Genomic DNA, 56,252 nt, shown 5'->3' with positions numbered 1-56,252 from the left:
CGCCTCCGAAAACAGTCAACCCATCATTGCTTGCACGCTTGATCGTTAGCTGACAATTATCGAACTGCTTGCTGAGCCTTTTGAGCAGTTCTGACTCGAGTGCAGGTATAGCTCCATCAGGAAGTTTCTTCATGCGATCAATGGTTAACTCAATTTTCATTTTTCCCTCCGCAATGAATTACTGTATGCGTATACAGTATATTTATAAACATATCTTACGGATTTTGCAACGCTTTAACAGCTCACAAATCACCTAGATGATTAAACAACCAGGCAAACTACTCGCGGCTTCTTAGCGCGGACATAATGGAGGCCTAAAGTTCTGGTGGATGGGAGTTCGGGGGGGAAATCAGGTGGATTTGTGGCTCTTCTGCGGTTCGGGGTATTCGCCCTCAGCAGGAAGAGCCGTTTGAGTTTCATCTGTTAACGCAAAGCGCAAACGGCGACTGCAGGTTTCCTATCAGCCAGCCATTACTTGTAGGCTCTATCTTAAGCTGGCGAACGGTACCTTCAGGAACGTAAAAGAAGCTGCTTTTGAAACTTTCATCATCAGCAGTATCTCGTGGATTTTTAACGTAGCGTGTATCTGTCAGTGAAATCTCACCCGGCCTGTTCATCTCATAGCTAAAGAGAATTGTACGTGAGATGACATTAACACCCCTGTCTGACTGGATATTACCCGACAGAACAGCCTGACCATCGTGGTTTTTATCCAAACGGAAAACAAACTCCAGCGTAGCGATGAAATCAGGTTCATGGTGGTTATAACGTACTATTGTGGAACAGTTTACATTTAACGCACTCTGTTTTTGATGCATGTGAACATAGAACCAAACCGATAACGCCAGGATGATAATTAAAATTACGGCCAATACCCCTGTTTTTTTATTAATTGCGTTCATAACCACTCCAGTAGTTATTGAGGCAGGAAATGTATTTATCATTTCTGGCTGTACATCGACTAATAAAAGCTCGACCTTTGTTGCCGTAAAGATATGACTCAGAAACCTGATACAAGAATGAGGTTCCATCCAGACAATCAATTCCATTGGCCTTTGCCAACTCGATGAACAAATCTTTTTTTTGTTCAGAAAGCGATGCGGAATTTCTTTGTACAGTGTATACAGGGCACGAACCATATTTAAAAAGAAAATAAGTCTTCAACTCTCTTACCTGATTCAAATCTTTTGATGGAACCCTAAGCCCTAACGAAATCAAGATCGCGCTTATTAAAACGACTGCCAATGCCAGAGCTAAAGGTAATTTTCTGTATTTAACTCGCACCGGAGAGCGTTCTTTTACTACTTGCGCATCATTTTTTTCATCTTCTAACCTAGACTCATCCTCAATAGTGGGTTGAGTCAAAACCCTTACCTCGACATCACTATTAAACATAAAGCCAACGCGAGGCACCGTAGTAATACACTCCTCGACAATCCCAAACTGTACGAACTGCTTTCTCAGTTCGGAGATGTATTTGTTTAGCGTGTGACTAGAAGAACGAAGACCATGAGCATCCCAGACGCTATCCAGAAGTTCATTTCGCGTAAGAACCTGACCATGCTTTTCCAGAAGACATGCAAGAAGCCTGTTCATTGTCAGGGTCAGAATGACAGCAGAGCCCTCGTCTCCGGATGGCCATATGGCACCATCTTCCGATCGATAGAAAACCCTATTATCAACCACGAAAACCATCTCTGACTCCTTATCCATGATGGTAATTGAATGGTTTCTCTCGTTTCTCCAACTTACGGATAACCATCAGCTTCTTTGTTTCATCCTAGCACAGCCAGGCGCAGCAGCAGTTTTTGCAGTTATATTGCTTGTAAATTAATGAATTAATAGAACATAAATTTGTAATTAAACAAATCCACAATACATATAACTGGATTGGGTTTTTGGTTGATAGGATTATTCGCAGAAGTGAATGAGCAGGTTCTTAATCTCCAGGATCAGTCATCCGCCCTACCGCCATTCACAGTCCCGGGAACGAAGAGACAGCTCGGGTAGCGAATCCAGTAGATAAGGAGCGACAAAATGATAAGCACCAAAATGCTCATGAAGGCAGAACGTTTCTTCATCAAAGCTCGTACATTGATTAGAGAAACAATCTTATCAGCGGAACTGACCAATGCTGAATTTGTACCGTTTATCCAGCCCGTCTGTAAGGGAGATAAGATCGTAGGCGGAGAGGTATTACTCAGAGTTCTCAAAGATGGGATTTACCAATCTCCCGAAAAATACCTTTCGGCAATGGAATCATGTGAGGTGATTAATGATGTCACTTGCAGTCTGATGTCTGATGTTAAAACATTTTTCGAAGGCTATGAAGGTACTCTACCTGATGACTTTTATCTCTCCTTCAATATCTGTGCGAGACAGTTGAACTCTTCAAGAGTTATTGAAGCAGTGACGGACTTTAAGAAAACATTCGACGGAAGCATTGCTGTCACGCTGGAAATTGTCGAACGTGGAACAATGAACCTGGATGACTTTGCACTCGATGCTATGCAGCAACTTACTGAGTCAGGTGTGCGATTTGCGATTGATGATTTCGGCAGCGGAAGCTCATGCCTTAAATATATTGAACATGCAGGTTTCTCAACAATCAAGATTGATAAATGCCTCACAATTGCCAGCAATGGATCATTAATCTATTCCGCGGTGATTGATTCAATTATCACTCTCGCAGAGCGGCTGCAAATTCATGTCATTGCTGAAGGTATAGAAAATAAAGAACAACTATCGCTTTTGAAAGACAAAGGGGTGGATATTTTTCAGGGTTATCTATTTTCAAAACCTGTAAGCATGCACGAGTTTTGCACGCACATATAACATTTTTCAAAAGCACAAATACAGCAATTCGCAACCTGTCATGGAAAGCATTACTTAAATAAATGTAGTGCACTCAATCTAATTGTTACAGATTTAAAATTACCACCGAGGACAAATTATATATGTCAGCTAACTTCCCAAACCCTCCAGAGTTTCCATCCTACAAAGGGCCAGAAGGAATTTTTTATGACTTTAACTATGGCGCGCGCGTTTTGCTTCCGGAAGGAAAATGGCACGTTGTTTTAATGGACGATGGCAGCGGTAATATTCTTTTCAGCTGTGATTCAGAAGGCGGCTGGGTAACCAGTAATAAAAAATATTACATCCGCTTCCGCATTCAGGTATTCCACCAGGGGTCAGTGAGCCCGGTCCTAGATGAAACGCTGGATATGAAGGACAAGCCTGTCGTCATCTTTTTCCCGACGGGTACACTGGGCGACATGCTTGGCTGGTTCCATTATGCAGAGCGTTTTCGCCAGCTACACCGCTGTCAGCTTGAGTGCGTCATGGGGCAGGAAATCATTGAACTGCTCAGCCCGCAATATCCCGAGATCACATTCTCCACCAAGGACAATCTGCGGACGGTAAATCCCTACGCGTCCTGGTATATCGGCCTTTTCTTTAAGGGTGATACCACACATCAACCCATTGATTTCAGGAAGGTCGGCTTCCACCGTAATGCCGGCTACATCCTGGGGGTCGATCCGCGGGAGTGCCCGCCCCGTCTGAAGCTGGATGCAGAGCGAAAAATTGCTGAGCCGTATGTCTGCATCGCCGCGCAGTCCACCAACCAGGCGAAGTACTGGAACAACGGCCATGGCTGGGCAGAGGTGGTTGCCCACCTTAAATCTCTGGGATATCGGGTGCTGTGCATTGACCGCCATGCGCATTACGGCCAGGGCTTCGTCTGGAATCACATTCCTCAGGGTGCCGAAGACTTTACGGGGAATATTCCGCTCCAGGAGCGTGTGGACCTGTTAAAGCATGCGAGCTTCTTTATCGGACTTGGCAGCGGGCTGTCATGGCTAGCCTGGGCGTCCGGTATCCCTGTGGTGTTAATCAGCGGATTCAGTCTCCCCAACAGCGAATTTTACACCCCCTGGCGAGTGTTCAGCAGCCATGGCTGTAACGGCTGCTGGGATGACACGTCCGTTGATTTTGACCACGTGGATTATTTGTGGTGTCCGCATCACAAGAACACCCCACGTCAATACGAGTGCACGAGTCTGATAACCGGTAAACAGGTCATCGGCATGGTGGACCGTCTGCATTCAGGATTAGTTGATAAGTAAGGGACTTAAATATGAACAAGATATATACCACAGTCTGGTGCGAATCGCGCCAGCAATGGGTTGTTACCTCTGAGCTGACAACCGGTTCTGGTCGCCCTAAACTGGCACCAAGGAAAAGCGCTCTGGCACTTCTGCTTTGTAGCGTACTGCTGCCTTCTGGGTTTGTCACTGCCGCGGATTATGTCGACGTAACGTTAGAGGGGAGTGAACAGTTTTTGCGTTCAGGCGATACAGCTACCTCTACGACCATCAACAACAATGGTCATCAGCATGTATACAGTGGGGCTGCGGCAACCTCTACTACCATTAACAGTGGTGGTTCGCAGAACGTCGACAGTGGCGGCGCGACCATCTCAACTACCATTAACAGTGCTGGCTGGCAGTCCACCATTGGTACCACCACTGACACCACCATCAACATGGGTGGTGTTCAGTTCGTAGCTGGCGGTACGGCCACCTCCACTACCATCAACGGTGGTATTCAGGAAGTCTTCAGTGACGGTTCAGCCTTTATCACAACCATCAATAATGGCGGAGAGCAGAATATTGCCGCTGGCGGCAAAGCCACCACCACGATCATTAATAGAAGCATGCAACATGTAATGGGTGGTGGTTCGGCCATCTCTACCACCATTAACAGTGGCGGTATACAGCACGTATCCAGTGGCGGAACGGCCACCTCCACTACCATCAACAGTGCAGGTAATCAGCACGTATCGAGTGGAGGTACTGCCAACTCTACAAACATCAGCCATGGTGGTTTTCAGCGTGTTTCCAGTGGGGGCTCGGTCACAGACACCATCATCAATAATGGTGCTCATCTTGTCGCAGGTACGGCGACCTCTACTACAATAAACGGGGGTTATCAGGAGATTTCCAGTGGCGGTTCAGGCATCGCTACTACCATAATCAGCCGTGGTACCCAGCACGTTTTTGATGGCGGTTTGGTCATTTCGACTTCGATCAATGGTGGCCATCAGTACATTTCCGGCGGCGCCTCGGCCACTTCTACTACCGTCACGAGTGGTTCGCAGTACGTTGAAAGTGGCGGCTCGGCCACCTCTACAACCCTCAATAACAGTGGAAGTCAGTATCTCTTAGGCGGGTCGGCCACATATACTACCATCAACAGTAATGGAAGACATTTCGTCCACGATGGTGGCTCGGCTAGCTTTACTACCATCAACAGTGGTGGATTGCAGCGTGTCTCAAGTGGCGGTTCGCTTACCGCTACCACCATCAACAGTGGTGGTCATCAGTACATAGATGGCGGCACAATCATTGATACCATCATCAACGGAGGTCAGTCGTGGCTGATGACAGGGGCAGTGGCTGACGGAGAAACCCAGATCAACGCCGGTGGCGTACTGCTGGTTAACGCAGGCTCTCTCGCAACGAACGTAATCATCCAGGGAGGCTCCCTCTCTGTCATTGACCTTTCCGATGCCATATCCGGCCCGGACACAGCTCAGGTCGGTAAGCTGACCATGGACGGCGGTAACGTCAACTTCCTGCGCAACAGCGATGGTAAATTTGCGAAGCTGACGATTACGGAGCTTAACGGCATCGGGAATTTCCTGCTCAATATATCTCTCGCCGATCGTCAAGCCAACTTCGTCACTATCGAACAGGGAACTGGCCATTTTAGCCTTACCGTGGCTGATTCCGGTAAGGAGATATCCGACCACACTGATCTGACGCTGAACCTCATCCATGAGAAAGGCGGTGACATTGATTTTGAGATGGTCACGGCATCCGGACGTAGTACAAGAGCCATTGACGGCGGTACTTACATGTACACGCTGTTTAGCCAGCAGGATAAGGACGGCTTGAATGGAGGCAACGTATGGTATCTCGGAGCTATGACTGATGAACCGGGTGGCGGTGAGAACCCTGGCGGCGGCGAGAACCCTGGCGGTGGCGAGAACCCTGGCGGCGGCGAAAACCCTGGCGGCGGCGAGAACCCTGGCGGCGGTGACAACGGCAACGCAGGAGGTAACGGAAATGGCGGTAAGAAGCCAATGACCACCCCTGCAACTGATGCCATTCTGGCCATGTCCAATGCAGGTCTGAACGTCGTCCATTCCGAGCTGGATGGCCTGCGCACGTATCGCGCGGGTCTGGAGAAAACCGGACCAGAAAGCAACGTATGGGGACACTACCTCGGCAGTAAAAGTGACATTGATACAAGCAATGGCGCAGCCTATAAGTTGAGCCAGAACGGACTTGAGATCGGCGCTGACACCAGGACAGACTTTGCGGGCGGCAGCCTTGTCACCGGCGCATTCATGTCCTTTAGCGATAACAAAGTGAAACATGCCCGCGGCGGTACAAGCAAAATCGACAGCTACGGTCTCGGCCTGTATGCAACCTGGTACGACGCAAGTGGGTTCTACGCTGACGGTGTAGTCAAAGGTAACCGTCTTAACAACAAACTGAGAGCAGTTATGACTAACGGAGGTAGAACCGGCGGTGACTGGAAGCAGTATGCACTCAGCACAGCCGTTGAAGGTGGTTATCAGTTCGATCTCAAAGATGACGTAAGCATCACGCCTTATGCGCGCCTGGCGTTTGTTCAGATGACAAGTGAGGATGTGAAACTCAGCAACGGCATGAAAGGTAATACGGGCTCACCGCGTTCTGTCACGGGTGAAGCCGGTGCGAAGATTGCCGGTAAGTTCAATATTGGCTCGACTGAGTTCAAACCTTATCTGTCAGCTGCAGTGCTGCAGGAGTTTGCTAACTCCAACGAGGTCACGATCAATGAGCGCAATCGCTTTGATAACAACGTCAAAGGCACATCAGGCAAGTACGGTCTGGGAGCTTCAGTCAACGTTGGCAAAGACGTAACCTTGTTCGGTGAGGCTAATTATCGTCAGGGCAGCCAAATCGAGACACCTATTCAGGGTGTGGCCGGTATCCGTATCGGATTCTGATGTTACCAGAGGGGCCTTAGGGCCCCTTTTCACTTTGTTCTGAGATGTTCAGGTTTTTTTTATGCCTCACATGATTTTGACGAAAGATGTATTTTTGAATAAAGCGTTGTCTGTCATCCTCCAGCAAGCGTCCCCCAGCAGAAAGGTTTGCATCGTAGATATTGAATCATTCAGAAGCCTGGGTGCTATTTACAACCTTCTGAAAAGGAAGAAACTGACGGAAAAGCACCAGGTGATCTTCATAGGTGGCAAGGATGTCAGTTCAAGTGTCCTGGAGCCACTTGTGACGATCTACAGGAAATCGTGCTTTGTGGAGTTCAGAAAACAACTCACTTGCGGACGGATGCATTCTCCTGAGTATGCGTTGAACCACATATCGCGGTGCAGGAGTCTCAGTATGCTTTCAGCTCAGGAAAAGAAGACCCTTTTCGCCCTGCTGGATACTGACGATACTTACGCTGCAGCAAGAAAAATTTACCTATCACCTAAAACTATCTATACCTACACCAATAATATCGGGCACAAACTTAACCTCAATTCTATTCTTCAAGTCAGGCAATTTATCCATGCGGAATTTGAATTGGGCTTAGAATAAAAATTCAGGTCATTTTATTTCCAGGACGTTTTTAAGTTTGCTTTGTTACGCTCGTACTTCGCCTTAAACAACTCCGCCGGTGTCGGCCCCTTCGGCGATACCGGCGCGGCCAGCGCCCGACGAACAAGCGTTGCAGTACTGCTGCTGTCAACTTAATCTCACAATTTATCAGCCTCAACATTTACGTTAACATTAAGCCGTTTTGCTTCCATGGTGATCATCTTTTGGGCAAGAACCATATCGCCACCATGTACTTGATCAATCAAGTATTGAACAATAGTCATCATCAAAAAATCTTTATTAGCCGGATAAAAGTCGGTCAAATCAATCCCGCTATCCTGCAGCTGCTGATGTGCAGTACTCTCCGTCTCAGCAACAATCTCGGCTACCCTAGCCTGCATCTTGTCTATCTGCGCAAATACAATACGGTTTATAATTTCGAATTGTTCTGGGCTTAAGTCCTTTTCCATCATTACCTCTTATAAAATTTCGTAGCTTAGAAAATTTAGATTATGGCCAGCATAATATAAGAAAAGAAAGCTGCCCTAAATATCATCATGCAGTGAGCATATTAGGAAATCACGCCAGCATCCCCTTTCCTCTTGCCAGGTTAATTCTATCAACGCATTCTCTCAGCAGTTTGACTTGCTCCGGAGAGAGATTAGATTCATCAATTGTGGCCAGAAGCGCGTTGAGGGAGCGCTCAATATCGTTTTTAGTCAACCGTAAACAGATAACCTTAACCCAACGTGGCGAGAATTTACTGAGGCCGATTGCTCGCGTGATTCTTAATTTCATTCTGATGCCTCTTTGTCGCCAGAGGAGGCGACTTGTACTCGGTTATAACACGCAATGGAGACAAAGCTATTAACTCATTAACCATGCGATACGAATCTTCAGAATCTTTACTGGCACACTTACCCCCTCCCACCAGCTTTTAAGCGCGCGTATTTAGCCTTCAAAAGCTCAGCAGGTGTTGGCCCTTTCGGAGCCACTGGAGCTGCCAACGCACGACGAACAGGCGGAATCGGCTTTCCGGCCAGCACCCGCTTTTCCCACAAATCCAGAATGTCGCTGGCTTCACGCTCAAGCTCTTTCTGGCTCAGTTGGCCATCAGTTCCGCGGCGACGCAGCTCGAGGCAGATGTGGTAATAAACCGGCTTCGGCCAGGGATACTGCTCACTGCTCGGGTACCGGAATACCAGCTTACGCCACTTCCAGTACTCAGCCATGACGTCAGCGGTGGTGATCCCTAGCACGCAGCGCCCTTCCCTGCACCACTTGATGAACTGGCCTGGCGAAGGCAGAAACGGGCGATCCTGGCGACGCACCATGCGCATGCCGGCTTCAACCTCCTCCAGAGTGGTGATCCCGTTTTCTTTGAACGCCAACACCCACTGTCGGCGGACCTCGTTCACGTCTTCCTGACTACGATTAAGCAGGCTTGCCGGGAACGCGGCCGCCAGCTGTACAAACAGGCCGTTGATAATCTGCGCCACCTGCTGCGTTTGTTCGCGTTCGGTGTACTGCTCAGGCAAGTTGTGCGCCACGCGCCGAGCCTGTTCCCGGTCAAAACTGCGAATGTTCTCTGCGAGGTTTTTCATTCCAGCACCCCATCAATCCAGTCGGTGTTATGCAGGTCAATGCCGCCCCGGGATGGCTTTGCCGTTCCGGTTGCACGCAGCCGCTTCGTGGTTAGCTGATCCCACTGCTTGCGCAGACTTGAAGGGCTTAGGATGTTGTCTTTCCAGAACACGTCCCGATTGGCCCATTGAAACAGGTCACAGATTTCGTAGTGAGTACGCTTGTCCTGAACACGCATTAGCCTGATGGTATTTGCCCATTCAGCCCAGTTTGGTTCGGATAGCGATGCGTTGACGGTGAGAAGCCTGTCGTAAATCCAGCGAGCCGCCTTGAGGTCGTCAGCGGATCCCCATGATTTACCTGCCGGGGTGTATATCCCGGCGGCAGCTTCAGGATGGCGAGAGAGAAACTTTTGAGTTTTCTGGTTTCGGGATTCGTCAGAATTCCGAGACGAGGATATTTTATTATTGTTCTTGTTATAGTCTTGGGTGTCTACCGTTTCCGGGAAGGTTTTTCCCGTTTTCGGTAACACTTTTCCCGATTTCGGGAAGACTTTTCCCGTTTTCGGTTTGTCTAAAATCCAGGCTGAAAGGTCAGTATTTATACCGACCGTTTTCATCACGCCCTGCTTCTGACTGAAGATAATTTTACGTTCTGCGAGCGATTTGAGCGCATCAGAAACATGCGAATCACTCAGCCCTGTAAGCTCAGCAATCACCGTGTTCGTAACGCGGTCCTGCTTCTTGTTCCAGCCGTAGGTAAGCCAGATCACCGCTTCAAAACATTGCCACTCCCGGCCTGACATTCTCAGACGAGGCTTGAGCTGTTGGATCTCGTTAGCGACCTTGGTATACCCGTTCGACAGGTCGGCCATACGACCTCCCGGTTGTTCGGTTCTGTGGGGGAAATTGATAATTTCAGCTGTGTTTGACATACTTAGCTCCGCAATTACACTCCGTTTTTGCACCTGAAAGCCGTTGGTGTTCGAGCACCGCGGCTTTCGCCTTTTCTGAAGTCTTCACACTGCCCCCAGCATGGTTGTGACCATCGCCAACAGCGGCGCCGTAAGGTCCGGATCGACACGGAACATTTCAAAAATCCCCTCGCCTAACTCCTTCAGTTTTTCCTTCTTCGGAGCATCGAGCATCAGAGCTTGCTTCGCCTCACTCACCTCTTTCTCCAGCCTGGCCATCCGGTAGGCAAAGGAGTCGTTCTTTACGACACGGTCGCGGTATCGAAGCGGTAATACAGACATGATCGCTGGCACCAGCTGTTCGACATTCTTTCGGTAAGATGCGGAGTCTTCTTTGTTGTCCAGCCATCGGAACAGCTTCACGTTCCAGACATCTGCATGACCAGACACATCCACGCCATCAAGTTGAAGTTCTTCCGCCGCTTCTTGGATTTGAAGCGCAACAGCTACGCGCCCTTCTGCCGCTGCCCACGCTCGGACTGCAGAACAAATATCTCGATGATCAACATCCTGCGCTGCCGATTCGCTTTGATGACACGGGAATATCATTGGATTAGAGGAAGCTCTGCTACTCTGTTGAACTGAAACAGTTTGCATTGTTAAGGCTCCTGTTTAGGTAAACCATCAGTGGGGTTTGGGTATAGATCAGGTCGTAGTTCGTGAGGCGTTACGCCGGTAACCTCAAATACTGGCAGCACTCGTTCAGCAGGAATACCCTTGCGGCGCCAAAGCGAAACAGCCATCTTTGAAACGCCGATTAAAGCGCCAAGCGCGCTGGCCGAACCAGATCGGAGAATTGCATGTTCAATTCCAGTCATAGGACCTCCTTAAATGCAGGAAAGTAAAGCACCAATTTACCAATCAGTCAATAACCACCTGCCTATCAAGTGGTAAAGCAATTGTTTACAATCCATATATGAATAGAAAAGAACCTAACCAAAGCCTAATTTCCAGGCTGACTGATTTGAATAACAAAGGCTTCTCTAAAACAGAGATGGCCAAGGTAGCTAATGTCAGCAAGCAAGCGGTCACCGGATGGTTTCGTACCGGCAAGATGAGCAAAGAATCAGCACTTGCTGTAGCAGATGCAGCTGGAGTGTCGGTACCATGGCTCCTTGGTGAGGACGTTGGAGAAAAAGACGGCCTTAAAGCTGACGAACAGCGTCTTCTGGAGCTATACCGCCAGTTGCCCGAAGAAGAACAACGGAACATGCTCCGTATCTTTTCGCTTCGCCTGAAAGAGCTGGATGACTTATATGAGAAGTACATGAAAGGTCGCATTAAAAGTAGTGAGAGCTAAAACGACAATCAGCATTCACTGTGACCATATTGCTGGTTCGTAAAAAAGTAGCGGTTATGGTTAGATATTCCTCAATTCAAATTAGGCACCGGGAGAAGTTGCCCGCCACTCATTATTAAGGAAAATCAGATGGTTAACGAGATAAGATCAATATCCCCCCGCCAAGGTAACCTGCAATTATTCCCTGTAAAAGAGGTGGAAGTTGAAGGTGTTGCAATGGGAGTTCTCAACGATGGAACTCCATACCTGACAGGGCGTGGACTAGCTGAAATGTGTGGCGTGCACCATAGCGTAATTCAAGATATTTCTTCGGATTGGCCCAGTGAGCGGCTAAAACCCAGAGGAAAAAAAATTGATACTATTCTCCTTGATCAAGGTATTGATGTTGATTCTCTTTATATACCATCATCAGAAACTAAAAGAGATCATTACCCATATCCTGACTATGTATGCATGGCTATTCTCGAGTATTACGCTTTCGATGCAAGCCAAGCTAACAACGCTACTGCACTTCGTAACTATCGCCTTTTAGCAAGACAAACGCTTCGTGAGTTCATTTTTAGAAGCGTTGGCATTGATCCCCGAAATCCAGTAAGTGGAGCGTGGAAATGTTTCCAGGAACGGATTATCCTCAATGACAAAATCCCAGCAGGATTTTTTAGCGTTTTTAGGGAAATGGTCGATATAACAGTACCTTTGATTAACGCTGGTTTTGAATTAGGTCCAAAAACCGTACCAGATATCAGCGTTGGTACTCGTTGGTCTAACCACTGGAAGCGGAATAAACTCAGCGAAAAATATGGTGCCATACAGAAACATCCCCACGTCTATCCAGATTGGTTTCCACAAAGTAAGGCTGGTAATTTACCTGCGAATATTTATCCAGAAGAAGCTCTTGGTGAATTTCGTCGATGGTTACGCGAGGAATATGTTCCAAAAGGATTCAAAGAATATCTGGCGGATAAGGTTCAACAAAAAGTAATCGAAAACGCTAAAGCGATTGAGGTTTTGGAAAATCTTCAGCGCCCAGAGTTACCTAACAAAGAACACTAAATCGCCACTGTGGCAGGTGTTTACTAGCCTATCCCCCATAGTTCCAACGCATTCATGATCACTTCATCTTGAACAACATATTTCACAACGATCCCGACCACAGTGTCGGGATTTTTTTGCCCTCAATAAATCATTCTCGCACCCCAGGTAAAGAATTGCTGTACTTTTTAATACCTCAATACTTGACCATTTAGTAAAGTAGTGATTTACTAGCATCACCAAGACGCACTACCAACCACCAAGGCAGGACGCCCACGGAGTAGCCGCCGACGGCATACGAACAGTCGGATGAGGTGGAGAGATTAACGCGCATCAGGTGTAAACGTTCCGCTGGCCGGCGATAAGGCAAACGAGGGTGAGAATGATTGATTTCGCACGCAAACCAGGACGGCAGCAAGCCGTAAAACTTAACTTGTTCGAAGTGATTCTTCGTCGCCTGTGCTACCTGCTGGCGCAAAAGGGGAATCCAGATGTGTAACTCAACGAAATGCGGGTACTGCGGCAAGCCGGTTGAACCGGAGAAAGTAGTCAAAAGTACCCTTCTCTATCGCAACGGCTCACAGCTGGCGCGCAAAGAAAAAGAATACTGCTCTGAACGTTGTGCTTCGTACGACCAGATGGCCCACGAGGCATAACGTAAAAGCCGCGCAAGGCGGCCCGTACGTCCGGTGCTCCCGACCAAAGTTACACCGGAAAACTACTTAAAAAACCAAAGTTCACCCAATGGGCGCTATCTCTGGCCCGGGGATCTTACATCCAAAAAAGAGGATCTCACATGGAATTTTTCTATGTAGTTAAGGCTACGCAGAAATCAGGCAAAGATGATGCAGTGATTTGGTTCACTGCGAAATCAGAAGCCCGTGCCAACCTGCAGCTCGATGTTGAGCTGGAAGATGCCGGTATTGAAACCGGCCGCGGTAAGGATTATGCCAAACCAGTTCGCACCGATTTCCCGGTGTATAACGACCTGCCGGAAGAAAGCACCGTGGATTACACCTGGTGCAAACGCAACGAACTCCAGGACGATGGACGCACCTGGCTACCAAAGGCTGGAGCTGAATCTACTGGAGCCGTGGACAACACTGCCGCACCGGAAACGACCGTTAAAGTCGAAACTACCGTTGACAATGTCCCGCTTGAAAACCGCACTCCAGCGGTCCGTTTTGCCGTCCACCTGACCAGCGACAAATACCAGTCACATATCACTAAAGAGCAGCAGCTGGCTGCCAGCGAAATGTCACTGGATGACGGCAACACCTATCTCCAGAACCTACTGCTGGCGAAAAACGGCATTCCAGAAGTTGCCGAACTCAGCCTGAACGCTGAGTGGAAACTGGTTCAGGCGATAAAGCAGGTCTTCGCGCCGGATGAAACGCACGAAGCTGAATTTATCGCTACATTCATGGCTGACTGGGCGAGAGCAGATGCCGGCGATCGCAATCAGTTAGTTGAAGAGTGGAGAAGCGGAAAGCTTACACTTCTCAAATCAAAAAGCACCAGCAACTCCGACGTTACAACCGATCAGGTTCTGGAACCTGATAACGGTATCCAGATTGACGAGAATGATGACGAAACCACTCGTTATCCAGTCGTGCGTATGCCGTTCCGGAAGCAGCTACTCGCCCAGTTCACCGCCGACGAACTGCGCCACCACTTAACCCGAGAAGAGTACGAAGCTATCAGCGCGCTGGAGATGGACACTGACAACAGCTATGTCCAGAACCTGCTGCTGGCGGCAGAAAACTGCGAAGAGGTTAAGGGTTACGATACCAAAGACCTTTGGCGCTATACCGACGCCATTCGCAAGGTGTTCAGCCAGGAGAAGCGCCACGAACTCGCTTTGGTTCTCCGTTTTACCCGAATCTGGGCGGCGACTGATTATATTGACCGCGGCATTCTCGTTCGCGAGTGGGCAGCCGGTAATCGCATCAGTAGTATTCAGCGCACCGATTCTGGTACCAATGCAGACGGCGGCTATGTTACCGACCGCGGCGAAGGCGCGCATCACACTCTGGACACTCTCGATCTTGAGATTGCCTGTGCCCTACTGCCTATGGACTTCCACCACTTCGAAATTCCTTCGAGTGTGTTACGACGCGCCAAAGAAATCGTAGCCAAGAAAGAAGAGCCATGGAAGTCATGGAGCGCAATCCTACGCAATCAACCAGGCGTACTAGCGGTGAACCGTGCGGCAATCTTCAATCTGATCCGCATCGCACCAGAAAACATTCATCACACGCCAGCGGCTCATCTTGAGTTTGTGAATAAAACCATGACGGCTGAGTTTAACTCTGCTGTGGAGTTGCTGCCGCTGTCTACTCCGGCTGTTGAGACCGAAGCACCTGTTGAACAACCGCAGGTTGAAAATCTCGGCAGCGGCATGTTCTCCATCGATGGCCTGATGGGTGGAAATACCGAACCGGTCGTCGATACCTCCTCAAATGAAGTCGAAAAAACGGAAAACACAGCGGAGACCACCAACGATGTGCAGATGGAAACGGCTAAGCCAGAGAAAGACGAAGATGTTGGTTCGGTACCACCGAGCGAAAGCACAGATGCAGCTAATTCGCAGACAGATTCCGTAGCGTTGGAAGAACAGCAAGCAGACCCGGTAACTGAATACCCGGCTTACTTCGAGCCTGGCCGCTACGAAGGCCTACCGAATGACGTTTATCACGCAGCAAACGGTATTAGCTCAACCCAGGTGAAAGATGCCCGCGTCAGCCTGATGTACTTCAACGCACGCCATGTGGCTAAAACCATCCCGCGCACAACATCCAAAGTGCTGGACATGGGGAACCTGGTGCATGCCCTTGCATTGCAGCCGGAAAACCTCGAAGCAGAGTTCAGCGTAGAACCTGAGATCCCGGAGGGTGCTTTCACCACCACCGCAACTCTGCGCGAGTTCATCGAAGCGTACAACGCCAGCCTGCCGGCGCTGCTAAGCGCTGACGAGACTAAAGGGTTGCTTGAAGAACATAACGCGTCCCTTCCCGCTCCAGTGCCGCTTGGCGCCAGCCTGGAAGAAACGGCTCAAAGCTATATGGCTCTCCCTGCTGAGTACCAGCGTATTGAAGAAGGCCAAAAGCAAACAGCAACGGCAATGAAGGCATGCATTAAAGAGTACAACGCGACTCTGCCCGTGCCGGTTAAAACCAGCGGCAGCCGTGATGCGCTACTCGAGCAATTAGCGATCATCAATCCAGATCTGGTGGCGCAGGAAGCGCAGAAACCGACACCGCTGAAAGTGTCCGGTACCAAAGCAGACATGATCCAGGCTGTTAAATCAGTTAAGCCCGATGCCATATTCGCCGACGAACTGTTGGATGCCTGGCGCGACAACCCTGGCGAAAAGATTCTGGTTACCCGCCAGCAGTTGGCCACCGCGCGAGCAATTCAGTCCGCACTCCTGGCGCACCCGACCGCGGGCATGCTGCTGACACATCCAAGCCGCGCCGTAGAAGTGAGCTACTTCGGTTTCGACGACGAAACCGGATTGGAAGTGCGTGTACGCCCTGACCTCGAAATTGAACTGGACGGCGTGCGCATCGGTGCTGACCTGAAAACTATCAGCATGTGGAACGTGAAGCAAGAAAGCCTACGCGCCAGACTGCACCGGGAAATCATTGACCGGGACTACCACCTCAGTGCGGCTATGTATTGCGAGACCGCGGCGCTGGACCAGTTCTTCTGGATTTTCGTCAACAAAGACGAGAACTACCACTGGATCGCCATCATCGAGGCGTCAACCGAACTGCTGGAACTGGGCATGCTCGAGTACCGCAAAACGATGCGCGCCATCGCAACCGGATTCGACACGGGCGAATGGCCAGCGCCGATCACTACCGATTACACCGATGAACTGAACGATTTCGACCTGCACCGCCTCGAAGCGCTGCGCGCTCAGGCTTAAGGGGGATTTATGCATAACACTAACGTTACCGTTGCTGACCAGAACACTGTTATTAACTCCAACGTGGCTTTGTTTGATTCCCAGTATCTGAACGCCATCAGCACGTTCGCGCAGATTATGGCGCAAGGCACCGCGACTGTTCCTAAACACCTGCAGGGCAACCAGGCCGACTGCATGGCGGTTGCGATGCAAGCGGCACAGTGGCAGATGAATCCTTTTGCCGTAGCGCAGAAGACACACCTGATTAACGGTGTGCTCGGGTATGAAGCGCAGCTGGTTAATGCCGTCATTTCACGCAGCGGCGTGCTGGCCAGCCGCTTTGAATATGAATGGTATGGGCCATGGGAAAAGGTTGTTGGGAAATTCCATATCCGTAAAGGCGACAAAGGCGAGTACCGCGTCCCGGGCTGGACCCTGGCTGACGAAGCCGGGATCGGCATTATTATCCGCGCAACCCTGAAAGGTGAAGATCAGCCAAGGGAACTCGATTTGCTGCTGGCTCAGGCCCGAACCCGAAACTCTACCCTTTGGGCTGACGACCCCCGCCAGCAGCTGGCATACCTGGCCGTCAAACGCTGGGCGAGACTGTTCTGTCCGGATGTGATTCTGGGCGTTTACACCCCGGATGAGCTCGATGATCGCCGTGAAGAACGAGAGGTAAACCCCGCACCGGCGCAGCACGTTAGCCTTGCAGACATTTCAGGTGACAACGTCACTACGACTCAAACTGCTCAGGAATCAGCTCAAAACATCGATGCACTTGCTGATGATTTCCGTGATCGCATCGAGGCGGCTCAGGATGTGGATAGCGCTAAAGCTCTGCGCGCAGATATTGAAACCGTGAAATCAACGCTGGGTTCTGCCCTGTTCACTGAGCTGAAAAACAAGGCAGTGAAGCGTTATTACCTGGTTGATGCACGGAACAAAGTCGAAGCAGCCATCAATTCCTTGCCACCTTCAGATGAGCCCGATGCAGCTGCGCGGTTCGCAGAAGTAGAGCGCGTTCTTGCATCGTCGAAACGCCATCTGGGCGACGAACTGCATGGTCAGTTCAGCATCACCCTGGCGGATATGAAACCGGAATACGTGGACTAACGAGATCGGGAGGGGAAACCCTCCCTCAAGGAGAAGAAATGCGACTGATTAATCGAGGCAGTAAGCAATCCCCTTTGGCTCGCCAGGCATGTGAAATCGCACTCGCAGCCCACCAGCAAAGATACGGCGACTATGGGCGCAGCAAGATGAAAGAGACCTATACGGTGAGAGTGGAAGGCGTGAAGGTCTGGGTTGAAGTGGTCAACTGCAAGGCAAGCTACGTGGCCACAGCAATGACCGGCATGCGCCGACTGCGTTCCCTGCCCGGCCAGGCAAACTGAAACTGAAATATCAACGACTAAAGACCGGCATATCTATACTCATGCCGGTTACCTGAGGTGAACCATGTCGCAGGTAATTTACGATTCAGAGTGGGGCGTTGCTTCAAAACTAAAAGAGAAGACAGGCCTTACAGATCGTCAGATTAAAAGCTATCGCCAAACCTCCTGGGTGGAAGGTGTTCATTTTAAGAGAATCCCATTGGATGGAAGCAGCTCCGAAGAGCGAGGACTTGTCTGGTACAACATCCCAAACATTAACAGGTTTGTGAAGGAGGCATAATGGCTGCAATGCCAACGGGTGTTGAGATCCACAACAATAAGATACGAATAAGTTTCAAGTTTCAGGGCGTTAGATGCCGAGAAACATTGAAAGGATGGATCGTAAATGCTTTGAATCTCAAAAAAGCCGGGAATCTAAGGGCCAAAATTGTAAGCGAGATTCAGCTGGGCACTTTTGACTACCGGGGCGTGTTTCCGGAGTCAAAGGTAGCAGAAAAGTTTTATGCATCTAAAAATATTACGACGTTCGCCGAACTTGCATCAACCTGGTATGAAAACCATAAAATCGATCTCTCACCCAATGCCACAAGAAGCTATGGGATAGCTGTAAGAACGTTAACAAAACTAATTGGCCCTGAAACGCTGGTTGCATCCATCACCAATAGCGACATTCTGGGCTGGAGAAAGGAATTACTGACCGGCGAGACTAACTATGCTCCCGAAAAGAGGAGAAATAAAACCGGCCGCGCCGTTAGAACAGTAGATTATTATCTGGCCATCCTGCGACAAATCCTCGACTATGCGGTCAAAAATAAAGTCATTTCATATCAACCATATGTCGGGATAAAAAGGCTTCGCAAAGGGCAAACAAAACCCGATCCACTGCTGAGACATGAATTTGAGCAGTTGAAAGAGACTGCTCCGACTCAGCAGAAAAACATGTGGCAATTTTTCGCTTATACCGGCGTTCGGCCCGGGGAGCTTTGCGCTCTTGCCTGGGAGGATATCGATCTTAATTCCGGCGAAGCTACGATTGCACGCAATCTAACTCAGGAAGGTTTGTTTGGACCACCCAAAACCGAAGCTGGATACCGGACGATAAAGTTACTGGAGCCGGCTCTGGAGGCTTTGCGAGCTCAAAAAGAGCTAACGGGAAGTGCCCCTAAGGTACCAATCACTTTTCACCACCGGGAGTTCGGTAAAACGGAAACGCAAAAGCTGCACTTTGTGTTTATGCCTCGACCTCAGAAAGGCAAGCAAGCTGCGTACTATTCAGTCAGTTCAATTGTGTCATTATGGGATATTACGGTAAGACGATCGGGAATTCGCCGCAGACGCCCCTATCAGCTGCGTCATACATACGCATGCTGGATGTTGTCGGCAGGTGCTAATCCTGCTTTTATAGCGAATCAGATGGGTCATGAGAATGCAGAGATGGTCTTCCATGTATACTCTGCGTGGATAAATGCTCTCGATAGCGATCAGGTATCATTTTTGAATCAGCGCTTTGGCGGATATGCAAATGCCCCTATAGTGCCCCTGAAGGTAAAAACAAAGTAGTTAATTACTTGATTTCCCGGTGATATTTAATGAAAAAGCTGTTTGTGCAGTTTTATCTTTTGCTGTTTGTCTGTTTCCTGGTCATGACCATGCTGGTCGGGCTGGTCTATAAATTCACCGCCGAACGTGCGGGCAGGCAGTCGCTGGACGATCTGATGAAAAGCTCGCTCTATCTGATGCGCAGCGAGCTGAGAGAGATCCCGCCGCACGACTGGGCGAAAACCCTCAAAGAGCTGGATCTGAACCTGTCATTCGATTTACGCATCGAGCCGTTAAAAGATTTTGAGCTGGATCCGCCCGCCATGCAGCGTCTGCGCGACGGGGACATCGTCGCGCTGGACGAGAAATACACCTTTATCCAGCGTATTCCGCGCAGCCATTACGTGCTGGCCGTCGGGCCGGTACCCTATCTCTATTATCTGCACCAGATGCGTCTGCTGGACATGGCGCTGATGGCCTTTATCGCCATTTCGCTCGCGTTTCCGGTCTTTATCTGGATGCGCCCGCACTGGCAGGACATGCTGAAGCTGGAATCCGCCGCGCAGCGTTTTGGCGAAGGGCATTTTACCGAACGCATCCACTTCGACAGCGGTTCCAGTTTTGAACGTCTGGGCGTGGCCTTTAACCAGATGGCCGATAACATCAATGCCCTGATCGCCAGTAAAAAGCAGCTGATCGACGGGATTGCGCACGAGCTGCGCACGCCGCTGGTTCGCCTGCGCTATCGTCTGGAGATGAGCGAGAATCTGACGGAAGCGGAGTCTCAGGCGCTTAACCGCGATATCGGCCAGCTTGAGGCGCTGATTGAGGAGCTGCTGACCTACGCACGACTCGATCGTCCGCAAAACGAACTGAACCTCAGCACGCCGGACCTGCCTGCCTGGCTGCAAACCCACATCGATGACGTTCAGAGCGTGAACCCGCAGCGCACGCTGTTAACGCGCGTCACGCCGGGTGATTACGGCGCGCTCGATATGCGCCTGATGGAGCGCGTGCTGGACAATCTGATGAACAACGCCATGCGCTACAGCGAAAGCACGCTACAGATTGGGCTGGATTTGCAGGGCAATCAGGCCAGCCTGACGGTGGAGGATGACGGTCCGGGGATTGCCCCGGAAGCGCGAGAAACCGTGTTTGAACCGTTTGTCCGCCTCGACCCCAGCCGCGATCGCGCCACTGGCGGATGCGGCCTGGGGCTGGCGATTGTTTACTCTATCGCGCAGGCGATGGGCGGCACGGTGCATTGCGAAGAGAGCGAGCTCGGCGGCGCGCGCTTCTGCTTTAGCTGGCCGGTATACCATAACATCGCCCTTCCCGTCCCTGCCTGACTTCAACCGCACGCTGGCCTGACCCGGCGTGCTGTGCTATATGATAAGTATGTTGTAACTAACGAGAGTGCTTATGGCGACCTACGATCTCCTCGAACGGCTGAACAGCACGTTTCGGGCAATAGAACACGAGCTCCTGACCCTGACAGAACGTTTGCAGAGCTGCCGTCTGCTGGCCGCGCGCGTCTTTACCCTGCCCGAGGTTGCCAAAGGGGCCGAGCACGACCCGCTGGACACCATCGCGGTTGAACAGCACATCGGCAGCGCCGCCCTTGAGCTGACGCTGAAGCACTATCGCCGCCTGTTTATCCAGCAGCAGTCAGAAAACCGCAGCAGTAAGGCCGCCGTGCGTCTGCCTGGCGTGATCTGCCTGCAAACCGATGCGACAACGCGCGACGCGCTGGAAAGCCAGATTACCCACATCAACACCCTGAAAGCGGCCTTTGAAAAGATCGTTACCGAAGAGTCCGGCCTCGCCCCTGCCGCCCGGTTTGAATGGGTGCACCGTCAGCTTCCGGGGCTGATTACCCTGAACGCCTATCGCACGCTGACGGTACTGCGTCACCCCGCCACGCTGCGCTTCGGCTGGGCGAATAAGCACATCATTAAAAACTTCACCCGGGATGAGATTCTGGCGCAGCTGGAAAAAAGCCTGAAGACGCCGCGCACCGTCGCACCGTGGTCGCGCGAGCAGTGGATTGAGCGCCTGGAGCAGGAGTACCACAGCATCGCCTCGCTGCCGGCGGACGCGCGCCTCAAGATAAAGCGTCCGGTGAAGGTACAGCCTATCGCCCGCGTCTGGTATTCCGGCCAGCAAAAACAGGTTCAGTATGCCTGCCCTACGCCGCTGATTGCGCTCTATGATGCCGATCGGGGGGCCATCGTGCCGGATATTGGTGAGCTTTTGAATTACGATGCGGACAATGTCCAGCACCGTTACAGACCTCAGGCGCAGCCGCTGCAGCTAATTATTCCGCGGCTGCACCTGTACGTGGCGGGATGACTATTTCAGGCTGCCGACCATCGCTTCCGGGCGAACCCAGGCGTCGAACTCCGCCTCCGTCAGATAGCCCAGCGCCAGGGCGGAGGCTTTCAGCGTCAGCCCCTCTTTGTGCGCTTTTTTAGCGATCTCGGCGGCTTTGTCGTAGCCGATATGGGTATTCAGCGCCGTCACCAGCATCAGGGATTCATTGAGCAACTGGCTGATACGCTCGCGATTCGGCTCAATCCCTACCGCACAGTGCTCGTTAAAGCTCTCCATACCGTCCGCCAGCAGACGAATCGATTGCAGAACGTTGTGGATCACCATCGGGCGATAGACGTTCAGCTCAAAGTTGCCGGACGCGCCGCCCAGGTTGACGGCCACGTCGTTGCCCAACACCTGGCAGCAGAGCATGGTCATGGCTTCGCACTGGGTCGGGTTCACTTTACCCGGCATGATGGAGCTGCCCGGCTCGTTTTCCGGAATGCTGATTTCACCGATGCCGCAGCGCGGACCCGAGGCCAGCCAGCGCACGTCGTTGGCGATTTTCATCAGCGAGGCCGCCAGCCCTTTCAGCGCGCCGTGGGTGTGGACCAGCGCATCGCAGGTCGCCAGCGCTTCGAACTTGTTGGGCGCCGTGACGAACGGCTGCCCGGTGATGTTTGCCAGCTCCTCCGCCACGCGCACCGCGTATTCTGGATGGGTGTTTAACCCGGTCCCGACCGCCGTCCCGCCGAGCGCCAGCTCCGCCAGGTGCGGCAGGCTGTACTCAATATGCTTCAGGTTATGTTCCAGCATCGCCACCCAGCCGGAAATCTCCTGGCCGAGCGTCAGCGGCGTGGCGTCCTGCAGGTGCGTACGGCCAATTTTGACGATGTCGCGGAAGGCCTGCGCTTTCTCGTTGAGCGTGGATTTCAGCACGTTAAGCTGCGGGATAAGCTGCTCGCGGATAGCAATCACCGCCGCCACGTGCATCGCCGTCGGGAAGACGTCGTTAGAACTCTGGCTTTTGTTGACGTCATCGTTCGGATGGACCTTACGCTCCATTCCGCGCACGCCGCCCAGCAGTTCGCTGGCCCGGTTTGCCAGCACTTCGTTCATGTTCATGTTGCTCTGGGTGCCGGAACCGGTCTGCCAGATGGCGAGGGGGAATTCGTCGGGATGCTTGCCCGCCAGCACTTCGTCGGCGGCGTTGATGATGGCGGTCGCTTTGTCTGCCGTCAGCAGGCCTAAATCCTGGTTCACTTTCGCGGCGGCGCGTTTGGTGAGCGCCAGCGCCTGAATCAGCGAGACGGGCATTTTTTCGGTCGAAATACGGAAGTGCTCCAGCGAACGCTGGGTTTGTGCGCCCCAAAGCTTGTCGGCCGGGACGTCGATGGCGCCCATCGAGTCTTTCTCATGGCGTACCGTGGTCATTACTTTCTCCTTGATAACAAAAGAGGGATTGCTCACATGCTTAAGGGATTAGTATTGATGACTTCTGAGAAACGATATGGCGCTTTGTGCGCTCTTTTTGATATCGGGTGGCGCAGCCGCCACCCGTCAATTTACAGAATTACTTCACGCACGCCGAACACTGGGACGACTGGATCTGCTTGAAGAAGTCGTTGCCTTTGTCATCCACGAGGATAAACGCCGGGAAGTCTTCCACTTCAATTTTCCAGATCGCTTCCATACCCAGTTCCGGGTATTCCACGCACTCCAGGCTCTTAATGCTGCCCTGCGCCAGAACCGCAGCCGGGCCGCCGATGCTGCCGAGGTAGAAGCCGCCGTGCTTGTGGCAGGCGTCCGTCACCTGCTGGCTGCGGTTGCCTTTCGCCAGCATGATCATGCTGCCGCCGTTGGCCTGCAGCTGGTCAACGTACGAGTCCATGCGCCCTGCCGTGGTTGGGCCTAACGAGCCGGACGCGTAGCCTTCAGGCGTTTTCGCCGGGCCTGCGTAGTAGATCGGATGATCTTTAATGTACTGCGGCAGGCCTTCGCCGTTGTCCAGACGCTCTTTCAGCTTCGCGTGCGCGATGTCGCGGCCCACGATGATCGTGCCGTTCAGCGAGAGACGGGTCGAGACCGGATACTGCGAAAGCTGCGCCAGAATCTCTTTCATCGGACGGTTCAGGTCGACGCGAACCGCTTCACCCTCACCCGCTTTGCGCAGCTCTTCCGGGATGTATTTGCCCGGGTTGTTTTCCAGTTTTTCGATCCACACGCCTTCGCGGTTGATCTTCGCCTTGATGTTGCGATCCGCGGAGCAGGACACGCCCATCCCGACCGGACAGGAGGCACCGTGACGCGGCAGACGGATCACGCGCACGTCGTGGGCAAAGTATTTGCCGCCAAACTGCGCGCCGAGGCCCAGGTTACGCGCCTCTTCCAGCAGTTCCTGCTCAAGCTGCACGTCGCGGAACGCCTGGCCGTGCTCGTTACCTTCGGTAGGCAGGCCGTCATAATATTTGGTTGAGGCCAGCTTGACGGTTTTCAGCGTGCTTTCAGCCGACGTACCGCCAATCACAAACGCGATATGGTACGGCGGGCACGCCGCGGTGCCGAGGGTGCGCATCTTTTCAACCAGGTAGTTCTTCAGCTTGCCCGGGGTGAGCAGCGCCTTGGTTTCCTGGTAGAGATAGGTTTTGTTGGCCGAACCGCCGCCTTTGGCGATACAGAGGAATTTGTACTCGTCACCGTCGACGCTGTAGAGATCGATCTGTGCCGGCAGGTTGGTGCCGGTGTTGACCTCTTTGTACATATCCAGCGCCGCGTTTTGCGAGTAGCGCAGGTTATCTTCGGTGTACGTGTTGTAGACGCCGTGCGCCAGGGCCGCTTCGTCACCGCCGCCGGTCCAGACGCGCTGGCCTTTTTTACCGACGATGATCGCCGTGCCGGTGTCCTGACAGGTAGGCAGAACACCTTTCGCGGCGATGTCTGAGTTACGCAGGAACTGCAGGGCAACGTATTTATCGTTTTCGCTGGCCTGCGGGTCGCTGAGAATATCGGCAACCTGCTGCTGGTGCGCTGGGCGGAGCATAAACGAGGCGTCGTGGAAAGCGTGCTGCGCCAGCAGCGTCAGCGCCTGCGGATCCACCTTGAGGATCTCTTGTCCTTCAAACTCAGAGACGGAGACGTGATCGCGGGTTAACAGGTAATACTCGGTCCGATCCTTACTGAGGGGGAAAGGATCCTGATAATGGAAGGGTTTATTCGACATTGGTCTCTCACTTACTGCTTCGGTCTGTTTATTCAGGGCAGATGTTCCGCTGCCCGGCTTAAAAGCGAGTCAGCTTATCCTACACAATTTTTTAACAAAAACTGAGACTAGTACGACTTTTTACATCCACACGTTACTTCCATGAGGTTTATTGCTTTAATACCCGGAGTTAATTCCACAATTGAATCAGGGCTTGATAATGCAAAAACTCATTAACTCAGTGCAAAACTACGCCTGGGGAAGTAAAACTGCGTTAACGGATCTCTACGGTATCGCGAACCCGAACAACCTGCCGATGGCAGAACTGTGGATGGGGGCGCACCCGAAGAGCAGCTCAAAAATTGAAGACGCCAGCGGCCAGGTTCGCAGCCTGCGTGACGTGATTGACGCCGATAAAGCCGCGCTGCTGGGCGACAAGGTGGCTCAGCGCTTCGGCGAACTGCCGTTCCTGTTCAAGGTACTGTGCGCCGACCAGCCGCTCTCCATCCAGGTTCACCCGAACAAGAAAGCCTCTGAAATCGGCTTTGCGAAAGAGAACGCGGCGGGTATTCCGTTAGACGCCGCCGAGCGTAACTACAAAGATCCTAACCACAAGCCGGAGCTGGTCTTTGCGCTGACCCCGTTCCTGGCGATGAACGCGTTCCGCGAGTTTTCAGAGATCGTTTCTCTGCTGCAACCGGTCGCGGGTGCCCACAAGGCTATCGCCCACTTCCTTGAAAACCCGAACGCGGACGCGCTGAGCCAGCTGTTTGCCAGCCTGCTGAATATGCAGGGTGAAGAGAAATCTCACGCGCTGGCGGTGCTGAAAGCGGCTCTGGGCAGCCAGCAGGGTGAACCGTGGGAGACTATCCGTCTGATCTCCGAATTCTACCCGGACGACAGCGGCCTGTTCTCCCCTCTGCTGCTGAACGTGGTGAAGCTGAACCCGGGCGAAGCGATGTTCCTGTTTGCCGAAACCCCGCACGCCTACCTGCAGGGCGTGGCGCTGGAGGTAATGGCCAACTCCGATAACGTGCTGCGCGCAGGCCTGACGCCGAAATACATCGATATTCCTGAACTGGTTGCCAACGTGAAGTTTGTGGCGAAACCTGCCGCGGAGCTGCTGACTCAGCCGGTGAAAAACGGCGCAGAGCTGGACTTCCCAATTCCGGTTGAGGATTTTGCTTTTTCCCTGCACGACCTGAGCCAGGCCGAAACCGCCATCGCGCAGGAAAGCGCGGCGATTCTGTTCTGCGCCGAGGGCGAAGCGACGCTGCGCAAAGGCGAACAGCGTCTGGTGCTCAAGCCCGGTGAGTCAGCATTCGTTGCAGCCAGTGAATCACCGGTCAGCGTAAGCGGCACCGGTCGTCTGGCGCGCGTTTTCAATAAGCTATACCCTAAATAATTCGAGTTGCATGAAGGCGGCGACGCAGCGAATCCCCAGGAGCGTACATAAGTACGTGACTGGGGTGAGCGAGGAAAGCCAACGCACAGGCAACTTGAAGTATGACGGGTATTAGGGACTTACTGATTTTTTTAACAACTCTTGCTAAGCTAGTTGCAGGCTTAATATCTCCAGGCGGTTTTTACCGCCTGGTTTCATTTTAGGGATAGTCGCAATGAAAAAATCGGTCGTAGCGGTTGGAGTGATTGTAGCGTTAGGCGTGGTCTGGACGGGGGCCTCCTGGTTTACCGGGAAACAGCTGGAAGGCCGTCTGGCTGAGATGGTGGCGCAGGCTAACGGAGAGATTAAGCGCAGCGCGCCGGAGGCGGGCCTGGAGCTGAGCTACCAGAATTATCATCGCGGCGTGTTTACCAGCCGTATGCAGCTGGTGGTAAAGCCAGTGGCCGGTGCTGAAAACGGCTGGCTGAAACCGGGTCAGAGCGTGGTGCTGGACGAGGTGGTGAGCCACGGTCCGCTGCCGCTGGCGCAGCTGAAGTCCTTTAACCTGATCCCGTCGATGGCGTCCGTTCATACCGTGCTGGTGAATAACGACGTCACCAAACCGCTGTTTGACCTGGCAAAGAATGAATCGCCATTCGACATTAATACCCGCATCAGCTATGCCGGTGACACGAGCTCCGATATTGCTCTGAAAGCGCTGAACTACGAGAAAGAGAATGAGAAAGTCGCCTTTAGCGGCGGTCACTTCAAACTCGATGCTGACCGGGACGGAAACGTGTTCTCCCTGACGGGTGAAGCGGAAAGCGGCCTGGTCAATGCCGTGAACGAATATAACCAAAAGGTTCAGCTCACCTTCAACAACCTGAAAGCCGACGGCAACAGCCGAATGACCGATTTCCAGGAGCGTATCGGCGATCAGAAACTCTCTCTCGACAAGGTAGCCATTGCGGTTGAAGGAAAAGAGATGGCCGTGCTGGAAGGCATGGACGTCAACGGCAAATCTGACGTTTCCAAAGACGGTAAAAGCATCAACACGCAGCTGGATTACACGCTGAAGAGCCTGAAGGTACAGAATCAGGATCTGGGCACCGGCAAGCTGTCGCTGAAGATCGGCAATATCGACGGCCAGGCGTGGCACGAGTTTAGCCAGAAATACAGCAAAGAGAGCCAGGCGCTGCTGACCGATGCCGCACTCCAGCAGAACCCTGAGGTGTATCAGCAGCAGGCGATGGCGGTACTGTTCAACAACCTGCCTGTCCTGCTGAAAGGCGAGCCGGTGATCACCGTTGCGCCGCTGAGCTGGAAAAACAGCAAAGGCGAAACCAGCTTTAACCTGTCGCTGTTCCTGAAAGATCCGGCAACCGCAACGGGTGAACCGCAGACGCTGGCGCAGGAAGTGGATCGCAGCGTGAAGTCTCTCGACAGCAAGCTGACCATCCCGATGGATATGGCGACCGAGTTTATGACCCAGATTGCGAAGCTGGAAGGCTACGGCGATGAAGACGCCGGCAAGCTGGCGAACCAGCAGGTGAAAGGTCTGGCGGCAATGGGCCAGATGTTCCGCATCACCAAAGTGGAAAACAACACGATTTCCACCAGCCTGCAGTATGCCAACGGCCAGGTAACGCTCAACGGCGATAAGATGCCGCTGGAAGACTTCGTCGGCATGTTTGGTATGCCGACGCTGGGGATGCCGGAACCGGCTGAACCCGCAGCGCCAGCCGAACCGGCGGCACCGCAGCAGTAAACGTCAAAACCCCTCGCACGAGGGGTTTTTTATTGCCGGGTGGCGCTGACGCTTACCCGGCCTACGATCCCGAGCCGTTGTTGGCCTGTGCAAGCGAAGCGCCGCCGGGCGAAGTGCAGCGGAGATTATTTCACCGTCACCAGCCGCGCCGCCACAATCTGGTGTCCGGCCTGAACGTCCGTGTTGTCGATGCGCTGCATGATCCTGTCCGCCAGCGTGTAGCCCATCTCTCGCGCAGGGGTGGTGGCCCAGACGATCGGCAGGTCGTCGAGCGCGTTTTCACCGACATCGGCGAACGCTCCCAGCGCCACCTGATGGCCGAAGAAGGTTTCCACCCCGCCCTCGCCGCTCTGACGCCCGGCGCGGATCAGGCCAAACCAGGCGCCCATGGCAATCACATCGTTGTAGCAAATCACGGCGCTGATCGTCGGACTGCTGCGCAGCAGCGCGCCTATCGCTTCCGCCGCTTTCTTCTGGCTGGATTCACACTCCACGACCCATTCGCTGTGGAACGGCAGGCCGTATTTAATCAGCGTCGCGCAGTAGCCGCCGACCCGCTCGGCGCGGGTCAGGGACGAACTTTTCCCGCCGAGCCACGCAATGCGCTGGTGTCCGCGACGAATAAGATGCTCGGTCAACATTTGTGCGGCCTGCATGTTATCCGGACGCAGCGTATCGGCCTCGTCCAGGTAGCTGGCGCGCGAAGCAAACACCAGCGGCACGCCTTTTTCGGCGGCGCGCTCGCACAGCTCGCTGCCCACGCCCGACGCCCCGGCGACGATCACCCCGTCAACACCCTGATTCAGCAGCATATCGAGCCGGGAGAGAAGCTGATCGGGCTCGCGACCGCCGTGCAGAAGAAAGACCATCCGCCCCTGCGCTTCAAGCGCTTCGGTTAACCCTGCGGTCAGCTCCGCATAGAAAGGTGACGTCAGGTCGCGGACAATCAGGCCAATCACCCCGCTTTGCCCGCCGCGCAGCGCCGACGCCTGACGGTTACGCACAAAACCCAGCTGCTCAACCGCCTCGTTAACCCGCTGACCGGTCGCAGGAGAGATGCGCCCTTTTCCGCTTAGCACCAGAGAAACGGTGCTGACGGAAACGCCCGCCGCCAGCGCGACATCGTTGATGGTGATTTTTTTCGCTACAGCCATGTGTTGGCGTGACTCCCTGAAATGAGATCGGTAAAACGTTTTATCAATACGTTATCTTTATACTACCAGTCAAAGCCTGAGAATGTGATTTAGCGCGCACTAAACTTTGATAAAACGTTTTATCTTCTCGCAGCATTGAAGCAGGCAAACTGATTTTAACAATAAAGGAGTCGTTTTATGACGGCGAAAGCAGCACAAAAAATATCGCTGTGGGAATTTTTCCAGCAACTGGGTAAAACCTTTATGCTGCCCGTGGCACTCCTCTCGTTCTGCGGGATCATGCTCGGGATCGGCAGCTCGCTGAGCAGTAAAGACGTCATCACGCTGATCCCGTTCCTCGGTACCCCGGTGCTGCAGGCGATCTTCATCTGGATGAGTAAAGTCGGCTCCTTTGCGTTTAGCTTCCTGCCCGTGATGTTCTGTATTGCTATCCCGCTGGGCCTGGCGCGCGAGAACAAAGGCGTCGCGGCGTTTGCCGGGTTTGTAGGCTACGCCGTGATGAACCTGGCGGTTAACTTCTGGCTGACCGCGAAAGGCATTTTGCCGACCACCGACGCTGCCGTACTTAAAGCCAACAACATTCAGAGCGTGATCGGTATCCAGTCTATTGATACCGGGATCCTCGGGGCGGTGATCGCGGGTGTGATTATCTGGATGCTGCACGAGCGCTTCCATAATATCCGGCTGCCGGATGCCCTGGCCTTCTTCGGCGGTACCCGCTTTGTGCCGATTGTTACCCTGGTGGTGATGGGTCTGTTCGGTTTAATCATTCCGCTGATCTGGCCGGTCTTTGCGATGGGCATCAACGGTATTGGCCGCATCATCAACGGCGCGGGAGATTTCGGTCCGATGATCTTCGGCACCGGCGAGCGTCTGCTGCTGCCGTTTGGCCTGCAGCATATCCTGGTGGCCCTGATTCGCTTCACCGAAGCGGGCGGTACGATGGAGGTGTGCGGTCACGACGTGAGCGGCGCGCTGACCATCTTCCAGGCGCAGCTGAGCTGCCCGACCACACACGGCTTCTCCGAAAGCGCCACCCGCTTCCTGTCTCAGGGTAAAATGCCTGCCTTCCTCGGCGGCCTGCCGGGTGCCGCGCTGGCGATGTACCACTGCGCGCGCCCGGAAAACCGTCATAAAATTAAAGGTCTGCTGATTTCCGGCGTGATCGCCTGCGTCGTGGGCGGTACCACCGAGCCAATCGAATTCCTGTTCCTGTTCGTCGCACCGGTGCTGTACCTCATCCACGCGGTGCTGACCGGTCTGGGCTTTACCGTGATGGCGGTGCTGGGCGTGACCATCGGCAACACCGACGGCAACGTGATCGACTTCGTGGTGTTCGGGATCCTGCACGGCCTGTCCACCAAGTGGTACCTGGTGCCAGTTGTGGCGGCTATCTGGTTTGCGGTTTACTACGGCATCTTCCGCTTCGCCATCACCCGCTTTAACCTGAAAACGCCTGGCCGCGATACCGATACGGCGAGCAGCGTTGAACAGGCGGTTGCCGGGACCGTGGGCAAATCCGGCTATAACACACCGGCCATTCTGGCGGCGCTGGGCGGCGCGGATAACATCACCTCGCTGGATAACTGCATCACCCGCCTGCGTCTGTCGGTGGCGGATATGTCAAAAGTGGATACCAACGCCCTGAAAGCCAACCGGGCCATCGGCGTGGTACAGTTAAATCAGCACAATTTGCAGGTGGTTATCGGCCCGCAGGTCCAGTCGGTGAAGGATGAGCTGGCTACCCTGATGCGAACAGTTGAAGCCTGATGCCTCAGCCCCCTCTCATGAGGGGGTTTTACTTTAAGGACTCACGTCATGTTTGATTTTTCTACCGTCGTGGATCGACACGGCACCTGGTGTACGCAGTGGGACTACGTCGCCGACCGCTTTGGCGCGGCCGATCTGCTGCCCTTCACCATCTCGGATATGGATTTCGCCACCGCGCCCTGCATTACCGACGCGCTGCATCAGCGCATCAATCACGGCGTGCTGGGCTACAGCCGCTGGAAGAACGATGAGTTTCTCGCCGCCGTCGCGCACTGGTTCCAGCAGCGCTTTAACAGCCAGATTGATACGGAAACCGTCGTTTATGGTCCTTCCGTTATCTACATGGTGTCAGAGCTGATTCGTCTCTGGTCACACCCCGGCGACGGCGTAGTGGTGCACACCCCGGCATACGACGCGTTTTACAAAGCCATTGAAGGGAATGCGCGTCATGTGGTGCCCGTGGAGATGGAAAAGCACGCCGCAGGCTGGCAGGGAAATATGGCGGCGCTGGAAGCGGCCCTGGCGAAACCTGAAAACAAAATTTTACTGCTTTGCAGCCCGCAAAACCCAACCGGCAAGGTCTGGACGCGGGACGAGCTGACGCACATGGCTAAACTGTGCGCACGCTATGACGTGGCGGTTATCAGCGATGAAATTCATATGGATATGGTGTGGGGAGAGCATCGTCACACGCCGTGGAGCGCGGTGGCACGCGGTAAATGGGCGCTTCTCACCTCCGGCTCGAAAAGCTTTAATATTCCAGCGCTGACGGGCGCTTACGGCCTGATTGGCGATGAACAGAGCCGTAACGGTTATCTCAGCGCGCTAAAAGGCCGGGACGGACTCTCTTCCCCTTCCGTGCTGGCGCTGACGGCGCATATCGCCGCCTATCAGCAGGGAGCACCGTGGCTGGATGCCCTGCGGGGGTATCTGGAAGAGAATCTGTTGTATATCGCGCAGGAAGTAAACCGCGCCTTTCCGAAACTGAACTGGCAGCCGCCCGAAGCGACCTATCTGGCCTGGATTGACCTGCGCCCGCTGAATATTGACGATCGGGCGCTGCAAAAAGTGCTGATCGAGCAGCAAAAAGTCGCCATCATGCCGGGATATACCTACGGCAAAGAGGGAAACGGCTTTGTTCGCCTGAACGCCGGCTGTCCGCGCAGCAAGCTTGAACAAGGGGTGCAACGCCTCATTGCCGGGATTAACACGCTCCTCTAATCAATTTGCGCAACGGAATATTCCCTTGCGCAAATAGCTTTTTACCCCGTTTTGTTTTTATAATATGGCGCACTTTAACCAGAAAAGAGTGCGACCATGATTGATACACGCCTGCCTTTAACTGATATTCATCGTCACCTTGACGGTAACATTCGTGCCCAAACCATCCTCGATCTTGGCCGCCAGTTTAATTTAACGCTTCCTGCGCAGACGCTTGAGTCGCTGATCCCTCACGTACAGGTAACCTCCAATGAACCGGACCTGGTCAGCTTCCTGAGCAAACTCGACTGGGGCGTGAAGATGCTGGCCTCGCTGGATGCCTGCCGCCGCGTGGCGTTTGAGAACATTGAAGATGCGGCCCGTAACGGCCTGCATTACGTCGAGCTGCGCTTCTCGCCGGGCTATATGGCGATGACCCACAGCCTGCCCGTTGCAGGCGTGGTGGAAGCCGTGATTGAAGGCGTGCGCGAAGGGTGTAAAACCTTCGACGTTCAGGCCCGTCTGATTGGCATTATGAGCCGTACCTTCGGCGAAGCCGCCTGCCTGCAGGAGCTTGAAGCATTGCTGGCCCATCGCGATGCCATCACCGCCGTCGATCTGGCCGGTGACGAGCTGGGCTTCCCGGGCAGTCTGTTCCTCTCCCACTTCAACCGCGCGCGCGATGCCGGCTGGCACATTACCGTGCATGCGGGCGAAGCGGCTGGCCCGGAAAGCATCTGGCAGGCCATCCGCGAGCTGGGCGCCGAGCGTATCGGTCACGGCGTGAAGGCGGTAGAAGATCGCGCCCTGATGGATTTCCTGGCGGAGCAGCGTATCGGGATTGAGTCGTGCCTGACGTCTAACATTCAGACCAGCACCGTGGCAACGCTGGCGCATCATCCGCTGAAAACGTTCCTTGAGCACGGCGTGCTGGCCTCGCTGAACACTGACGACCCGGCGGTTCAGGGCGTGGATATCATCCACGAATACAACATCGCCGCACCGCAGGCGGGTCTGAGCCGTGAGCAGATCCGTCAGGCGCAGATCAACGGGCTGGAGATCGCCTTCCTGACGCCTGAAGAGAAACAGGCGCTTAAAGATAAAGTGGCTCGCGGTTGAGCATTTGCCGGGTAGCGGCTACGCCTTACCCGGCCTACAACAGCCCTTAAAGCTTATGCCAGACAGAGCGTGGCGCGATGTTTGGCAGATTCAATACCCAGCTCAATCAGTTCCATAATCTGAATCGCCTGGCCGGCCGGAACCGGATTTTCGCCCGTGCCGTTCAGCGCATCGCGAATGCCCGCATAATAGGCCGGATAGTTGCCCGGGATCGTCAGCAAGGTTTCCTCTACCAGTTCCTCACCTTCCACCCGCGTGACCACGCCGTCCCGCATATCATAGCCCCAGTCTTCCTGCGGCAAACGTTCACCGCTTTTCAGCCGGTCCTCCTGCGGATCGAGGCCAAACTTCACGTAGCTCCCGCGCGTGCCGTGAATGATGTAGCGGGCAGATTCCGCGGCCGCGACCATCGTGCCGTGCAGCACAATCCGCCGCTGCGGGTAGCTGAGCACCGCGTGGAAGTAATCGGTCGTCTGCGCTCCGGGCCGGAGCTGGGCCAGATCGACCGTCATGCTCACCGGCAGACCAAAAAGATTGATGGCCTGATCCAGCAGATGCGGGGCTAAATCGTACCAGATACCGCTGCCCGGACCGGCCTGCTCGCGCCAGCGGTTTCGTACCTGCGGCCGGAAGCGGTCAAAGTGCGATTCAAAAAAGAGGATCTCCCCTAGCGTGCCTTCACTGAGAAGCCTTTTTACCGTCAGAAAGTCGCTGTCCCAGCGGCGGTTATGGAACACCGACAGCAGCCTGCCCAGACTCTTTGCCAGCGCATCCAGCTCGCGAGCCTGAGACAGGGTGACGGTAAAGGGCTTATCGACAACCACGTGCTTACCGGCCTCCAGCGCGGCCTTTGCCAGCGGAAAGTGGGTGTCGTTCGGGGTGGGGATAACGATTAAATCAATATTTGGATCGTTGAAAAGGTGTTTTGGCTCAGAGACAACCGGCACGGAAGGCCAGTCGGCATGGACTTTAGCGGCATCGCTGCTGGATACCGCAGCCAGGGTCATCCCCGGCGTCCCGGCTATCAGAGGCGCATGAAACGTTTTGCTTGCATACCCGTAGCCGATAAGCCCAACGCGGATATTATCACTCATAGTGCCGTCCTCTTTTATGACGTTCTTATTTCACACTGGCTAGCCTGGCATTACCACAGATTAATAATGTGCCATATGACTTAAAATAGCAGGTTGTAGGGGTTGTTTTTGTTACATAGTATTAACCCACTGATTTTGTTTAAGGGAACCGTTCCCAAAGCGCTTGCCGTCGGGGAAACGTCGCTGTAACATTTGCGACCTGTATTTATGGATAAAGTACAACTACGAATCATGACGTCAATTATTAATCGAATCATTGAATTAGCGGGATGGATTGTCCTTGGGGTTTCGGTCATTTTGCTGGGCGTTGCCAGCCATATCGATAACTACCAGCCGCCGGAGCCTGTCACAGTCGCCCAACCTAAGTAACCGGTTACTGCAATAAAGAGTGACATAATATGTCAGTTACTTATTGCCAGCCCTGGTGAACACGGTTAACCTTCTCTTCCAGGCATCGTCTGATGCCTGAATTTCAGCAAAGAAAACTCCTAATTTCGTCGCGTTACCTGAGTGGGCTGTTTACGTCTTTATTAATCCGTTTATTATTCGAACGAATTACCTTAACTGGTATTACTCACTTTTATATGGAAACTTATTAATATGACAGTTCAGGACTATTTATTAAAATTTCGCAAGATCAATTCGCTTGAGAGCCTGGAAAAACTGTTTGACCATCTGAACTACACCCTGTCGGATAATCAGGACATCATTAATATGTATCGCGCTGCTGACCATCGCCGTGCGGAGCTGGTTTCCGGAGGTCGTTTGTTCAACGTGGGTGAAGTGCCTAAGTCCGTATGGCGTTACGTTTTATAAGAAAGTAGCCATCCGCGCGAAATGTTATATACTCTCCGCCCTGCAAACTGGCTGTACAACATTTCGCGCAGATTATGGGAGAGTTCATGACCGCAACGCCTGGAGAACGCATTGGAGGCTGGTTAATCGCCCCACTGGCATGGCTGCTGGTTGCCTTATTAAGCGCATCACTTGCGCTGCTGCTGTATACCACCGCACTGATTACTCCTCACGCCATCCAGACCCTGATGTCGCAAAGCGTGCTGAGTATTGCGATGTGGTTTGTGTCGTTCGTTTTCGCGATTGGTATGTGGTACTACACCCTGTGGTTGACCATCGCCTTCTTTAAGCGCCGCAAAAGTGTACCTAAACACTACATTATCTGGCTGCTGATTTCGGTTCTGCTGGCGGTTAAAGCCTTTGCTTTTTCGCCCGTATCAGACGCTCTGGCCGTTCGTCAGCTGCTTTTCCCGTTACTGGCGGCCGCGCTGCTGGTTCCCTATTTCAAACGTTCGACGCGGGTAAAAAACACCTTCGTGAACCCGTAATAACCTTACAGATAACCTGTTGTCGCCTGCGTGAGTTTGTCCGATAATAGGCGGCTTTTTTATTTCAGGCTAAATAATGACCGATTACTTACTGCTCTTTGTCGGCACCGTGCTGGTTAACAACTTCGTTCTGGTGAAGTTCCTTGGCCTGTGCCCGTTTATGGGCGTGTCCAAAAAGCTGGAAACGGCGATGGGCATGGGGCTGGCGACAACCTTCGTCATGACGATGGCGTCCATCTGCGCGTGGTTGATTGATACCTGGATCCTCATCCCGCTGGGGTTAATCTATCTTCGTACGCTGGCTTTTATTCTGGTCATTGCGGTTGTTGTGCAATTTACTGAAATGGTGGTGCGTAAAACCAGCCCGGCCCTCTATCGCCTGCTGGGTATCTTCCTGCCGCTGATCACCACCAACTGTGCCGTTCTCGGCGTTGCGCTGCTGAACATCAACCTTGGCCATAACTTTATGCAGTCGGCGCTGTACGGTTTTTCCGCCGCCGTCGGTTTCTCATTTGTTATGGTCCTGTTCGCGTCGATTCGCGAGCGTCTGGCGGCAGCGGATATCCCTGCGCCCTTCCGCGGTAACGCGATTGCGCTGGTGACCGCGGGTTTAATGTCTCTGGCCTTTATGGGCTTTAGTGGTCTGGTGAAGTTGTAATGAATGCTATCTGGATTGCCATCGCCTCTATCAGCGTCCTGGGGTTGGTGTTTGGCCTTATCCTGGGTTACGCCTCCCGCCGCTTCGCGGTAGAGGACGATCCTGTTGTTGAAAAAATTGATGAGCTTTTGCCGCAAAGCCAGTGCGGGCAGTGCGGCTACCCGGGCTGCCGTCCCTACGCTGAAGCGGTAGGCATTCAGGGTGAAAAAATTAACCGCTGCGCCCCCGGCGGCGAAGCGGTGATGCTGAAAATCGCGGCCCTGCTTAACGTCGATCCGCAGCCCGTTGATGGCGATGCGGAGGTGCAGGAGCCGGTTCGCGCCCTCGCCGTGATCGACGAGGCAAACTGCATCGGCTGCACCAAATGTATTCAGGCCTGCCCGGTTGACGCCATTGTTGGCGCCACCCGCGCCATGCACACCGTCGTGGCGGATCTGTGCACCGGCTGTAACCTCTGCGTGGCCCCCTGCCCGACGCAATGTATCGAGCTGCGCCCGGTTGAAACGACTACCGAAAGCTGGAAGTGGGATCTTCAAACCATTCCGGTTCGCATCATTCCTGTGGAACAACATGCTTAAGTTATTTTCTGCTTTCAGAAAAGAGAAGATTTGGGACTTTGACGGCGGTATCCATCCGCCAGAGATGAAAACCCAGTCCAACGGCACGCCGCTGCGTCAAATTCCGCTGGCGACGCGTTACGTCATGCCGCTCAAGCAGCATATTGGCGCTGAGGGCGAGCTGTGCGTGAAAGAAGGCGATACGGTTCTTCGCGGTCAGCCGCTGACCTTTGGCCGTGGACGTATGCTGCCGGTGCACGCCCCCACCTCCGGTAAAGTGGTAGCGATTGCCCCTCATACGGTGGCTCATCCGTCCGCGCTGTCGGAGCTGAGCGTGATCATTGAAGCCGACGGCGAAGACCGCTGGATTGAACGTGACGGCTGGAGCGATTACCGCAGCCAGAGCCGCGAAGCGCTTATCGAGCGTATTCATCAGTTCGGCGTCGCCGGGCTGGGCGGCGCGGGCTTCCCGACCGGCGTCAAGCTGCGCGGCGGTGGCGATAACATTCAGACGTTGATTATCAACGCCGCCGAGTGCGAGCCGTATATCACCGCCGACGATCGTCTGATGCAGGATTGCGCCGCTCAGGTGGTTGAAGGCATCCGCATCCTGGCGCACATTCTGAAGCCGCGGGAAGTGCTGATTGGTATCGAAGACAATAAACCGCAGGCCATCTCGATGCTGCGCGCCGTGCTGGCGGGCAGTCATGATATTAGCCTGCGCGTTATCCCGACCAAGTACCCTTCTGGCGGCGCAAAACAGCTGACGCAAATTCTCACCGGCAAGCAGGTCCCGCACGGCGGACGCTCTTCGGATATCGGCGTGCTGATGCAAAACATCGGCACCGCCTATGCGGTGAAACGAGCGGTGATTGACGGCGAGCCGTTGACCGAGCGCGTGGTGACGCTGACCGGCGAGTCGGTTTCCCGTCCGGGCAACGTCTGGGCGCGTCTGGGTACGCCGGTGCGCCATCTGCTGGAACAGGCTGAATTTTGCCCGGCCAGCGACCAGATGGTGATCATGGGCGGCCCGCTGATGGGCTTTACGCTGCCGTGGCTGGACGTTCCGGTAGTGAAAATCACTAACTGTCTGCTCGCCCCTTCCCCCACCGAAATGGGTGAAGAGCAGGAAGAGAAAGGTTGCATTCGCTGCAGCGCCTGTGCCGATGCCTGCCCGGCGGATCTCCTCCCACAGCAGCTTTACTGGTACAGCAAAGGCCAGCTGCACGACAAGGCAAAATCCCATAACCTGGCCGACTGCATTGAATGCGGCGCCTGCGCCTGGGTCTGCCCAAGCAACATTCCGCTGGTGCAATACTTCCGTCAGGAGAAGGCCGAGATTTATGCCATCTCCATGGAAGAAAAACGCGCCGCGGAAGCCAAGGCACGTTTCGAAGCGCGTCAGGCGCGACTGGAGCGCGAAAAAATCGCCCGTCAGGAACGCCATAAACAGGCCGCCGTTCAGCCTGCCGGGAAAGATCAGGATGCGATCAACGCCGCACTGGCGCGAGTTCGCGAGAAAAAAGCCGATGCCGCCCAGACGGTGGTGATCCAGGCCGGGGAAAAACCGGATAACAGCGAAGCGATTGCCGCCCGCGAAGCGCGAAAGGCTGCGGCTCGCGCGCGTCAGGCGGAAAAAGCGCAAACGGTTCAGGCAGATACTGAGATCGACCCGCGTAAAGCGGCCGTTGAAGCGGCGATAGCCCGGGCCAAGGCCCGCAAAGCTGGAGAGCAGCAGGTAGTCGTCGAGCAAGAAGCGGTCGACCCACGCAAAGCCGCCGTTGAAGCGGCGATTGCCCGCGCCAAAGCCCGTAAGGCTGCGCAGCAGGCGCCAGAGGCAGAAGCAGAAGCACCACCGGTCGACCCGCGTAAAGCCGCCGTCGAAGCAGCGATTGCTCGCGCCAAAGCCCGCAAGGCTGCGCAGCAGGCGCCAGAGGCAGTATCAGAAGCACCACCGGTCGACCCGCGTAAAGCCGCCGTCGAAGCAGCGATTGCCCGCGCCAAAGCCCGTAAGGCTGCGCAGCAGGAAGAGCAGCCGCAGGCCGCCAACGATGACCCGCGCAAGGCCGCCGTCGCCGCCGCCATTGCGCGCGTTCAGGTGAAGAAAGCCGCACAGCAAGCCGTAAACGAGGATTAAATGGTTTTCAGAATCGCAAGTTCCCCTTACACCCACAACCAGCGTCAGACATCGCGCATTATGATGCTGGTCTGCCTGGCCGCGCTGCCGGGCATTGCCGTTCAGTGCTGGTTTTTCGGCTGGGGAACCCTGTTCCAGATAGCCCTGGGCTGCGCCAGCGCCGTCGCGGCGGAAGCACTCGTCCTGAAGCTGCGTAAGATGGCGGTGTCACGCATTCTGGCTGACAACTCCGCGCTGCTGACCGGCCTGCTGCTCGCCATCAGTATTCCGCCGTTTGCCCCGTGGTGGATGGTCGTGCTCGGTACCGTGTTTGCCGTGATCATTGCCAAACAGCTGTACGGCGGGCTCGGCCATAACCCGTTTAACCCGGCGATGATTGGCTACGTGGTGCTGCTAATCTCCTTCCCGGTGCAGATGACCAGCTGGCTGCCACCACACGAGATTGCGGCCACGGTCCCGGGCTTTATGGATGCCCTGCACGTTATCTTTACCGGCCATACGGCGCTCGGCGCTGATATGAACGCGCTGCGAATGGGCGTGGACGGCATCAGCCAGGCGACGCCTCTCGATACCTTTAAAACGTCCCTGCACGCCGGGCAAAGCGTTGAGCAGATCATGAAATCCGCGATTTACAGCGGCATGCTGGCGGGTGCAGGCTGGCAGTGGGTCAACCTGGCGTATCTGCTGGGCGGCCTGTTCCTGCTGCAGCAAAAAGCCATTCGCTGGCATATTCCGGTCAGCTTCCTCGTGACGCTGACGGTTTGCGCGACGCTGGGATGGGTCTTCTCTCCTGAATCACTCGCCAGCCCGCAGATGCATTTGCTCTCCGGTGCGACCATGCTGGGTGCCTTCTTTATCCTGACCGATCCGGTCACGGCGTCAACGACTAACCGCGGCCGCCTGATCTTCGGCGCGCTGGCGGGCCTGCTGGTATGGCTCATCCGCAGCTTTGGCGGTTACCCGGACGGCGTCGCGTTTGCCGTCCTGCTCGCCAACATTACCGTTCCGCTCATCGACTATTACACGCGTCCGCGCGTGTACGGCCATCGCTAAGGGTTTCGCCATGTTAAAAACGATGCAAAAGCACGGCGTCACGCTGGCTGTCTTCGCCGCGGTCCTGACCGGGCTGACGGCCCTGGTTAACTCGTTAACCAAAACGACCATCGAAGAGCAGGCTTCAAAGCAGCAAAAGGCGCTGTTCGATCAGGTGATCCCGTCAGATTTCTACGATAATGACCTGCAAAAGAGCTGCTTTGTGGTAGACGCGCCCCAGCTTGGGAAAGGCGCGCACCGCCTCTTTATCGCCCGTAAAGGGGATAAACCGGTAGGCGCGGTGATGGAAGCGACGGCGCCCGACGGCTATTCCGGCGCCATTCAGCTGCTTGTCGGCAGCGATTTCTCCGGCACTATTCTGGGTACTCGCGTGACGGAACACCATGAGACGCCGGGCCTGGGCGATAAAATTGAAACCCGTCTGAGCGACTGGATTTTGCACTTCGCCGGTAAAGTTATCCATGGCGAAGGGGATACCGCGTTTGCGGTGAAGAAAGATGGCGGCGAGTTCGATCAATTCACCGGCGCGACCATCACGCCGCGCGCCGTGGTGAACGCCGTAAAACGAGCCGGGCTGTATGCTGAAACGCTGCCCGCGCAAATCAACAATCTTCCGGCCTGTGAGGAGTAATCATGAGCCAGGTTAAAGAGGTTATTGTCCAGGGGTTGTGGAAGAACAACTCCGCGCTGGTCCAGCTTCTGGGGATGTGTCCCCTGCTGGCGGTAACGTCCACCGCCACCAACGCGCTCGGTCTGGGTCTGGCAACCACGCTGGTGCTGACGCTGACCAACCTCTCCATCTCCGCCCTGCGCCGCTGGACGCCGTCGGAAATTCGTATTCCGATTTACGTCATGATCATTGCGTCGGTGGTCAGTATCGTCCAGATGCTGATTAACGCCTACGCGTTTGGCCTGTACCAGTCGCTCGGGATCTTTATTCCCCTTATCGTGACCAACTGTATCGTCGTTGGCCGTGCGGAAGCGTTCGCGGTGAAAAACAGCCCCGCCATGTCGGCGCTGGATGGTTTTTCCATTGGAATGGGCGCCACCTGCGCCATGTTCGTGCTGGGCTCGCTGCGCGAGATCCTCGGTAACGGTACGCTGTTTGACGGCGCAGATGCGCTGCTGGGCGGCTGGGCCAAAGCGCTGCGCGTTGAAGTGTTCCACACCGATACGCCATTCCTGCTGGCAATGCTGCCCCCTGGCGCGTTTATTGGCCTTGGCATGATGCTGGCGATAAAATACCTGATTGATGAGAAACGTAAGCGCCGCGCGGCTGAGCGCAGCGTTCTGGAAGGGACACCCGAGAAAGCTTCATGAATAAAGAAAAGCGCATTGCGATCCTGACCCGTCTGCGGGACGAGAACCCGCACCCGACGACGGAGCTGAATTTTACCTCCCCGTTTGAGCTGCTGATCGCGGTGTTGCTCTCTGCGCAGGCGACCGATGTGAGCGTCAATAAAGCCACTGCCCTGCTCTATCCGGTCGCCAATACGCCGAAAGCCATGCTGGAGCTGGGCGTGGAAGGCGTGAAGTCCTATATCAAAACCATCGGCCTGTTTAACAGCAAAGCCGAGAACGTCATTAAGACCTGCCGGATCCTGCTGGAACAGCACGGAGGCGAAGTACCGGAAGATCGCGCCGCGCTGGAAGCCTTACCGGGCGTGGGGCGTAAGACAGCGAACGTGGTGCTCAACACCGCGTTTGGCTGGCCGACTATCGCCGTGGATACGCATATTTTCCGGGTCTCTAACCGCACTAACTTCGCGCCGGGGAAAAATGTTGAGCAGGTCGAAGAGAAGCTGTTAAAGGTGGTTCCGGCCGAATTTAAGGTTGACTGCCATCACTGGCTGATTCTGCACGGCCGCTATACCTGTATTGCCCGTAAGCCTCGCTGCGGCTCCTGCATTATTGAAGATCTCTGCGAATACAAAGAAAAAGTGTATCCCTGATCGTCACAAACCCTTACCAAAAGAAGGGCTACCAGACACCCTTCTTTTGGCCGTTATTTGTCCGTCTTTCATTCCCCCTGACCTGTCACTTGTTCGGTTGTTTAACGCTCAAACAGGTTAATACTTTTTTCATAGCCAAAAATTTCTATACATCTGTGATCGCGATCACCCTGATAACTTCATGTTGAATTTTTGTTGTCAAAATCCGCCTAAACCCTTTGTCTGACAAGATACTCTCCTTCCACCACCGAAGATAAGACCAGCTATTTTTCAGAATATGGCCCATATCACTGCATTAAGCGGCAAATAGCAGAACATATCGCCAAAAGCCGGTCGCGGTGGGTTAATGCCAGTCGAAAAAACTACCTTTACTCATCGTATGAAATTTAACGCTGAATAACATTTATATGAACCGACGATTATACCACTTCAGATATATGTAACAGATTATTACAAACGTATTGCCAAATGGGGCAGGATAGTGAACATTACCCGCCGTTTCTCCTCCCAATATAACTATAAGGCGTATGGACTATGGCCATCGCGCTATGAACACCCCCGTTAATATGGGATGTAAAAAAAGAGGTATATGTGTCTACTGCAAACAATAAACCAACAGATGAAAGCGTGAGTCTTAACGCTTTTAAACAGCCTAAAGCGTTCTATCTCATCTTCTCTATCGAGTTATGGGAGCGTTTTGGTTATTACGGCCTGCAAGGGATCATGGCGGTTTACCTGGTAAAACAGCTGGGTATGTCCGAAGCCGATTCCATCACGCTGTTCTCTTCCTTTAGTGCTCTGGTGTACGGTCTGGTCGCTATTGGCGGCTGGCTGGGTGATAAAGTCCTCGGGACTAAACGCGTCATCATGCTGGGCGCCATTGTCCTGGCGATTGGCTATGGTCTGGTTGCATGGTCAGGGCATGATGCCGCTGTCGTGTATATGGGTATGGCGACGATTGCCGTCGGTAACGGTCTGTTCAAAGCGAACCCGTCCTCCCTGCTTTCTACCTGCTACAACAAAGACGATCCGCGCCTGGACGGTGCATTTACCATGTACTACATGTCCATCAACATCGGTTCGTTCTTCTCGATGCTGGCAACCCCATGGCTCGCGGCGAAGTTCGGCTGGAGCGTGGCGTTTGCGCTGAGCTTCGTGGGCATGCTGATCACCGTGGTGAACTTCCTGTTCTGCCGCAGCTGGGTTAAAGACTACGGTTCAAAACCTGACTTCGAGCCTGTGCATATGGGCAAACTGCTGGCCACCATCGTGGGCGTTGTTGTCCTCGCGGCAATTGCCACCTGGCTGCTGCACAACCAGGGTATCGCCCGTGCCGTTCTGGGCGTGGTTGCGCTGGGTATCGTGGTTATCTTTGCGAAAGAAGCGTTCGCCATGCAGGGTGCTGCCCGTCGCAAGATGATTGTGGCGTTCATTCTGATGCTGGAAGCGATTATCTTCTTCGTGCTGTACAGCCAGATGCCAACCTCACTGAACTTCTTCGCCATTCGTAACGTTGAGCACTCAATTCTGGGCATCGCGTTCGAGCCGGAACAGTATCAGGCGCTGAACCCGTTCTGGATCATGATTGGTAGCCCGATTCTGGCCGCTATCTATAACAAGATGGGCGACCGTCTGCCAATGCCGCACAAGTTTGCTATCGGTATGGTGCTGTGCTCCGGCGCGTTCCTGGTGCTGCCGCTGGGTACCAAATTTGCCACCGACGCGGGTATCGTGTCCGTTAACTGGCTGATCCTGAGCTACGCGCTGCAGTCTATCGGTGAACTGATGATCTCCGGTCTGGGTCTGGCGATGGTTGCACAGCTGGTGCCACAGCGTCTGATGGGCTTCATTATGGGTAGCTGGTTCCTGACCACTGCCGGTGCGGCAATCATTGCGGGTAAAATTGCGAACCTGATGGCTGTGCCTGAAAACGTCACTGACCCACTGGTCTCCCTGAACGTCTACGGTACCGTGTTCATGCAGATTGGTATCGCGACTGCGGTTATTGCAGTTCTGATGCTGCTGACCGCGCCGAAACTGAATCGTATGACTCAGGACGACGACAAGACGGCTGAAGCGACCAAAACCGCTACCGCGTAAGATTATTGAGAAACGACAGAACAGAAGCCGCTAGTGTATTAGCGGCTTTTTTTTTGTCCGTTGGCGCACTAACATAGCTGAAACCTCAGCAAAAAGGAGTTACCGATGAAACTGTTCTACAAACCGGGCGCGTGCTCTCTTGCTTCCCATATCACCCTGCGCGAGAGCGGCAAAGATTTCACGCTGGACGGCGTTGATCTGATGATAAAGCGTCTGGAAAATGGCGATGATTTTCTTGCCATTAACCCCAAGGGACAAGTTCCGGCGCTCTTGCTGGATGACGGTACTCTGCTGACCGAAGGCGTCGCGATTATGCAGTTCCTGGCCGATAGCGTACCCGATCGCCAGCTGCTGGCTCCGGTCAGTACCATTTCTCGCTATAAGACGCTGGAATGGCTCAACTACATTGCGACCGAACTGCACAAAGGATTTACGCCGTTGTTCCGCCCGGATACGCCAGAGGAGTTCAAACCGACCCTGCGTGCGCTTCTTGAGAAAAAGCTGCAGTACGTTAACGAATCGCTGAAAGACGAACAGTGGATTTGTGGTTCGCGCTTCACGATTGCCGATGCGTATCTGTTTACCGTGCTGCGCTGGGCGCGCGCGGTTAAGCTGAACCTGGAAGGGTTAGACCATATCGCATTGTATATGAAACGCGTGGCAGAGCGTCCTGCAGTGGCTGCGGCGCTGAAAGCGGAAGGGTTGAATTAACCGAGCGGCCTGTGTTGCCGGGTGGCGCTAACGCTTACCCGGCCTACACGTTTTGGCCGGTTATAACCGGGTTGCGCTGAAATAGTGCTCCGGCTTCGCGATACGATCCTGTGCCGCAACCACCTGCAGTTCATATTCCTGCATCTCTTTCGTCGCAATCATGATTTCGTACACCGCCGCGGTAACGTGTTCCAGCGCGTCACGTATGGTCGCCCCCTGCAGTAATTTCACCAGCAGCAGACCACTCGTAACATCTCCGACCCCAACCGGCTGGCGCAGGCCGAAATCCACCAGCGGACGGCTAATATGCCAGGCGTCATCTTTCGTCACCAGAAGCATCTCAAAACGGTCCTGACTCAGCCCTGCGCGGGCGAGATGTTTTACCAGCACCACCTCAGGCCCCTGAGCGATCAGTTCGCGAGACGCGCTTACCGCCTCTTCTACGCTGTTAACCGGACGCTCGCAGAGAATTTCGAGCTCGACCAGGTTTGGCGCAATGATATCGCTGGCGGGCAGCGCGTGGCGGACGTGAAACTCTGCGACGCCTGGCGCCACGATACAGCCTTTCTCCGGATGGCCCATGACGGGGTCGCAGAAGTATTTTGCCGCCGGGTTTGCGGCTTTCACCTGACGTACGATGCCGAGGATATGCTCCCCCTGCTCCGCTGAGCCGAGGTAGCCGCTCAGCACGGCGTCACAGCGTCTGAGCTGGTCGATATCGGCAATCCCCTGCACAACCTCGGTGAGGTGCGAAGGTGGCATTACGCAGCCGGTCCATTTGCCGTATTGCGTGTGGTTAGAGAACTGCACGGTATTAAGGGGCCAGACGTTGACGCCGAGGCGACGCATCGGGAATTCCGCGGCGCTATTGCCAGCGTGTCCAAAAACAACGTGGGACTGAATGGCGAGGATGTTCTTCATTTTTTTCTTACCAAACCCTGAAAAAACAAAAGGGGCGTGGTTTCCCACGCCCCTGGAGACTGTTAATTATTTCCAGCAGACAAGGCAGTAGTTTTTCTTACCGCGACGCAGCAGCGTGTAGCGACCATACAGACGGTCACCGTCAACGAAGGTGTATTCCGGGTCAGCCTGTTTCTCGCCGTTGATGGTGATAGCGTTAGAGGCGATAGTTTTACGCGCCTGACCGCGCGAAGGCTGGAGCTCAGAGTCCACCAGCGCCTGCATCAGGTCAGCCCCTTTTTCCATCTCAACCATTGGCACGCCGTCCTGCGCCAGCTGTTCGAAGTCCGCTTCGCTCAGATCGCTCAGGGTACCGTTGAACAGGCTTGCGGTAATACGTTTTGCCGCGGCCAGACCTTCTTCACCGTGAACCAGTTTGGTCACTTCGTCCGCCAGCACATACTGGGCGCGCGGTGCTTTACCGCTGTTTTTGTCTTCTTCTTCCAGCGCGTTGATGTCTTCGATGTCCATAAAGGTGAAGAACTTCAGGAAGCGGTAAACATCGGCATCCGCCGTGTTGATCCAGAACTGGTAGAATTTGTACGGGCTGGTTTTCTTCGGATCGAGCCATACCGCGCCGCCTTCGGTTTTCCCAAATTTGGTGCCGTCTGCCTTGGTGATCAGCGGAACGGTCAGACCGAAGACCTGGTTCTGGTGCAGACGACGGGTCAGGTCGATACCGGAGGTGATGTTACCCCACTGATCGGAACCGCCAATCTGCAGGGAAACGCCGTGCAGCTTGTTCAGGCAGGCAAAGTCATAACCCTGCAGCAGGTTGTAGGAGAACTCGGTAAAGGAGATACCCTGGTCGTCACGGTTCAGACGCTGCTTCACGGCCTCTTTGTTAATCATCTGGTTAACAGAGAAGTGCTTGCCGATGTCGCGCAGGAAGGTCAGCACGTTCATGCTGCCAAACCAGTCGTAGTTGTTCGCGGCAATGGCAGAGTTTTCACCACAGTTGAAGTCGAGGAATGGTGCAACCTGTTTGCGGATCTTATCCACCCACTCCTGCACGGTATCTTCGGTATTCAGTTTACGCTCAGCGGCTTTAAAGCTTGGGTCACCAATCAGGCCGGTCGCGCCGCCCACCAGCGCAACAGGCTTATGGCCCGCCATCTGGAAGCGTTTCAGGCATAACAATGGAACAAGATGCCCCAAATGCAAGCTGTCAGCGGTGGGATCGAAGCCGCAATAGAGCGCGATCGGGCCTTGCGCCAGTCGCTCTGCTAACGCTTCCTCGTCCGTCACCTGGGCCACGAGGCCCCGCTCTTGCAATTGTTTAATCAAGTTACTGCTTGCCATCAAATTCTCCATGTATAAACGACTGCACCTTTGCCGGTACACGACTTTTCGCCTGATGCGAAAGGACAATAGAATAAAGCGCAAGCGCGGTGTGCGCTAGCGCTTAAATCAACAAATTTCGGGGATTACGGTGCCAGTCTGTCGATTTTCCAGCCGCCATTCTCGCGCTGGTATAAAAAGCGGTCGTGCAGGCGATGTTCGCCCCCCTGCCAGAACTCCATCTGCTCAATCGGGATGCGGAAACCGCCCCAGAAGCTTGGCAGAGGAATTTCACCCTGCTGGAACTTCTGTTTCAGCTCCAGGAATTTACTTTCCAGCACGCCGCGGGCGGAAATTCGGCTGGACTGTTTTGATACCCAGGCGCCAATCTGGCTGTCGCGCGGGCGGCTGTGGAAATACTTCACCACTTCCAGCGTCGAGAGACGTTCCGCCTTGCCGGTGACCATTACCTGACGTTCCAGCATGTGCCAGGGAAACAGCAGGCTGATACGCGGATTGTTTTCTAAATGGTGCGCCTTACGGCTACCGAGGTTGGTATAGAACACCAGCCCTTTCTCGTCATAATGCTTGAGCAATACGATGCGCTGATAAGGTTGGCCGTTTTCATCCACCGTCGCGACAACCATGGCGGTTGGGTCGGCGAGTTTCGCTTCGCAGGCCTGTTTCAGCCAGCGTTCAAAAAGCACGAGGGGCTCAGCGGGAAGATCCTGGCGACGCAGGCCGCCTTTAGTGTATTCACGGCGCAGATGCGCAATTTGCTGCAGTTCGTCGTTATCTGACATGGCGTTAGCTGACATTGAGAGTGGGTGGCGCTATTGTGCGCCGCCCCTGTAAAAATCTCAACGCTTCGGATTTTCGAGCTGGCAATTGTTCAGCACAATGCGGTCGCGTTTGTAGACCGTGGCGCTGTCGCCTTTCGACCAGAAGACGTAGATACCGTCGGAATAACGTGCGCCGGAAGCTGACATCCCCTGCTTCAGCGTCAGCAATTTATTGTCATAAACAAAACTGGCTTCCTGACGTGGGTTATTCAGCTTGACGGTCAGCGGTTTTTCATCGCAGCGATACTCCAGCGTATCGGTCTGCATGCGCTCAAGAAGCTGGTTATAGACGCTGCATCCTGACAGCAATAAAGGCGCGGCAATAAGAAGAAGTTTTTTCATGGGCGTATTCCGAAGACTTTCCTGGTCCTGGAGGGCATGGCTGCCCTCCTGTTTCGTTCCATTCTAACGATGACGCGCCGCGCTGAATTTCAGTTAACTCTGATTATGACGAGGATTTGCCGGGAAAATCGCCCCGAGGACGCTCGCCTCACGCGCGCCGGTCACCGACGGCAAGTTGCCCGGCAGTCCGGCAATGGTGCGCCAGGCAAGCCAGGCGAAGGCCAGCGCCTCCATATCATCCCCGCTGATGCCTGCCTCGTCGGTCGTGGTCACTTCGGTACCCGACAGTAGCCCCGCAAGACGCGCCATCACCAGCGGGTTTCGGCTTCCTCCGCCGCACACCAGCAGGCGTTCACATCCGCCGCTGAGCAGAACCTGTTCGGAGATCGACACGGCCGTCAGCTCGGCAAGCGTCGCCTGGACATCCTGCGGTGCGAGCGCCGGGAATGGCGCCAGCTGACGCTCAAGCCAGCCCAGATTGAAGTATTCACGCCCCGTACTCTTGGGGGCCGGCAGGGCAAAATAAGGATCGCTTAGCATCGACTGCAGCAGCGGAATAATCACTTTCCCCCCGCTCGCCCACTCGGCGTTTTTATCATACGGTTGTCCGCACTGCCGCCAGATCCAGGCATCCATTAACATATTGCCCGGGCCGGTATCGTAGCCGCGGACGGGCTGTCCCGGGATGAGCATTGACAGGTTGGCAATCCCACCAATATTGAGCACCATGCGACGTTCTGTAGGGTGCGCCAGTAACGCCTGATGGAACGCGGGTACCAGCGGCGCTCCCTGCCCGCCAAGGGCGATATCGCGACGACGGAAATCGCCTACCACAGTCACGCCCGTTTTCGCCACAATCTGGTTGTTATCGCCGATTTGCAGGGTATGCGGGGCATCTCCGCCGGGCTCATGCCAGACCGTTTGTCCGTGACAGCCGATGGCCACCACATCCTGCGGGCGAAGATGTTCTTTTTGCATCAAAGCCTGCACTGCATCCGCAAATAGCGCCCCCAGGCGAACATCAAGCTGTCCAAGCTGGGAGAGGGTCAGCTGCTGCCCCTGACAGATACTCAGAATATCCTCTTTCAGTGAAATGGGGATTGGCCAGGTCAGGCTCGCCTGCTGCGCCACCATGTTTTCGTCAATGGCGGCCAGAACGACATCTACCCCATCCAGACTGGTGCCTGACATCACACCAATGTAGCGACCCGATTTCATGCGCTTTCCTTACGTTGCGTGGGCTAAGGATATCCACTCAACCATAAACGGCGCAGCTTTGCCATCCGGCGATAATATTTTTTAACAATGTCAGACGGGTAACACGGGCGGATCCTGTTTATGTCTCGTTAAGTCAAATTCAAGTACAATTTTCTTATTGTTAGTGCAAAGATATGAACTATGGCCCCTTATGCCATATAATTTAGCCATAACGGATGCCCCCAATCGGGCGTTTTTGGTGAACAGGAGATTCAAATGATTTTACGTGTACTGGGCGTTTCGCTGATTGGTTTAACTCTGGCTGGCTGTGTGAATGACAGTTCACTTTCTGGCGACGTTTACAGCGCTTCTGAAGCGAAACAGGTTCAGAACGTGACTTACGGTACCGTTGTTAACGCACGCCCTGTACAGATCCAGGGTGGTGATGAAAGCAACGTGATGGGCGCAATCGGCGGTGCCGTGCTGGGTGGTTTCCTCGGTAATACCGTCGGCGGCGGTACAGGTCGCTCGCTGGCAACGGCCGCAGGCGCCGTTGCGGGTGGCGTAGCCGGCCAGGGCGTTCAGGGTGCGATGAACAAAACCCAGGGCGTAGAGTTGGAAATTCGTAAAGACGACGGCAGCACGATCATGGTTGTTCAGAAACAAGGCAGCACTCGCTTCTCTGCAGGCCAGCGCGTTGTTCTGGCAAGCAACGGAAGTCAGGTGACCGTTTCTCCACGTTAATTAAAAATGGATGTGGTCATCAGGCCACATCCATTTACATTATTTATCACTCCCACAAATATATTTACAAAATACATTCACCCCACCCATTATTAACCACGTCATATATTGTTTCTGCGCAAAGTATTTAGCGTGCTAATTGATTATACTCTTCGCAATACCCTCACCTTAATTCATTATAAAGTCATTAAAACCATATATGTTTGCGAATCGCCGTTCTGTAAAGGGCCGTTATATCTCGTTCTGTCTAGGTTGTATTGCTGTTATCGGCATCTTACACGCCCTGTTTTCAAAAATTGCCGAATGGGTTCCTACCTTTTCGTCTCACTTGTTCCCTACGCTCACCATTTTTTTACTGGTGTTTGACCTGTTTATTGCCTGCTTTATGGCAATGAAATACTGGTGTGACCGAAAACGGTTGTATCTGGTATCGCTTGCTTTTGCCTTTGCCGGGTCGGCATCGCTGATGGTCGGAACGCTGTGCAGCTTTCCCGCCTGGCTGGACCTCTATCAGTTCAACGCGGTGAACTACAACGATGCGATGATCTTCTATATGTTCCGCCATCTCTTAATGGCGGTGCTAATAATCGTTTCGGCAATACTTTATACCACGCGCAATTGTCCCCTTTCGCGGCTGGCGCATATTGCTATTGTGAGCGGCGAGTTTCTCTTTACCGCTTTTACTGTAGGGTTGGCCTGGATGTATTCCAGTCATTCTTCCATTTTATCCATTGATCTTGTTGATAATGAAACCCGTGAGTTTATGGTTCTCTGGAGCCACTTTATTAATATTGCATTGATTGCACTCTGGGTGGTCACATTAGCCACGCTGATGTTTATTACGCGCATACGCAACTTATTCTGGGTGGGCGGTAATTTTCTGTGCGTCTGCTATATCGTCACGCTCTCAATGCTGTTAGTGGGTGGACATGTTGAAGATGTCTCCTGGTATCGCGCTCGCTTATTTGAAACCGTCGCCACGCTGATGATCATTTTTGTTCTTCTCTACGATGTTTTCAGGCTGTATCGCGACTCGCACGTTAAGTATCAGCAGTCTTACCAGAACTCCATTCGCGACCCGCTGACGCGCCTGTATAACCGCAGTTATTTTTATGAAACATTAAAGCAGGCGCTGGATATCGCCAAACCCAGCCGTCCGGTTTCCGTCATCGTCAGCGATCTCGATCGCTTCAAGCGTATCAACGACACCTACGGGCATCTTCAGGGCGACAAGGTCCTGCAGTTTGTCGCTAATCTGCTGATGGATTCCGTGCGCCCCCAGGACATCGCGGCCCGTATCGGTGGTGAGGAGTTTGTTCTGATGCTGGCCAACACCTCATCAGACGCGGCGTATCAGGTGGCGGAACGCATACGGTTAAATCTGAGCAGCTTCGATAACGCCAGCAGCGGCGGTCAACTACCGGAGCCAATCACCATCAGCATGGGGGTATTTACGGCAACGTCACCCGCAATAGCCGCAGAAACGTGCGTGGAAAATGCCGACAAAGCGATGTATGAAGCGAAGGAGACGGGCCGTAACCGCGTTGTCGTCTTTAAGTAAAAAAAAGGCCTTGCTGCTGCAAGGCCTTGTTGTTTGTCAGTCGCGCGACTGTAGCTCATGGATGTTTTGCTCAAGGCGCCCAATGAGGCTGATGAGCATTTCCAGCTCCGCCGGTGAAACGCCTGACAGGATTTCACCGCGCGTCTTAGTGATCACGGCTTCCATTTCCGTGATGATAGGCGCCGCTTTCTCGGTGAGTTTAATCCGCTTGGCGCGACGATCGCTGGCGCAGGTTTGCCGCGAGATCAACCCCTTCTCTTCCAGCTGGTCAAGCGTGCGCACCAGCGACGGTTGCTCAATCCCTATCGCTTTTGCCAGTTGAATTTGCGACTGTTCGGGCGGCAGCTGATGAATGTTGTGCAGCGTGACCCAATGCGTCTGTGTGAGTTCCAGAGGTTTCAGGCGATGGTCAATCAGAGCACGCCAGACGCGTACCAACCTTGCCAGATCAGAACCTAATGGCGATTCCAATTTCATCTCCTTATAATTAGCTTGCTAAGTTATTATACTGATTTTAGAATAGTGTGCAGCATTTGTATTGCCAAAACAAATGCAATACTGCATTCATCGAACTTAAAAGTATGACTTACACTGAATTGTGATGCTTCATCATACTAAGACAAGCCAACGCGGCATTCTGTTCACTGCAAAGGATTTCTGCCCGTGACGTTTTTTCATCGCTCAGAGGGTTTACCCCTTCAGGACCTGATCTTCGGTGCGTCAGTCTACTTTCCTCCTCTGTTTAAGGCCGTTCTGGTGGGCTTTATCCTCTGGCTCATCGCGCATCGCCTGCTTCGCGACTGGATGTACTCCGGCGAAATCTGGCATCCCATGCTGATGGATCTTTCCCTGTTTGCCCTTTCCGTATGCCTGGGCCTTGCCGTTTTGACTGTGTGGTGAATATGTCCCTGAAAACGCTAAAGTACTTTTCCACCCTGTTGGTCCTTGCCCTCGCGCTGGTTGCGGGCTGGTGGATGTGGAATTTTTATATGCAGTCGCCCTGGACGCGTGACGGCAAAGTCCGCGCTGAGCAGGTCAGCATTACCCCTCAGGTGTCGGGAAGTATTACGACGCTGTTGGTTAAGGATAACCAGTTCGTCAAAAAGGGAGACATTTTATTCCGCATCGACGACACCCCGTACCACATTGCGATCCTGAACGCCCAGGCGCAGCTGGCTAAAGCCCAGTCGGATCTGGCAAAGGCCAACAACGAGGCCAACCGCCGCCGCCACCTGTCGCAAAACTACATCTCAGCGGAAGATTTAGACACTGCCAATATCAACGTTAAGGCGATGCAGGCTAACGTCAACGTGGCGGAGGCGACGCTGAAGCAGGCGCAGTGGCAACTGACCCAAACCGTGATTACGGCACCTGTTGATGGATGGGTGACCAACCTCTCGGCCCGCGTGGGGAATTATGCCACCACGGGACAACCGATATTCGCCCTCGTCGACAGCCACTCCTTCTACGTCGTGGGCTATTTCGAAGAGACCAAGCTTCGGCATATTCGCGAGGGTTCGCCAGCCGCAATAACGCTTTACAGCGGCTCTCAAAAGTTACAGGGTCACGTGTCCAGCATTGGCCGCGCCATTTACGATCAAAGTGTTGAAACGGATTCAGGCCTGGTGCCGGACATAAAGCCGAACGTTCCCTGGGTGCGTCTGGCCCAGCGCGTTCCGGTTCGCGTGGAGTTTGACCGCTTACCGGAGGACATTACCCTGGTGTCCGGCACAACCTGCACTGTCTCCATCGGAAACCGGTGATGAAGCTGCAGGGTCTCTCCTGGCAAAACACGCCGTGGATGAAAGCAACGCGTCCCCAGTGGCGCTACGCGCTGCGTAACGGCATTGCCATGTGTCTTGCGCTGACTGTGGCTTATTACCTGAACCTGGATGAGCCCTACTGGGCGATGACGTCTGCGGCGGTGGTCAGTTTTCCGACGGTCGGCGGGGTGATCAGTAAAAGTCTTGGCCGCATCGCGGGCAGCCTGCTGGGCGCCACCGCGGCGTTAATTATCGCGGGCCATACGCTGAACGATCCGTGGCTGTTCATGCTGAGCATGGCGGCATGGCTGGGGTGCTGTACCTGGGCCTGCGCCCATTTTACCAATAACGTCGCCTACGCGTTTCAGCTGGCGGGCTATACCGCCGCCATCATCGCCTTTCCGGTGGTTAACGTGCTCGACACCACCGAGCTGTGGGATATTGCGCAGGCGCGCGTCTGTGAAGTGATTGTCGGGATCCTCAGCGGCGGCTTCATGATGATGATCCTCCCCAGCACATCCGACGGCACCGCGCTCATCACCGCGCTGAAAACCATGCATACCCGGTTACTGGAACACGCCAGCCTGCTGTGGCAACCGGATACCAGCGACGATATCCGCCTCGCGCATGAAAAGGTGATCGGACAGATCCTGACGATGAATCTGCTGCGCATTCAGGCGTTCTGGAGCCACTACCGCTTTCGCCGCCAGAACACCCTGCTTAACTATCTGCTGCACCAGCAGCTGCGCATGACCAGCGCCATCTCCAGCCTGCGCCGGATGCTGCTCAACTGGCCGACGCCGCCTGAAAATACCCGAGCCGTGATTGAAACGCTTCTCGCGGCCCTTGCGCGCCCGGATGCGGACATTTACACCGTAGCGCGGATTATCGCCCCGCTTGCTCCGGTTGATGAGTACGACTACCGCCATCGCGCCTTCTGGCAGCGCCTGAATTACTTTTGTCGGCTGTACCTGCGCAGCAGCCGCTGGATTACGGCCGTCGAAAACGCGACACCATTGACGGAGTTCAACGTCCCCGGCAGCCCGGCACTTGCGCGCCATACCGACTATCTTGAAGCGCTGTGGGGCGGTTTTCGCACCTTCTGTGCGCTGATGCTGGTGGGGGCGTGGAGTATTACCACGCAGTGGGAGTCCGGTACGGCGGCCCTGACGCTTGCCGCCATCAGCTGCGTGCTTTATTCCGTCGCGGCCTCGCCGTTCAACTCGCTTACGCTGCTGCTGCGCACGCTGGTGCTGCTGTCGCTGTTCAGCTTCGTGGTGAAGTTTGGCCTGATGGTGCAGATAAGCGATCTGTGGCAGTTCCTGCTGTTCCTGTTTCCCCTGTTGACCACCATGCAGCTTCTGAAGCTGCAAATGCCTAAGCTGGCGGGCCTCTGGGGACAGCTGATTGTCTTTATGGGCTCGTTTATCTCCGTGACGAATCCACCTGTTTATGATTACGCCGATTTTCTCAATGACAACCTGGCGAAGATCCTGGGCGTGGGGCTGGCGTGGCTGGCTTTCGCGGTGTTACGTCCCGGCTCCGATGCACGCAAGAGCCGCAGGCATATCCGGGAGCTACGCAGAGGGTTTGTCGACCAGCTCAGCCGTAAACCGCATCTGAGCGAAAACGAGTATGAATCGCTGGTCTATCATCACGTCAGCCAGCTGAATAACAGCCAGGACGCGCTGTCCCGGCGCTGGCTGCTGCGCTGGGGCGTGGTGCTGTTAAACTGCTCGCACGTGGTCTGGCAGCTGCGCGCGTGGGAAACGCGTTCCGATCCGCTGTCGCAGGTTCGTGATGTTTGCATCTCCCTGCTGCGCGATGTAATGAGCGAGCGCGGTGTCGAGCAGCGGCCGCTGGAAGCCACGCTGAATGAACTGCAGCGGATCTGCGATACGCTTGCACAGCATCATCTGCCCGCAGCCCGTGATTTGGCCTCGATAATCTGGCGCCTGCACTGCTCGCTGTCGCAGCTGGAACAGGCACCGCCACCGGGAACGATTGGAGATCAGATCACGCCGCACGCATAGCGTGCTCCGCCACCGCCAAGCGGTTTAGGCCGATCGGACATATTGTCGCCGCCGACATGGATCATCAGCGCCTTGCCTTTCACCTCATCCAGCTTTTTCAGTCGCGGCGCGACAACAGGATCGGTGGCTTTACCGTCGTTATTCACCACCAGCACAGGCAGATCGCCTAAATGCCCCATTCCATCCGGGCCTTCATGCTTGCCGGAATGCTGCGGATCGAGGTGCCCTCCTGCCGCTTCCGCCGCAGACGGTTTACCTTCTTTTAAAGCGGGCTGACAGCTGCCTTTGGCATGAACATGGAAACCATGTTCACCGGGAGGGAGGGCTTTGAGGTTGGGGGCGAACTCCAGCCCTTTATCGGTTTCAGTGATTTTCACCGTTCCGATGGACTGACCCACACCATGTGGGGTGACGAGATTCATTTCCACTTCGTCACTGGCTGCCTGCGCCCCTGCGCAAACAACCAGCGTGACCAGTGCCAGAGCAAAACGCTTCATAGTGACCTCCGCGGGTTATTTTTTGCCCCTTAAGTGTATACCAGGGGCAAAGATTTCACCGGAAAGCCACCTTCAGGCGGTTTATGGTACGTCGTAACCCAGCGCGGCCTTACGGATGCGGAAC

General features: G+C 54.1%; 57 protein-coding genes and 1 pseudogene (2 of these 58 running past the window's edge). 37 read left to right on the top strand and 21 right to left on the bottom strand.

Going from position 1 to position 56,252, the window contains the following annotated elements; genetic code table 11:
• The 3 genes from USF70_RS05315 to USF70_RS05305 all read right to left on the bottom strand — a co-directional run.
• Positions 1-160: the 5' portion of a DinI family protein gene (locus USF70_RS05315; protein ID WP_172425317.1), read on the bottom strand. The gene continues 65 nt to the left of window position 1, outside the view; the window shows 160 of its 225 coding nt (coding positions 1-160); the start codon lies at positions 158-160; the stop codon falls past the left edge of the window.
• A 256-nt stretch (positions 161-416) separates the two neighbouring features.
• Positions 417-902 carry a hypothetical protein gene (locus USF70_RS05310; RefSeq protein ID WP_320735351.1) on the bottom strand — a complete coding sequence of 162 codons (486 nt, stop codon included), beginning with the start codon at positions 900-902 and terminating at the stop codon, positions 417-419.
• Positions 889-1,695 (bottom strand): winged helix-turn-helix domain-containing protein, encoded by an 807-nt coding sequence (locus tag USF70_RS05305; protein WP_320735350.1) that lies wholly within the window; start codon positions 1,693-1,695, stop codon positions 889-891. The genes USF70_RS05310 and USF70_RS05305 overlap by 14 nt, the downstream gene beginning before the upstream one ends.
• A gap of 342 nt (positions 1,696-2,037) precedes the next feature.
• Here USF70_RS05305 and USF70_RS05300 point away from each other — a divergent pair, with 342 nt between their 5' ends.
• From USF70_RS05300 to USF70_RS05285, 4 genes are all read left to right on the top strand, one after another.
• Complete coding sequence (locus tag USF70_RS05300; RefSeq protein ID WP_320735349.1) at positions 2,038-2,835, top strand: EAL domain-containing protein; 798 nt, start codon at positions 2,038-2,040, stop codon at positions 2,833-2,835.
• 122 nt (positions 2,836-2,957) lie between these two features.
• Entirely contained in the window at positions 2,958-4,127 is a 1,170-nt protein-coding gene (locus USF70_RS05295) for an autotransporter strand-loop-strand O-heptosyltransferase (protein ID WP_320735348.1), read from the top strand.
• An 11-nt stretch (positions 4,128-4,138) separates the two neighbouring features.
• The gene (locus tag USF70_RS05290) at positions 4,139-7,063 is read left to right on the top strand and encodes an autotransporter outer membrane beta-barrel domain-containing protein (RefSeq protein WP_320735347.1); all 2,925 of its coding nucleotides are present in this window, start codon (positions 4,139-4,141) and stop codon (positions 7,061-7,063) included.
• 61 nt (positions 7,064-7,124) lie between these two features.
• Entirely contained in the window at positions 7,125-7,658 is a 534-nt protein-coding gene (locus USF70_RS05285) for a hypothetical protein (RefSeq protein ID WP_320735346.1), read from the top strand.
• Positions 7,659-7,816: 158 nt separating this feature from the next.
• Here USF70_RS05285 and USF70_RS05280 read toward each other — a convergent pair whose 3' ends face one another.
• The 6 genes from USF70_RS05280 to USF70_RS05255 form a co-directional block, all read right to left on the bottom strand.
• The gene (locus USF70_RS05280) at positions 7,817-8,128 is read right to left on the bottom strand and encodes a nitroreductase (protein WP_320735596.1); all 312 of its coding nucleotides are present in this window, start codon (positions 8,126-8,128) and stop codon (positions 7,817-7,819) included.
• Between the two features lie 109 nt (positions 8,129-8,237).
• Complete coding sequence (locus tag USF70_RS05275) at positions 8,238-8,456, bottom strand: hypothetical protein (RefSeq protein ID WP_320735345.1); 219 nt, start codon at positions 8,454-8,456, stop codon at positions 8,238-8,240.
• 119 nt (positions 8,457-8,575) lie between these two features.
• Complete coding sequence (locus tag USF70_RS05270) at positions 8,576-9,262, bottom strand: replication protein P (RefSeq protein ID WP_320735344.1); 687 nt, start codon at positions 9,260-9,262, stop codon at positions 8,576-8,578.
• Complete coding sequence (locus USF70_RS05265; RefSeq protein ID WP_320735343.1) at positions 9,259-10,176, bottom strand: replication protein; 918 nt, start codon at positions 10,174-10,176, stop codon at positions 9,259-9,261. Before USF70_RS05265 ends, USF70_RS05270 begins: the two co-directional genes overlap by 4 nt.
• 84 nt (positions 10,177-10,260) lie before the next feature.
• Positions 10,261-10,812: a toxin YdaT family protein gene (locus USF70_RS05260; RefSeq protein ID WP_320735342.1), complete on the bottom strand. Its 552-nt coding sequence runs from the start codon at positions 10,810-10,812 to the stop codon at positions 10,261-10,263.
• Between the two features lie 2 nt (positions 10,813-10,814).
• Positions 10,815-11,033 (bottom strand): transcriptional regulator, encoded by a 219-nt coding sequence (locus tag USF70_RS05255; RefSeq protein WP_301987092.1) that lies wholly within the window; start codon positions 11,031-11,033, stop codon positions 10,815-10,817.
• A 98-nt stretch (positions 11,034-11,131) separates the two neighbouring features.
• Here USF70_RS05255 and USF70_RS05250 point away from each other — a divergent pair, with 98 nt between their 5' ends.
• From USF70_RS05250 to tus, 11 genes and pseudogenes are all read left to right on the top strand, one after another.
• Positions 11,132-11,515: a helix-turn-helix domain-containing protein gene (locus USF70_RS05250; protein ID WP_301987094.1), complete on the top strand. Its 384-nt coding sequence runs from the start codon at positions 11,132-11,134 to the stop codon at positions 11,513-11,515.
• A gap of 129 nt (positions 11,516-11,644) precedes the next feature.
• The gene (locus USF70_RS05245; RefSeq protein ID WP_320735341.1) at positions 11,645-12,568 is read left to right on the top strand and encodes a hypothetical protein; all 924 of its coding nucleotides are present in this window, start codon (positions 11,645-11,647) and stop codon (positions 12,566-12,568) included.
• Positions 12,569-12,890: 322 nt separating this feature from the next.
• A pseudogene (locus USF70_RS05240) lies at positions 12,891-13,046 on the top strand (hypothetical protein); the annotation flags it as partial.
• Positions 13,039-13,203: a YdaE family protein gene (locus USF70_RS05235; protein WP_050736725.1), complete on the top strand. Its 165-nt coding sequence runs from the start codon at positions 13,039-13,041 to the stop codon at positions 13,201-13,203. The pseudogene USF70_RS05240 and the gene USF70_RS05235, both read left to right, overlap by 8 nt.
• Positions 13,204-13,343: 140 nt before the next feature.
• Positions 13,344-16,481 carry a RecE family exodeoxyribonuclease gene (locus tag USF70_RS05230; RefSeq protein WP_320735340.1) on the top strand — a complete coding sequence of 1,046 codons (3,138 nt, stop codon included), beginning with the start codon at positions 13,344-13,346 and terminating at the stop codon, positions 16,479-16,481.
• Positions 16,482-16,490: 9 nt separating this feature from the next.
• Positions 16,491-17,576 (top strand): RecT family recombinase, encoded by a 1,086-nt coding sequence (locus USF70_RS05225; protein ID WP_316468145.1) that lies wholly within the window; start codon positions 16,491-16,493, stop codon positions 17,574-17,576.
• A 38-nt stretch (positions 17,577-17,614) separates the two neighbouring features.
• Positions 17,615-17,857, top strand: coding sequence for a DUF4060 family protein (locus tag USF70_RS05220; RefSeq protein ID WP_020882485.1), 243 nt, complete (start codon positions 17,615-17,617; stop codon positions 17,855-17,857).
• Between the two features lie 64 nt (positions 17,858-17,921).
• Positions 17,922-18,137: an excisionase family protein gene (gene xisR, locus USF70_RS05215; protein ID WP_047647992.1), complete on the top strand. Its 216-nt coding sequence runs from the start codon at positions 17,922-17,924 to the stop codon at positions 18,135-18,137.
• Entirely contained in the window at positions 18,137-19,417 is a 1,281-nt protein-coding gene (locus USF70_RS05210) for a site-specific integrase (RefSeq protein ID WP_320735339.1), read from the top strand. Before xisR ends, USF70_RS05210 begins: the two co-directional genes overlap by 1 nt.
• Before the next feature lie 29 nt (positions 19,418-19,446).
• The gene (gene rstB / locus USF70_RS05205; RefSeq protein ID WP_033145344.1) at positions 19,447-20,745 is read left to right on the top strand and encodes a two-component system sensor histidine kinase RstB; all 1,299 of its coding nucleotides are present in this window, start codon (positions 19,447-19,449) and stop codon (positions 20,743-20,745) included.
• 73 nt (positions 20,746-20,818) lie between these two features.
• Entirely contained in the window at positions 20,819-21,748 is a 930-nt protein-coding gene (tus, locus tag USF70_RS05200) for a DNA replication terminus site-binding protein (RefSeq protein ID WP_320735338.1), read from the top strand.
• Here tus and fumC read toward each other — a convergent pair whose 3' ends face one another.
• The gene (fumC, locus tag USF70_RS05195; RefSeq protein ID WP_029740298.1) at positions 21,749-23,143 is read right to left on the bottom strand and encodes a class II fumarate hydratase; all 1,395 of its coding nucleotides are present in this window, start codon (positions 23,141-23,143) and stop codon (positions 21,749-21,751) included.
• Positions 23,144-23,282: 139 nt separating this feature from the next.
• Positions 23,283-24,929: a class I fumarate hydratase FumA gene (gene fumA / locus USF70_RS05190; RefSeq protein ID WP_029740299.1), complete on the bottom strand. Its 1,647-nt coding sequence runs from the start codon at positions 24,927-24,929 to the stop codon at positions 23,283-23,285.
• Positions 24,930-25,128: 199 nt separating this feature from the next.
• Here fumA and manA point away from each other — a divergent pair, with 199 nt between their 5' ends.
• Together manA and USF70_RS05180 are read left to right on the top strand one after the other, a co-directional pair.
• Positions 25,129-26,313, top strand: a complete 1,185-nt coding sequence (gene manA, locus USF70_RS05185; RefSeq protein ID WP_039262310.1) for a mannose-6-phosphate isomerase — start codon at positions 25,129-25,131, stop codon at positions 26,311-26,313.
• 214 nt (positions 26,314-26,527) lie between these two features.
• Positions 26,528-28,060: a YdgA family protein gene (locus tag USF70_RS05180; protein WP_047061672.1), complete on the top strand. Its 1,533-nt coding sequence runs from the start codon at positions 26,528-26,530 to the stop codon at positions 28,058-28,060.
• A 125-nt stretch (positions 28,061-28,185) separates the two neighbouring features.
• Here the strand turns inward: USF70_RS05180 and USF70_RS05175 are convergent, their stop codons facing one another.
• Positions 28,186-29,214: a Mal regulon transcriptional regulator MalI gene (locus tag USF70_RS05175; RefSeq protein WP_033145339.1), complete on the bottom strand. Its 1,029-nt coding sequence runs from the start codon at positions 29,212-29,214 to the stop codon at positions 28,186-28,188.
• Between the two features lie 177 nt (positions 29,215-29,391).
• Here USF70_RS05175 and malX point away from each other — a divergent pair, with 177 nt between their 5' ends.
• The 3 genes from malX to add all read left to right on the top strand — a co-directional run bounded on the left by malX (position 29,392) and on the right by add (position 33,303).
• Positions 29,392-30,984 carry a maltose/glucose-specific PTS transporter subunit IIBC gene (gene malX, locus USF70_RS05170; RefSeq protein WP_029740306.1) on the top strand — a complete coding sequence of 531 codons (1,593 nt, stop codon included), beginning with the start codon at positions 29,392-29,394 and terminating at the stop codon, positions 30,982-30,984.
• Positions 30,985-31,032: 48 nt separating this feature from the next.
• On the top strand, positions 31,033-32,205 hold the full coding sequence (locus USF70_RS05165) for a MalY/PatB family protein (RefSeq protein ID WP_047061671.1): 1,173 nt from the start codon (positions 31,033-31,035) through the stop codon (positions 32,203-32,205).
• A gap of 96 nt (positions 32,206-32,301) precedes the next feature.
• Positions 32,302-33,303: an adenosine deaminase gene (add, locus tag USF70_RS05160; protein ID WP_033145337.1), complete on the top strand. Its 1,002-nt coding sequence runs from the start codon at positions 32,302-32,304 to the stop codon at positions 33,301-33,303.
• Between the two features lie 53 nt (positions 33,304-33,356).
• Here the strand turns inward: add and USF70_RS05155 are convergent, their stop codons facing one another.
• Positions 33,357-34,397, bottom strand: a complete 1,041-nt coding sequence (locus USF70_RS05155; protein ID WP_232938247.1) for an oxidoreductase — start codon at positions 34,395-34,397, stop codon at positions 33,357-33,359.
• Between the two features lie 243 nt (positions 34,398-34,640).
• On the opposite strand from USF70_RS05155, the gene blr reads away from it, so the two are divergent.
• From blr to gstA, 12 genes are all read left to right on the top strand, one after another.
• Complete coding sequence (gene blr, locus USF70_RS05150; RefSeq protein ID WP_168112406.1) at positions 34,641-34,766, top strand: division septum protein Blr; 126 nt, start codon at positions 34,641-34,643, stop codon at positions 34,764-34,766.
• A gap of 231 nt (positions 34,767-34,997) precedes the next feature.
• A complete protein-coding gene (ydgT, locus tag USF70_RS05145) occupies positions 34,998-35,213 on the top strand; it encodes a transcription modulator YdgT (protein WP_013096896.1) in 216 nt (71 codons plus the stop codon).
• An 86-nt stretch (positions 35,214-35,299) separates the two neighbouring features.
• Positions 35,300-35,740, top strand: coding sequence for a DUF2569 domain-containing protein (locus USF70_RS05140; RefSeq protein ID WP_048977467.1), 441 nt, complete (start codon positions 35,300-35,302; stop codon positions 35,738-35,740).
• A gap of 76 nt (positions 35,741-35,816) precedes the next feature.
• Positions 35,817-36,398, top strand: coding sequence for an electron transport complex subunit RsxA (gene rsxA, locus USF70_RS05135; RefSeq protein WP_014883581.1), 582 nt, complete (start codon positions 35,817-35,819; stop codon positions 36,396-36,398).
• A complete protein-coding gene (gene rsxB, locus USF70_RS05130) occupies positions 36,398-36,976 on the top strand; it encodes an electron transport complex subunit RsxB (protein WP_023311378.1) in 579 nt (192 codons plus the stop codon). The genes rsxA and rsxB overlap by 1 nt, the downstream gene beginning before the upstream one ends.
• Complete coding sequence (gene rsxC, locus USF70_RS05125) at positions 36,969-39,092, top strand: electron transport complex subunit RsxC (RefSeq protein ID WP_320735337.1); 2,124 nt, start codon at positions 36,969-36,971, stop codon at positions 39,090-39,092. The genes rsxB and rsxC overlap by 8 nt, the downstream gene beginning before the upstream one ends.
• Positions 39,093-40,145, top strand: a complete 1,053-nt coding sequence (gene rsxD, locus USF70_RS05120) for an electron transport complex subunit RsxD (RefSeq protein ID WP_143347163.1) — start codon at positions 39,093-39,095, stop codon at positions 40,143-40,145.
• A 10-nt stretch (positions 40,146-40,155) separates the two neighbouring features.
• Positions 40,156-40,776 carry an electron transport complex subunit RsxG gene (gene rsxG / locus USF70_RS05115; protein WP_320735336.1) on the top strand — a complete coding sequence of 207 codons (621 nt, stop codon included), beginning with the start codon at positions 40,156-40,158 and terminating at the stop codon, positions 40,774-40,776.
• Positions 40,777-40,778: 2 nt separating this feature from the next.
• Positions 40,779-41,465 (top strand): electron transport complex subunit E, encoded by a 687-nt coding sequence (locus USF70_RS05110; RefSeq protein ID WP_023617347.1) that lies wholly within the window; start codon positions 40,779-40,781, stop codon positions 41,463-41,465.
• Positions 41,462-42,097 carry an endonuclease III gene (gene nth / locus USF70_RS05105; RefSeq protein ID WP_008500570.1) on the top strand — a complete coding sequence of 212 codons (636 nt, stop codon included), beginning with the start codon at positions 41,462-41,464 and terminating at the stop codon, positions 42,095-42,097. Before USF70_RS05110 ends, nth begins: the two co-directional genes overlap by 4 nt.
• A 591-nt stretch (positions 42,098-42,688) precedes the next feature.
• Positions 42,689-44,197 (top strand): dipeptide/tripeptide permease DtpA, encoded by a 1,509-nt coding sequence (gene dtpA, locus USF70_RS05100; RefSeq protein ID WP_033145330.1) that lies wholly within the window; start codon positions 42,689-42,691, stop codon positions 44,195-44,197.
• Between the two features lie 105 nt (positions 44,198-44,302).
• Entirely contained in the window at positions 44,303-44,908 is a 606-nt protein-coding gene (gstA, locus tag USF70_RS05095) for a glutathione transferase GstA (RefSeq protein WP_320735335.1), read from the top strand.
• A gap of 60 nt (positions 44,909-44,968) precedes the next feature.
• Here gstA and pdxY read toward each other — a convergent pair whose 3' ends face one another.
• The 5 genes from pdxY to anmK all read right to left on the bottom strand — a co-directional run bounded on the left by pdxY (position 44,969) and on the right by anmK (position 49,551).
• Positions 44,969-45,829, bottom strand: a complete 861-nt coding sequence (gene pdxY, locus USF70_RS05090) for a pyridoxal kinase PdxY (RefSeq protein WP_039262324.1) — start codon at positions 45,827-45,829, stop codon at positions 44,969-44,971.
• A gap of 66 nt (positions 45,830-45,895) precedes the next feature.
• The gene (gene tyrS / locus USF70_RS05085) at positions 45,896-47,170 is read right to left on the bottom strand and encodes a tyrosine--tRNA ligase (protein ID WP_033145328.1); all 1,275 of its coding nucleotides are present in this window, start codon (positions 47,168-47,170) and stop codon (positions 45,896-45,898) included.
• A 125-nt stretch (positions 47,171-47,295) separates the two neighbouring features.
• A complete protein-coding gene (pdxH, locus tag USF70_RS05080; RefSeq protein WP_024909355.1) occupies positions 47,296-47,952 on the bottom strand; it encodes a pyridoxamine 5'-phosphate oxidase in 657 nt (218 codons plus the stop codon).
• A gap of 57 nt (positions 47,953-48,009) precedes the next feature.
• On the bottom strand, positions 48,010-48,333 hold the full coding sequence (gene mliC / locus USF70_RS05075; RefSeq protein ID WP_023311369.1) for a C-type lysozyme inhibitor: 324 nt from the start codon (positions 48,331-48,333) through the stop codon (positions 48,010-48,012).
• A gap of 93 nt (positions 48,334-48,426) precedes the next feature.
• Complete coding sequence (gene anmK / locus USF70_RS05070; RefSeq protein ID WP_087822440.1) at positions 48,427-49,551, bottom strand: anhydro-N-acetylmuramic acid kinase; 1,125 nt, start codon at positions 49,549-49,551, stop codon at positions 48,427-48,429.
• 255 nt (positions 49,552-49,806) lie between these two features.
• Here anmK and slyB point away from each other — a divergent pair, with 255 nt between their 5' ends.
• Positions 49,807-50,274 (top strand): outer membrane lipoprotein SlyB, encoded by a 468-nt coding sequence (slyB, locus tag USF70_RS05065; RefSeq protein WP_023311367.1) that lies wholly within the window; start codon positions 49,807-49,809, stop codon positions 50,272-50,274.
• 199 nt (positions 50,275-50,473) lie between these two features.
• Positions 50,474-51,835 carry a GGDEF domain-containing protein gene (locus tag USF70_RS05060; RefSeq protein WP_087822439.1) on the top strand — a complete coding sequence of 454 codons (1,362 nt, stop codon included), beginning with the start codon at positions 50,474-50,476 and terminating at the stop codon, positions 51,833-51,835.
• Positions 51,836-51,871: 36 nt separating this feature from the next.
• Here USF70_RS05060 and slyA read toward each other — a convergent pair whose 3' ends face one another.
• Positions 51,872-52,312, bottom strand: coding sequence for a transcriptional regulator SlyA (slyA, locus tag USF70_RS05055; protein WP_033145325.1), 441 nt, complete (start codon positions 52,310-52,312; stop codon positions 51,872-51,874).
• A 186-nt stretch (positions 52,313-52,498) separates the two neighbouring features.
• On the opposite strand from slyA, the gene USF70_RS05050 reads away from it, so the two are divergent.
• Genes USF70_RS05050 through USF70_RS05040 form a run of 3 tightly spaced genes read left to right on the top strand, consistent with a single transcriptional unit; the run spans position 52,499 to position 55,631 of the window.
• Positions 52,499-52,735 carry a DUF1656 domain-containing protein gene (locus USF70_RS05050; protein ID WP_032657739.1) on the top strand — a complete coding sequence of 79 codons (237 nt, stop codon included), beginning with the start codon at positions 52,499-52,501 and terminating at the stop codon, positions 52,733-52,735.
• Between the two features lie 2 nt (positions 52,736-52,737).
• Positions 52,738-53,598, top strand: a complete 861-nt coding sequence (locus tag USF70_RS05045; protein WP_087822437.1) for an HlyD family secretion protein — start codon at positions 52,738-52,740, stop codon at positions 53,596-53,598.
• On the top strand, positions 53,598-55,631 hold the full coding sequence (locus tag USF70_RS05040) for an FUSC family protein (RefSeq protein WP_320735334.1): 2,034 nt from the start codon (positions 53,598-53,600) through the stop codon (positions 55,629-55,631). Before USF70_RS05045 ends, USF70_RS05040 begins: the two co-directional genes overlap by 1 nt.
• On the opposite strand, the gene sodC is transcribed toward USF70_RS05040, so the two are convergent.
• Together sodC and USF70_RS05030 are read right to left on the bottom strand one after the other, a co-directional pair.
• The gene (gene sodC, locus USF70_RS05035; RefSeq protein ID WP_213787981.1) at positions 55,610-56,128 is read right to left on the bottom strand and encodes a superoxide dismutase [Cu-Zn] SodC; all 519 of its coding nucleotides are present in this window, start codon (positions 56,126-56,128) and stop codon (positions 55,610-55,612) included. The genes USF70_RS05040 and sodC overlap by 22 nt on opposite strands.
• Positions 56,129-56,209: 81 nt before the next feature.
• Positions 56,210-56,252, bottom strand: partial view of an aldo/keto reductase family oxidoreductase gene (locus tag USF70_RS05030; RefSeq protein ID WP_320735333.1) — the end only. 854 nt of this gene lie beyond the right edge of the window; 43 of the gene's 897 nt are visible here — the last part of the coding sequence; the start codon falls outside the window, past its right edge — the gene reads right to left on this strand; the stop codon is at positions 56,210-56,212.

It is taken from the genome of Enterobacter sp. 237C8, assembly GCF_034106865.1.
Classification (GTDB): domain Bacteria; phylum Pseudomonadota; class Gammaproteobacteria; order Enterobacterales; family Enterobacteriaceae; genus Enterobacter; species Enterobacter asburiae_B.
This window is presented reverse-complemented; position numbering and strand designations above follow the sequence as displayed.

What these genes read in the sequence shown, in the direction of transcription:
- slyB (WP_023311367.1), top strand. Translation starts at nt 49,807, where the DNA reads ATGATTTTACGTGTACTGGGCGTTTCGCTGATTGGTTTAACTCTGGCT.
- USF70_RS05210 (WP_320735339.1), top strand. Translation starts at nt 18,137, where the DNA reads ATGGCTGCAATGCCAACGGGTGTTGAGATCCACAACAATAAGATACGA.
- USF70_RS05285 (WP_320735346.1), top strand. Translation starts at nt 7,125, where the DNA reads ATGCCTCACATGATTTTGACGAAAGATGTATTTTTGAATAAAGCGTTG.
- USF70_RS05220 (WP_020882485.1), top strand. Translation starts at nt 17,615, where the DNA reads ATGCGACTGATTAATCGAGGCAGTAAGCAATCCCCTTTGGCTCGCCAG.
- xisR (WP_047647992.1), top strand. Translation starts at nt 17,922, where the DNA reads ATGTCGCAGGTAATTTACGATTCAGAGTGGGGCGTTGCTTCAAAACTA.
- anmK (WP_087822440.1), bottom strand. Translation starts at nt 49,551, where the DNA reads ATGAAATCGGGTCGCTACATTGGTGTGATGTCAGGCACCAGTCTGGAT.
- rsxC (WP_320735337.1), top strand. Translation starts at nt 36,969, where the DNA reads ATGCTTAAGTTATTTTCTGCTTTCAGAAAAGAGAAGATTTGGGACTTT.
- slyA (WP_033145325.1), bottom strand. Translation starts at nt 52,312, where the DNA reads ATGAAATTGGAATCGCCATTAGGTTCTGATCTGGCAAGGTTGGTACGC.
- USF70_RS05180 (WP_047061672.1), top strand. Translation starts at nt 26,528, where the DNA reads ATGAAAAAATCGGTCGTAGCGGTTGGAGTGATTGTAGCGTTAGGCGTG.
- USF70_RS05155 (WP_232938247.1), bottom strand. Translation starts at nt 34,397, where the DNA reads ATGAGTGATAATATCCGCGTTGGGCTTATCGGCTACGGGTATGCAAGC.
- rsxD (WP_143347163.1), top strand. Translation starts at nt 39,093, where the DNA reads ATGGTTTTCAGAATCGCAAGTTCCCCTTACACCCACAACCAGCGTCAG.
- USF70_RS05165 (WP_047061671.1), top strand. Translation starts at nt 31,033, where the DNA reads ATGTTTGATTTTTCTACCGTCGTGGATCGACACGGCACCTGGTGTACG.
- USF70_RS05225 (WP_316468145.1), top strand. Translation starts at nt 16,491, where the DNA reads ATGCATAACACTAACGTTACCGTTGCTGACCAGAACACTGTTATTAAC.
- USF70_RS05290 (WP_320735347.1), top strand. Translation starts at nt 4,139, where the DNA reads ATGAACAAGATATATACCACAGTCTGGTGCGAATCGCGCCAGCAATGG.
- rsxB (WP_023311378.1), top strand. Translation starts at nt 36,398, where the DNA reads ATGAATGCTATCTGGATTGCCATCGCCTCTATCAGCGTCCTGGGGTTG.
- USF70_RS05305 (WP_320735350.1), bottom strand. Translation starts at nt 1,695, where the DNA reads ATGGTTTTCGTGGTTGATAATAGGGTTTTCTATCGATCGGAAGATGGT.
- USF70_RS05295 (WP_320735348.1), top strand. Translation starts at nt 2,958, where the DNA reads ATGTCAGCTAACTTCCCAAACCCTCCAGAGTTTCCATCCTACAAAGGG.
- sodC (WP_213787981.1), bottom strand. Translation starts at nt 56,128, where the DNA reads ATGAAGCGTTTTGCTCTGGCACTGGTCACGCTGGTTGTTTGCGCAGGG.
- USF70_RS05300 (WP_320735349.1), top strand. Translation starts at nt 2,038, where the DNA reads ATGATAAGCACCAAAATGCTCATGAAGGCAGAACGTTTCTTCATCAAA.
- USF70_RS05230 (WP_320735340.1), top strand. Translation starts at nt 13,344, where the DNA reads ATGGAATTTTTCTATGTAGTTAAGGCTACGCAGAAATCAGGCAAAGAT.
- USF70_RS05280 (WP_320735596.1), bottom strand. Translation starts at nt 8,128, where the DNA reads ATGGAAAAGGACTTAAGCCCAGAACAATTCGAAATTATAAACCGTATT.
- manA (WP_039262310.1), top strand. Translation starts at nt 25,129, where the DNA reads ATGCAAAAACTCATTAACTCAGTGCAAAACTACGCCTGGGGAAGTAAA.
- USF70_RS05175 (WP_033145339.1), bottom strand. Translation starts at nt 29,214, where the DNA reads ATGGCTGTAGCGAAAAAAATCACCATCAACGATGTCGCGCTGGCGGCG.
- fumA (WP_029740299.1), bottom strand. Translation starts at nt 24,929, where the DNA reads ATGTCGAATAAACCCTTCCATTATCAGGATCCTTTCCCCCTCAGTAAG.
- mliC (WP_023311369.1), bottom strand. Translation starts at nt 48,333, where the DNA reads ATGAAAAAACTTCTTCTTATTGCCGCGCCTTTATTGCTGTCAGGATGC.
- USF70_RS05110 (WP_023617347.1), top strand. Translation starts at nt 40,779, where the DNA reads ATGAGCCAGGTTAAAGAGGTTATTGTCCAGGGGTTGTGGAAGAACAAC.
- tus (WP_320735338.1), top strand. Translation starts at nt 20,819, where the DNA reads ATGGCGACCTACGATCTCCTCGAACGGCTGAACAGCACGTTTCGGGCA.
- gstA (WP_320735335.1), top strand. Translation starts at nt 44,303, where the DNA reads ATGAAACTGTTCTACAAACCGGGCGCGTGCTCTCTTGCTTCCCATATC.
- rsxA (WP_014883581.1), top strand. Translation starts at nt 35,817, where the DNA reads ATGACCGATTACTTACTGCTCTTTGTCGGCACCGTGCTGGTTAACAAC.
- USF70_RS05045 (WP_087822437.1), top strand. Translation starts at nt 52,738, where the DNA reads ATGTCCCTGAAAACGCTAAAGTACTTTTCCACCCTGTTGGTCCTTGCC.
- nth (WP_008500570.1), top strand. Translation starts at nt 41,462, where the DNA reads ATGAATAAAGAAAAGCGCATTGCGATCCTGACCCGTCTGCGGGACGAG.
- USF70_RS05140 (WP_048977467.1), top strand. Translation starts at nt 35,300, where the DNA reads ATGACCGCAACGCCTGGAGAACGCATTGGAGGCTGGTTAATCGCCCCA.
- USF70_RS05270 (WP_320735344.1), bottom strand. Translation starts at nt 9,262, where the DNA reads ATGAAAAACCTCGCAGAGAACATTCGCAGTTTTGACCGGGAACAGGCT.
- pdxH (WP_024909355.1), bottom strand. Translation starts at nt 47,952, where the DNA reads ATGTCAGATAACGACGAACTGCAGCAAATTGCGCATCTGCGCCGTGAA.
- USF70_RS05235 (WP_050736725.1), top strand. Translation starts at nt 13,039, where the DNA reads ATGTGTAACTCAACGAAATGCGGGTACTGCGGCAAGCCGGTTGAACCG.
- USF70_RS05310 (WP_320735351.1), bottom strand. Translation starts at nt 902, where the DNA reads ATGAACGCAATTAATAAAAAAACAGGGGTATTGGCCGTAATTTTAATT.
- fumC (WP_029740298.1), bottom strand. Translation starts at nt 23,143, where the DNA reads ATGACCACGGTACGCCATGAGAAAGACTCGATGGGCGCCATCGACGTC.
- add (WP_033145337.1), top strand. Translation starts at nt 32,302, where the DNA reads ATGATTGATACACGCCTGCCTTTAACTGATATTCATCGTCACCTTGAC.
- USF70_RS05250 (WP_301987094.1), top strand. Translation starts at nt 11,132, where the DNA reads ATGAATAGAAAAGAACCTAACCAAAGCCTAATTTCCAGGCTGACTGAT.
- USF70_RS05040 (WP_320735334.1), top strand. Translation starts at nt 53,598, where the DNA reads ATGAAGCTGCAGGGTCTCTCCTGGCAAAACACGCCGTGGATGAAAGCA.
- USF70_RS05060 (WP_087822439.1), top strand. Translation starts at nt 50,474, where the DNA reads ATGTTTGCGAATCGCCGTTCTGTAAAGGGCCGTTATATCTCGTTCTGT.
- pdxY (WP_039262324.1), bottom strand. Translation starts at nt 45,829, where the DNA reads ATGAAGAACATCCTCGCCATTCAGTCCCACGTTGTTTTTGGACACGCT.
- malX (WP_029740306.1), top strand. Translation starts at nt 29,392, where the DNA reads ATGACGGCGAAAGCAGCACAAAAAATATCGCTGTGGGAATTTTTCCAG.
- USF70_RS05260 (WP_320735342.1), bottom strand. Translation starts at nt 10,812, where the DNA reads ATGCAAACTGTTTCAGTTCAACAGAGTAGCAGAGCTTCCTCTAATCCA.
- USF70_RS05245 (WP_320735341.1), top strand. Translation starts at nt 11,645, where the DNA reads ATGGTTAACGAGATAAGATCAATATCCCCCCGCCAAGGTAACCTGCAA.
- rstB (WP_033145344.1), top strand. Translation starts at nt 19,447, where the DNA reads ATGAAAAAGCTGTTTGTGCAGTTTTATCTTTTGCTGTTTGTCTGTTTC.
- USF70_RS05265 (WP_320735343.1), bottom strand. Translation starts at nt 10,176, where the DNA reads ATGTCAAACACAGCTGAAATTATCAATTTCCCCCACAGAACCGAACAA.
- ydgT (WP_013096896.1), top strand. Translation starts at nt 34,998, where the DNA reads ATGACAGTTCAGGACTATTTATTAAAATTTCGCAAGATCAATTCGCTT.
- rsxG (WP_320735336.1), top strand. Translation starts at nt 40,156, where the DNA reads ATGTTAAAAACGATGCAAAAGCACGGCGTCACGCTGGCTGTCTTCGCC.
- USF70_RS05275 (WP_320735345.1), bottom strand. Translation starts at nt 8,456, where the DNA reads ATGAAATTAAGAATCACGCGAGCAATCGGCCTCAGTAAATTCTCGCCA.
- USF70_RS05255 (WP_301987092.1), bottom strand. Translation starts at nt 11,033, where the DNA reads ATGACTGGAATTGAACATGCAATTCTCCGATCTGGTTCGGCCAGCGCG.
- tyrS (WP_033145328.1), bottom strand. Translation starts at nt 47,170, where the DNA reads ATGGCAAGCAGTAACTTGATTAAACAATTGCAAGAGCGGGGCCTCGTG.